Origin of the sequence: Paenibacillus sp. FSL E2-0151, assembly GCF_037993015.1 — a bacterium.
GTDB classification, from domain to species: domain Bacteria; phylum Bacillota; class Bacilli; order Paenibacillales; family Paenibacillaceae; genus Paenibacillus; species Paenibacillus amylolyticus.
On record NZ_CP150308.1, the window covers coordinates 5,358,453 to 5,416,123 of the forward strand.

The window sequence follows — 57,671 nt, forward strand, 5'->3', positions numbered from 1 at the left end:
CTTCGCATCATACCGGGTAGCCCCGCGATATTCTACGGTCACGCCGAGTGCATCCGCGGCATCCTCGAAACCTTTGAGCGGGCTCTTCCAATACTCCAGCCCGGACTGGAATGTAATCATGATATACGTCTCTCCGATATCACCGCGCAGCCCCCGGTCCTCCCAAGAACTGTTTACCTGACTGGTGTATTCAAACCTCAATACATACAACGCAAATGCTGAGATTAGCAAAATGTAAACAAGCAGCATTTTTTTCATTCCGTTCACTTCCTCAAGTCGTCTGATCACCTTATACTTCGTTTAAATTGTAAACGCAATCATTCAAAAAGAAAACTCCCTCGTATCTTTTAAAAGCAAGCTCCTGTTGCTAACGATGCACCCGCTGCAATAATGTACTATATGGTTTCTCCCTTTGGACGTATGATCATGAAACTAAACTACAACCAGAGGAGAGCATCATCCTTATGAATCTTGCATCTTTTTTAATCTACTGCATCGTCGTAACATTTACCCCCGGCCCCAGCAATATCGTAATTCTTTCTTCTACACAGATCGTTGGCGCACGAAAAACAATGCGTTATGTCTGGGGAGCTACGTTGGCATTTGGTCTGCTGCTTACCGCTTCAGCTTTTCTTAATCAGCTTCTTGCGGGAGTATTACCCGGAATTCTGAAGGTGATGCAGATTGTCGGCGGCCTGTACATGGTGTATCTGGCGTACCAGATCTACAAGATGGGTACCACCGAGGATGCACCGAAACAAGTTACCGGATTCTGGAACGGTTTCATCATGCAATTTGTGAACCCAAAGGTGGTCTTGTTTACTTTCACTGTCATTCCAAGTTATGTATTGCCCTTTTATCAAAGTTCATTCTCATCGTTTCTGTTCGTGGTGCTCATTACATTCATTGGATTTCTGGCCTATTCCAGTTGGGTTGTTTTTGGCACGGTTTTCAGAACGTTGCTGAATCGCCACCAAAAATTACTGAGTATTCTCATGGCACTTTTTTTGTTATACTCAGCCATTATAGTATCCGGATTGATCTAAAGCTTGGGAGGTGTGCTGCATGGAACGGTTTAACTATAAAAAGTCGCAAGACGTGCTGGCACTATCCGCCAGCTTTACTGATTTTGCATACAAAAAACATTGCCATGAAGAGTATGCGGTTGGCGTAACCCTGCGTGGCATTCAACAATACAACCTGGACGGACAATATCAGGCGTCTCACCAAAATGGTGTCATGTTGTTTAACCGTGAACAGTCCCATGATGGAAGTTCCTATGATAAGGCTGGCATTGACTATGTGATGCTGTATTTGAAGCCGGAATTAGTAGAGGAGATTATAGGCAAAAAGGAATTGCGTTTTGGAAGTCCCATCGTCTATGACCCCGAGCTTGCACGTAACATTCTGATGCTGAACGATGCCGTTCAACTCAGACAGAACGAAGCCGAGTGCAGCGAACGGGTCTTTGATCTGGTTCACCTGCTGGCTCAGAAGGAAATGGACACCAAGCTCTGGTTGCCTCAGGACAACCTGGTCCGCAAAGCCAAGGAAATCATGTTTTGCAGCACTGAAGATGTGCTCAAGCTGGACAACCTGAGCTCCGAATTTGGCATGTCCAAGTTTCAATTTATCCGTGAATTCAAAGCACAAGCAGGCATATCCCCCTACCAGTTCTTCTTAAACTGCAAAGTAGAGCGTGCCCGTCAATCCATCGAAATGCAGAAGGACGTCTATGCTGCTGTTGCCGATTGCGGATTCGTCGATCTGACCCATCTGAATCGACATTTCAAACGGGTATTTGGTGTCACAGCTTATGAATACATGTTGCAGCTGAACTAGTTCCATCGGATCGATAATCTCGACTCCAATTGGATACAATTTTGACGCCACTCCTGAAAATCCCCGTATAGAACGGCAATGTTTCTTAACGTTCTGTACGGGGATTAGCTTTTTTTCCGTTGGGCAATCAGATTCTTTTCTTTCGTCTCCAGAGCCACAGTACTGCCAATGCTGCTAATACAATGACTCCGCCATATAAGATGAGATAGAGAGGCCCACTTCGCCCACCACCATCATTGGTTTCTCCAAAATCTTCTTTACTTACAACCTTTCCTGCACCCAGCAATTTCAGATCGTCTCCAGCTTGTTCAATTGGAACATTGCGACTGCACAGATTCGTATGTAGCTTATGATCCACTTCATATTGATAAGCATAGATCAGGTAGGACTGATTCTTTTCAAATTGAATGCCACAGGATTCAGACCCTCCGTCACTCGCAAGGATTTTCATCTTTTTGGCATTAACCCCCTTCCATGCAGTATCTACATCAAAGGTATACTCTCTTAATAAGCCATCATGCTTCGACTGTTGAGAACGTCCCTTCTTCACCACTTCTCCTGTAAATACAGTTGTGTTTGTCTTCAATCTCTCTTGAACATCACTCTCGACACAACTGCAAGCATACACTTTCTCTCCGGGAAATAGAGCTAACCCAGACGTAACCAACAGTAAGATCAACATGCACATCACCAAACGTCGTTTCATTCCGACCGCTCCCCTCCTACATACTCTGCTTGAACAACCGTTGTTAAGGTTACATATTTTTATTGCTGCTATATTTATTGTAAAATTATAGCACAATACAAATATCGTTATGTCCGAGATACACAAGGACACAACATACGAAATCAACCATCACGGAGGAACTCAACATTTGATGCACAACTGGAAAAAGAATATCTCCTTCCCGCTGCTCGTTGCAGCGTTATGCATGATCGCTTTTATAAGCATCGCCCTGTCCATCAGCGACAACCAAATTCATCGATTTGATGATACCTTAATCGGATGGATTCAGGGGTTGGAATCCCCTGGTATGACACAATTCATGCACCTTTTCACCTGGATCGGCAGCGAAATGCCAGTGGTCTTCATTACCATCATCGCCATGATTGTGTTATACGTTTGCCTGCGACAAAAACGCGAACTGCTCTTCCTGGCTTGTGTGATCGCAGGTTCAACCCTGTTAAATGCATTGCTCAAACTGGTATTCCAGCGTGCCAGACCTACCATTAACCGGATTATCGAAGTGAGCGGCTATAGCTTCCCCAGTGGGCATTCCATGGCAGCATTTAGCCTGTACGGTGGACTGGCCTTTCTAATCTGGAAACATGTACCCACCGTCACAGGACGTGTGCTGATGATTGTTGCCAGCGCCGTATTTATACTGACCATTGGTATAAGTCGTATCTACTTGGGGGTGCATTATCCAAGTGATATCGTAGGCGGATACTTCTTGAGTGGTTGCTGGCTCTCCACATGCATATGGTTTTATCGGCGGCATTTGGAGCGCATGTCCCATCTGCAAAGCAGAAGGCTGGCCTAGGCGGCCCGCTATGGAACTACACAAAGAAATACCCGGCTTTCCTTAACTGAAGGATCGCCGGGTATTTTTATATTCATATATTGTAGTCCTGAACTCGTTCAGGACCACATGGACCGCTTGTCCCATTTAAGGGAACAGCCGGATCTGGTTTTTTTTAGCCAATTTATAACTCTTCACCATTGGATTCAATGACTTTTTTGTACCAGTGGAAACTCTTCTTCGGTGTTCTGCTCAAGTCTCCGTTACCGTCGTTGTCCTTGTTGACATGAATGAAGCCATAACGCTTCTTCATCTCTCCAGTGGATGCACTAACCAGGTCGATACATCCCCACATGGTGTAGGCAATCAGATCTACGCCGTCAGCTACCGCTTCTTTCATCTGTTCAATGTGACCTTTCAGATAATCAATGCGATAGTCATCCTGAATGGAGCCGTCTTCCTCTACCACATCGACAGCACCCAGACCGTTTTCAACCACCATCAGTGGAATCTGATAACGATCATACAGATGATTCAGCGTGTAACGCAATCCTTTGGGATCGATCTGCCAACCCCAGTCGGAAGCTTCGAGATATGGATTTTTGATACCGCCCAGCAGATTACCTTCTGCTCTCTCAAGGGACTCATCCGCACTTTCAACCAAAGACATATAATAACTGAAGGAGTAGAAGTCTACGCAGCCTTCACGCAAGGTCTGCTCGTCTCCCGGTTGCATCTCGATCTGGATACCTTCTTCGGCGAAGAAACGTTTGGCGAATCCAGGATACGCGCCACGAACCTGTACATCACCGCAGATCATATTAGAGATTTGGTCTTTCTTCTGTGCAAGCAACATGTCGTCCGGGTTACATGTGTTTGGATAGGTGGTCATGAACGCAACCATACAGCCGATCTGGAAATCAGGGTTAATCTCATGTCCCAGCTTCACCGCTTTGGCACTCGCGACGAATTGGTGATGTAATGCCTGGAAACGAGTCTGTGGATCATCCACTCCGTCGACCAGTGTCTCTTTGCCTTCAAACAGAATACCTGCAGCCATATATGCACCCATCGGCATCGTCAGACAGTTGATTTCGTTGAACGTCAGCCAGTATTTGACCTGATCCTTGTATCGATTAAAGAGGGTTGTACAATAACGGATATAACAGTCGATGACTTCACGGGAAGCCCAGCCGTTATACTTCTGTGTCAGACCGAATGGCGTTTCATAATGGGAGATCGTTACGAGCGGCTCAATATTGTACTTTTTCAACTCGGCAAAAACATTATCGTAGAACTGCAATCCCTCTTCGTTTGGCTCCAGATCATAACCGTTCGGATAGATCCGGGACCAGTTGATGGACATGCGGAACATTTTGAAGCCCATCTCTGCCATCATGGCAATATCTTCTTTGTAATGTCCGTAAAAATCAACCGCTTCATGGCTCGGATAATACGTGCCCTCTTCCAATACAGGCGTAATCCGGCGTGGAATCGTGTGGGTTCCTCCTGTCATCATGTCAGACGTGCTTGGCCCCTTGCCTCCCTGGTTCCATCCACCTTCGAATTGATTGGCAGCCGTAGCGCCACCCCAGTAAAATCCTTCTTTCATTGTCATGACCAGTTCCTCCTTCATATTTAACTCATTTCGATATAAAGTGCTTGATATTATGCGAGTAGCCGTTCCGGTCACGAATCGTTCTTCTGATCGCTGTTATCCTCGGATTTCTTTTATTCCCATTTCTAAATGGAAAAATCCCATGATAAATGCGAACACTTCGTTTCTTCAGAATCGATATCGTCCCCTTCACTACTCCCCAATAAATGAAGAACAAATTATAAATCTGAGTCAAAATGTCTTGGTAAGACTTTTACACCAGTGTACCACCCATACCCTGACACCTGTTGTCATGGTATAATCAGAGCATGGAAAATAACCGACTATTTCGAATGTTGCTTTTGTTATTGGAGAAAAAGAAAGCCACTGCACCAGAACTCGCCCGTATGTTCGAGATTTCTGTACGTACGGTGTACCGCGATATCGACCGGCTGAGCGCTGCGGGCATTCCCGTCTATACAACGACCGGCAAGCATGGCGGTATTCATCTTATGGACAACTATGTCATGGACAAGTCTCTGTTGTCTGAAGAAGACCAGAATGAAATTTTGATGGGACTATACAGCATCAGTGCGATCCCACATCTTAACAGTGCCCATATGCTACAACGGCTAACCGCCCTTTTTGATCACAAGCTGGATTGGATCGAATTCAATTTCTCACCATGGGGCAGCATCCCTCTGCAGGAGAGAGAACTGTTCAATCAGGTGAAACAAGCCATATTAACGAATCAACTGATTACGTTTCATTATGTTAATTCGGATGGTGAGAAGAGCATTCCGACCGTGGAGCCACAGAAACTTATTTTCAAAAACAGTACATGGTACTTCAAAGGCTACATTCATGATGATCCTGATCGGAAAGAATTCGAGACATTTAAGATGAAACGGATCACCCAGTTGACTTTTCTGGCGAGAAAACACGATCACTCTGTTACTGCCGGATCAAACGACCCTGAATCAGAAGCAGCTCCTGTCCTGACTCCTCTTACACTCTCGTTCTCCAGCAACATTGCATACCGAGTGTATGATTTTTTCGAACCCACCCTCATTAAAAAAGAGCCTGATGGCAGGCTCCGTGTTTCTCTCGAACTGAATGTAGGGGAATGGCTCTACTCCTTCCTGCTGTCGTTTGGTTCCGAGCTGACCGTAATCGAGCCTGTTCATGTTGGACAGGAATTGCTCAGACGTCATATCAAAGCCGTTGAACATTTGCAGAACGTCATGAACAAACTTCCCAACAATGAATGATATAATATAGGCCTATACAACTTTTGATCACAGCTGACTCTCCGTCATCCATCTGCCCGAAGGAGGTTTATCCATGCAAGACATTAGACGCAACAATGTGGAACGTTTCAAAGGTTTTGGTACGTTATACGATCAGAACCGACCAGCTGCTCCCACTGAAGTGGTGGATATTCTAACGACATATCTTGGCAGCACACCGCGTATGGTCGCAGATATTGGTTGTGGCACCGGCTTATCCTCCTGGATCTGGCTTAATGAAGCTGAACGTATCATCGGCTTTGAACCTAGCGATGACATGAGGTCTGTAGCAGAATCCAAGTGGGAATCTGCCGGGAAGCCGGATAACCTGCGGTTTGTGTCCGGCTTGTCTCACGACCTCGGACTACCAGATGGCAGCGTGGATGTGCTGACCTGCTCGCAATCGTTTCACTGGATGGAGCCGCAACCCACACTACGCGAGTTTGCACGTGTACTTCGTACAGGGGGCATATTTGCAGCCTACGATTGCGACTGGCCGCCAATGTTAGACTGGCAGTTAGAACAAGCCTATCTGCAGCTGAATAAGGAAGCAGATCAACGAGCAGCCAGTCTGGCTCCCCAGGATAGTCAGGCACACAAATGGAGCAAGGATGGGCATTTGCAGCAGATTCAGCAGTCCGGGCTGTTCCGATATGTTCGGGAAATCGTATTTCATCACCACGAGACATTCACAGCCGATCGATATGTCAATCTCGCCCTGAGCCAAGGCGGCCTGCAAACGGCGTTGAAGCTGGGAGCGGATGATCTACTAACAGTTGCTGACGAGTTCAGAGCGCTGGCTAATCGTGTATTTGACGGAGAATCCAGAAAAGTACTCTTTTCTTATCGCATGCGCCTTGGTATTGTTTGAAAACCGTCCGTTACTTGCATCTCCGTACATACCAAAATGAAAAAGGAGGTCCTACACGTCATAAACATGATCTGTAGGACCTCCTTTTGTCTACATCCTCAAGAAGAGAATAAGTCACTTAATTGTCGTTCCTGTACATTCAATGCCAACACCAATTTTGTTGGGTCTTGTCTTGAATAGATGACGTTAATGATATGACCTTGCTGCACCTGCGGCAGGGCAGATGACAAAATCTCTTTTTGCGTTGTCACATTGAAGGTTTCACCGTTCGTTTTCGTTATGCTGAGTTTGAGCTGAAGCTTGATCTTGTTACTGCCTCCACTTCCAAGTGGAGTGACATCAAGGATCTTGGCCATCGCTTTTTCCCCTGTTCTTGCAATATCCATCATTTCAGGTGATACCCCTTGCTGTACCATCTTTTCATCCAACAATTGCTGCATATCCTCCTGTGATAATTGCCCCTTCAGATCAAGTCCTACCTTGCGCTCATCCTTTACGGAGACCACTAACGGAATAAAACTGCCCGGCTGAAACTGTGCCATGGAGGTCAGCGGAATGACGGCTTTCATCTCGGTATCGTATTTCTCACGCCCCTTACGCGACACCGTCAGACCCAATCGAACCTCCGGCTGTTCATTAATATACGTCCCCGTCTGTTGTATAGTCTTAATGACCCCAACTGCTGGTAAACCTGTCTTCACTCGACCTATGCCAAAAATATTGCTCAAAATCGCAGGAACAAAGATCAGTGCAAACCCGGCAAAAATCGCCGGAGTATACCACCATGCCTGCATAATCATAAACGGATCATTCCACAGCTGCTGTGCCAGAAATGGGGAGAACCCCACCCCGAATACAGTTAATACGCCAATGAATCTCAGAAATCCCACCATATGATCCACCCTCTCTTAATCCTTCTCTTAATATCTCTATCAACACCTCGAATAATATATCTATAATTCGTTGTTATACGCATTATTCAAATAGAGTATCACTGTGCTATAACCAAGTACCTTCTAGATGGACATTAGCCCCATGTAGATCAACTCGGACGGATTTGCTGGATTTTGACCTAGTCCCACTCGATCACCTACTCGTGGAATCTGCATTTTGGACACCAGTGTCTCTAATGTTCGCTGATACTGGTTGCCATTCGTTTCTGTCACATCCAATACAAGCACAACAATCGGATCAAAGTTGATCAGTTTGCCTGTATCGGTGATTGTCACCACCGTAGCCGTAGCTGTTAAAGGCAGAGAACCACTTGCCGCCAACTGTGCCTGCTTTGCCGAATCCAGACTTTGGTTGATAGCATCCCGATGTTCCTTTGATACAAAACCTTTCATCATCATGCCAGTGAGTCCTTTATTCATCATTTTATCCGCTTTAGCAATCGCATCTTCCTGTTTGTTCTTTTTACCGAACCATCCCATATCAAGCACCTCATTTGTTTTATTTTTAATTATAGAAGTTGTTCAAAAAGTCCACTTTTGATTACGAATCATGCCTAGCGGCATCATCAGCATCGAATATGAAATTCAGCCGAAATGTCCGTTGCTCACGTAGGTCTCCTACGCTCCGCTACTCCATTTCTAGCTTCATTCCATCTTCTCGGTACTGAAAACCAGACTTTTTGAACACGTATTTATAATTAAATTATAAACACCGCGGCTTGTCCTTGAATACCCTTCTGGCGGCATACAAAAAAAACGAAAAATCCGGCAAATGAATTACGGGATAATCGTTTCTTTGGTAAAGAATGATGCTAATTCCGCAAAAAAAGATCTGCTAATCCGATCTTCATTTCACGATTGGCGGTCATATTTTGTGCCAAGTGCTTTGGCAATGCACAAAATCATGCCATAATCAGGCTATTGCAAGCCGATTCTCACTCTATTTTTTGCGTAACAGATAGACCAGCTTCCGATAATACATCGCCGCTTCTTTGTATTTCCGCTGATCCTCAGACACTACTGCCATCCCTTCATATAACGGTTCAAGCCGCATGACATGCTGCGCAGATTCGAAATAAGGCAGACACGCAAGTGCCCGCTCCATGAAAACTTCGCGATCTCCATGCGCAAGAGCCAGATGGCTCTGGTAAAAGGTTACGCTCATCTGCTGGTCCTGTGTTGTTGCACATTTCAAGAGTTGATCTACACTCTGCGCGAGCACGCCCCAGTTCTTCCGTGCCAGAGCTACTTCGCATCGATACACACTGACGAGCGGCTGCATTGCGAGCTGAGTTTCTTCCGTTTCCTGCTGCAATAGCGATTCAAATCGTTCAATCTCTGTCTGTGCCTGATCCAGTTCACCTGTCATTGTTAACATGACAATACGATTGTTGGCAATCGCCGTTACCAGATCTCCCTGGTTGCCAGCATACACGAGGTTTGCCTCCGCCATGGTTAATGCCGAGAGTGCCTCCTGAACCAGCCCCATTGCGAAGCAATAACCACTATATGCCACATATAACCCGGACAACCTGTGGAACATCCGCTGATCATAGACATGACGCATCGTAAGCTCAAATACCTGTTTTGCCTCTTCATACTGTTTGACCTGGATGTAGGCTTCCATCTTGATATTTTGCACAGACAACCAGAATTCACTGCCAGGAAGCGCCAGCTCACTGAGCCTGGTTGTATGAGTTAATACATCCACAAAAGCCATTTTGGAGCGATAATATTGTATTTTATAGAATAAAAGTGCCTTGACTAACGGGCGTGGCAGATCAATATCGTCTGGACGACCGTATTTCTCCAGGTAAAAATTGAGGTAGGACGTATGTATATACTCATGAGCCGTTGCATCGTTTAATTGCTGATAATAGACCGCCTTCATCAAGGCCGTTGTCAACTCTACGGTCAACGTGTCATCCCGATCTGCCAGTGCATGCACCGTATCTTCGGATATCGCCGACGCTGGAACAGACATTTGTTCGAAAATAACCTCTGCCCGTTCAATTGTTTCCTCGTCCTGATCCGCAACCTTTAGAATATAGGAAGGAGATACCCCAAGACGCCCGGCGATGGCTTCTGCCAAGTCCTCAGGTAGCGGATAACGATCCGCCAGGATATTGGCAAAGTGGGCCTGCGTGACCAGACCTTCCACAAGGTCTTTACGGGAGATCTGTTTTCTTTTGCTTAGCAGTTCAATGCGTTCCTTCAGCATGGTATCCCTGTCCTTTCTATCCTAACAAGCGAGTACATTCTATTCACATCATCGCAAAATTAGAGATATAACGCCACCCTTCAAGTGAAATCAAACGAAACGGTTTCCGTTTCCGAGGTAATTGTTTTACAATAAGAAAGTATGTGTAAGAGCATTTTATCGAAATGCTGAAACATGAGCTGAATATGAAAGGATGCAAATAAATGATTATTAAACCAAGAACACGTGGTTTTATTTGTACCACTTCCCATCCTGTAGGTTGCGCTGCGCAAGTGCAGGAACAGATTGATTATGTAAAATCCCAGCCTAAGCTGAAAGGACCGCGTAATGTACTCGTAATCGGTGCTTCCACCGGATACGGTCTGGCGTCACGTGTAGTTTCTGCTTTTGGAGCTGGAGCGAATACAGTCGGCATTTATCGTCCAAGCAGTTCCACAGAGAAACGTACAGCTTCTGCAGGATGGTACAACTCCGCTGCATTCGAAAAAGCCGCGGAGGAAGCAGGCCTGAAATCGTACAGCGTTACAGGTGATGCATTTGCAAACGAAACACGAGACAAAGCCGTTGAACTGATTCGCAGTGAACTCGGTCAAGTCGATCTGGTCGTATACAGCGTAGCATCGGCACGCCGTACCGATCCGAACACGGGTGAAGTATTTAACTCTGTGCTGAAGCCAATCGGACAATCCTACACGAACAAAACGGTGAACTTCCACACAGGCGAAATTAGCTCCGTTACCCTTGAACCGGCAAACGAAGAGGAAATTCGTCAGACGGTAACTGTTATGGGCGGAGATGATTGGGAACTATGGATGGATGCCCTGCAACAAGGCGGCGTGCTTGCCGACGATGCAACAACGATCGCTTTCTCCTACATCGGTCCTGAACTTACGCATGCCATTTATCGTGATGGTTCCATCGGTCAAGCCAAGAATCATCTGGAAGCGACTGCACACAAGCTGAATGATCGTTTGAGTGCAAAAGGTGGACGTGCGTACTTAACTGTAGCCAAGGCGTTGGTGACTCAATCCAGTTCTGCGATTCCAGTCGTGCCGCTGTACATCTCAGCATTGTACAAAGTCATGAAAGAAAAAGGCTTGCATGAAGGATGCATCGAGCAATTGCAACGTCTGTTCGCTGATCGCTTGTATACGGGGGGAGAAGTTCCAACCGATGCCGAAGGCCGTATTCGCATTGACGATTGGGAGATGCGAGCTGACGTTCAGGAAGAAGTGGCGAAGCTCTGGAATGAATTGACCACAGAGAACATCTACGATCTGTCCGATCTGGAAGGTTACCGTCGCGAATTCTTCCAGCTGTTTGGTTTTGAAACCGATGGTGTGGATTATGAAGCAGATGTTGATCCCAACGTTGAAATGCCTCATCTAGTGAACTAAAGAAGTTTGGATATTAAAATCAAATGAAGAAGGAGGGGCCCTCTGGCTCCTCCTTTTTTGTCCTTTTTAGATCCTCCACCCTTAACAATTACAATTTCCGTATCCATACATTCTTTCGTATATCCTCTAATCAAATTGATTTAAGCAGCTTTTTCAACTCTTTTGGTACCGTCTTCTCGATAGTAATGGAACGTGCTCCATGCATGGACGCAAAGAATTGAAGCCCCTCCCGAAAATCAGTAATCCATTCCTCCACAGGTGGAGCAGTCTCCTCCATTGATAACAAACGAACGGTAAGTACTCCCGTTTTGCGATCAAGTCGTGGGTCCATACGTCCAATCAACCGATCACCGTGAAGAATAGGCATGGCATAATAACCGTAGGTTCTTTTCACCTCTGGCGTATAAATCTCCCATTTATAATGAAAATCAAATAAATCAACAATACGTTCTCTTCTCCATAACAGGTTGTCCAGCGGCGGCAGGAAACGTACCGGGCCAGACGGATCATAGTGTGGCTCTTCGCTTTCCATGTGCAGCAGCAAATCCTCATCTTCAGCACGAATATAATAAGGCGTGGCCACGTCCTCCACCTTAAGCGGGATCATTCACCCATCTGACACACGTGCAGCAATATCGGCGCGTCGTTCAGCCGCTGTAGATTTCAGCCAACCCAGACGGGGATCACGGGCATCTACGACACGATACGCATGAATGTATTTATCCAGCAGAGCCTGTCTCTGGGCCAACACATCGATGTCATCTTTCATCGTAAGTCCCTGTTGCTGCAACTCAGATTCGGTAATATGAAAATAACGTTCATTCCCCTGCCTCGCCACCACACGAATCACAGCGGAGTCCAACAGTAGATTCAGAGCAAGTGTGGTATCCTTTGTCTTTGGCACATCAACACTGTCCCAATAACCACTTACCCTTTCAACAGCACGAAAAGCTCTTGAAGGTAAAGCTCCTTCTTCCTTCAAACGCTGCAATACATGCTGCACTGTTTTCTCCAGACCTTGCAAGGACGGAGCCAGACGCTCCCTTAATCGAGCACGCACAGGTTCAAAGAGAGCATAGTCTTCCATTGGAATGACACAGGCAGCATTTGCAAAATATTCAAACACCTTGTGATCACTCAGCAGTGTATTTAAGCTTTCAGCAGTATAACCAGGGTCACGAGCCCCCAGCACCAAATGCTGGTTTCCAGTTACAGCAGCCACAGGATCGATCTGCACGCAACCAAGGGAGCGAATCAAAGTCAAAACTTGATCAGGTCCCGAAGGTAAGGAAACTGCGGGCCAACGTCCCAGTAAAGCTTGCGTTTGCAGCAAAAAACGCCGAACGATTTTTTTATTCAAGTGCAGCGCTGTTGTCATATGTATAGGTTCTTCCCTTCATTTAGTGTACAAAATTCTATCGTCCTACTTATCCAGCAATCCGCGCCTCACAGACAAAATAAAAAGAAGCACCACCATCTTGGATGATCTGCTTCTTGTGTTTGACCTTTTGCAATTTTTCCTGCTTCGTAGGCATGAGCCGTACATGCTGGGATAACGCACCATAATCTCCGTTAACTCTTCGGCTCTGTTCCGAGCACCATTGACCTGACCGCTCTGCTTTGCGTAATGCTTTTTGTGTTTGTGTACGTGCCATAATGGATCACACACTCCTTTGGTTGATATACACTCAATATATCATGTGCAGCTACGCAAGTGAAGGTGCTTCCTACTGGAATGAGATGTACATCATTAAAAAGGCTTCCACCCAAGTACTTAGCGGGATTGCCGCTTTCGCCGAGACTGCCACGTCTCGATTGGTTCATGATCATCTTCTTCGATCAGTTCCAATGCTTCTTCCACTCTTCTGGCTTTGAATAACAGAATTAATTCCATCAGGTCTTCCCTGTCCAGCAGCTTCACTCCATTAACCGCTGCAAGCGTCCGACAGGCTTCGGTGTAACGGGCGGACGTTAATACAATCGACCGGTCGGCTTCATAATAACGCATCGATGTATATATCTCCTGCACAGCACTCAACCCTACGGGATGGTTCGCACCATATCGCTTCGCTTGTATCACACTTCGTCTGCCGAGTCTATCAACAAACACCAGATCTGCCCCAAAATCCCGGCTGCTTGTTGTCTTATGCACCTCATCGTACCCGAGCTCTTCGAATAAATGATAGAGATATAATTCAAATTCCGAACCATCCTTCATCTTGTCGATGTCCTTTATTGTGATCTTACGAGGATTCGCTTCACTTCTGATCCGCTGCCCGCGCCCGATAACCCTCCGAATAATCCAGGCCAGCAGCAACAATATAATGATACATCCAATGACCCATAGGGTCACATTATCACTCCAGTTCATAGCTATTCTCCTTGTTTCATTTCCTATGTTCTATCCAGCGTCTTAAGCTGATATGGCTTGTCACCGCACTAAATATATCAGACTTCTACCTTCATCGAAAGAAGATGAATTCCCTGTAACCGTTATACTTCCCCAAACATAGTTATTTCGACAAACCAATGATAAAAGGTTACAGTGCGTTCGGTTGAATTGAGCTTGACTTTAATGGTAAAATTCAACAATCGGTTCTATTTTGAACCGAAGAAGAAAGGTGGTTTATCACTTGCATACATTGACCAAACACAAGTCCAAAACATGGGCTGCCCTCATTCTCAGCGGCATGCTCCTCTTCACCATGAATACAACAGGTTACGCTGCTGCTTCAACCGAATCCATGCCCAAACCGGCGTGGACGTCATCTTCCCTGATGTTATCTGAGGCTAATACAGAGAAAGATGTCCTGATCAAGGGAATTCATGCCGTGCCATCCAAAAATCTTGTATATGTACATGCCTCCCAGCCCGTGACCAAAACAAGCAGCAAAACAACACTCGACTGGCAACTGGACTCTCTCCAAGCATTCGATGTTACAACTGGACAATTGAAGTGGAATACGATATTCCATGAGAAAAGTGGTCCTTATACCACCTACTCTGATTCGGTATATGCCAGCAACGGTACAGCTTATGTATATATGGAATATTCGGACAAAACCAAAAAATTGTACTCCTTCAATACATCCGGTAAAACCAACTGGGTCAAAACGGTGAATTCACCTGCAAGCATATCCCTATTGGATAACGATACGCTGATGGTTGCTTCAAGTCAGGGCGTGCAATCAAATGGTTCGGTTCGCTCCGCCATCTCGTTATATGACAAAAAGGGCAAGCTGATTACTGAAAAGACCATCAACGGTAACGTGCTTAAGGCTGACCATGGTCGAATTGTAGTGGATGCCAGTAAACAAACCAAGGTAGGCAACTTCTGGCAGCAAGCTGCTAATCCCAAAGTAGAGATCTATGATCGTACGTTGAATCGTCTGTCCTTCTATCAATTCCCTGCCAATGCAAATACATTAGGAGATGGAGGCGGTGAATCGCTGGCCATTCTCGACGATGGTTCCATCATTATGCGCGCCAATTTTGAGAACACCGGTAACCGACTGATGGGCTTTGGCACCGATGGTAAGCTTGCTTGGGGACGTGCCATTGCTGGTGATGCCTACATTCAGACGGCTGGCAACGGTTATACAGTCTTTACAGGGCAGAAGCTGGAACTGTACACGATGAAAGGCAAAGTGACTGAGCGTACATTCAAAGACGCACAGCCTGCACTTATGCGTGTTGACCAGACACAGGATGGTCAGTATCAGCTTGATTTTGCCAAAACAGGATACATTCTTGATCCACAGACGCTGGAAGACGTGCATATCTACACGACCAGTGCCTCGGTTCCTTCATTAGAAGGTGTTTCAACCTATGTGGATGATGTCATCTATTCCTTGAACGATGAGACATTGTCCAAATATGTACTGAAGTCCAATTCTGCAAAATAAATACTCGATCTAATAATAAGCCGGGAGAGTTCCATAAGGAGCTCTCCCGGCTTATTACATTGGCAAATTAGAATATCATCCTATTTCCAATTCTCGTCTATAAATTCGTCCCGTCCGGATAACGCACGGTCTTCCTTATAATGTTTTTCGTTTTTCTTGTGGTAATCCTGATGATAGTCTTCAGCCGGATAGAATATAGCTGCATCCCGAATTTCCGTAACAATCGGTTGAGTGAATCGTCCGCTGGCTGCCAGTTCCTGTTTGGACTGTTCTGCAAGCTCACGTTGACGTTCATTATGCACAAAGATCGCCGTACGATACTGTGTCCCCCGATCCTGGAACTGACCTCCGTCATCCGTCGGATCAATCTGCGGCCAGTACAGCTCCAGCAGTCGTTCATAAGGGAATACATCTGGATCAAATGTAATCTCAACCACTTCGACATGACCGGTCTCCCCGGTTTTGACCTGCTCATATGTTGGATTCTCGACGTGACCGCCAGCATAACCTGATATAATGCCATGAATGCCCGGTTGTTCTTCAAACGGTGTAACCATACACCAGAAACATCCGCCGGCGAATGTAGCTTTTTCCATTCCGTTCATCCCCTCTTATCGAAACTAGCTATAGAATACTGATGCTAAGTTACGCATACATTCTTATATTTTAAAACAACAAGAGGTTGATTGAAAGCCATGGTTATGGCTCTCAATCAACCTCTTCATTGGTAATGCATTTGGCTGACAACTAATTCAAGAAATTATCTTGATTAAGTTACCCGCGACTACGTCCCATCGAACGGAAGATCAAGCTTACGATGGCTACAAGAACGATCGCACCGATCAATGCAGGTACAATGTAGAATCCGCCCATCTCAGGACCCATATCGCCCAAGATTACTCCACCTAACCATCCACCGATAAAACCAGCAATGATGTTACCAATAACACCACCTGGAATGTCACGACCAACGATCAAACCTGCCAACCATCCAATGATACCACCGATAATTAATGACCATAACCAACCCATATCATTCACCTCTAATTAAAGTTTTTGTTGTTGTCTGTCTACTATTAACCGCTACAGAAGCATTTAAACAATTGGCATAAAAATTTTTGCATATTACCTTTTGTCCCCATGCATCTTTCTCTGCAAAACAAGCCTTAGTCAGGTATGGAAACAGATCGCGTTACTTTCCGGCATCTCACCAGCTCAGGGCTGCGTTATGTACCTCCCGAAAGTCATTGTATGTTAGAGCAGACAAGGTTAGTATCACCAATTGAGGTAGGATTATTTATAAAATTGCGTCATATTATAAGATTGATGGGTTAGGTCTGATCAATAAAAGCCTGCACGGCCCTTACCTGGCTGTGCCAGCCAAGTATGTTTATGGCTCTTGTCCAGCTCGCCACGCATCGACTGAATGACTTTCACAATGTCTGTCTGTCCATTCTGATGCCATTCCAGCGCAGCACTGACATATAACTCACCCAGCTGCGCAAGAGAGAACGTATCGGTCAGACGAGCTGCTTCTACTGCGCCTTCTTCACCCGCAAATACGGTGAAGCCTCGTTGGCGCAAGTATTGCAGGCGCAGCGCTTCATCTGGCAGCGGAATTTCGTAAGCTCGGTCAAACCGCCCAGCACGGTTCATGAGGCCAGGATCTATTTTCTCCGGATAATTCGTTGTCCCAATCAGGAAAATTCCTTCTTTTGACGTAGCTCCATCCAATGTATTCAGGAAAAAGGAACGGACTTCATCCGGCATCGAATCGATGTCCTCAATGATCAGTACCATCGGTGCCAACCGCTTGGCAGCCTCGAACACTTCACGCACCGATTCACTGTTGGTATACTCCGTAATCTGCCAATACGCAGCCGGGCCCGGGATACTTCCCGCAATGGATTTCACCAACGTGGTCTTACCATTCCCCGGATGCCCATACAATAAAATGCCACGTTTGTACGGGATATCATAATCTCTGTAAAAAGAACGATCCGCTTCGAAGAACTGATCCAGCGAGCGGAAAATATCCTGCTTGATCTGCGCCGAGAGAACAACATCCTCTCTTCCTACGGAGCGTGTGATGGATTCGACATGACGATCGCTGCCATTCCGGGCATCGGTGTAGACCGTTACTTTTTTCATATTTTGCTGACGTTCCCGTTCCCGGACACTTCCCAGAAATTGCTTCATCTCCTCATCACCGATGGCAAAGACAAAGTCTTCACTGTAGATCCCGTTCTCTCGAAAAAACGGAACCCGCACAAGTGCTACGCCCCATTTCGGATAAGCAAATACGTTATTGCGAATGGAGTAATGCACACCATAAGTGGGTACATCTCCATCATCGTCGTAATGCAACGTCTGAAGTTCCAGATCCTCGAATATGCGGGCTACCAGTTCCACTTCGTCACTGCCATTTTGCAGATCTTCCCGGAGTAACTCCCAGTATTCATTGTTCGGGTCAGAACTGGCATAGAGCTTGTACTCAACCCCATAGCGCTGATGGAGCGCCTCACTGATTCCACGAATCAGCCTTGAATAGATGGCGTACCCTTCCACTCGAATTCGAGTATCATGTTGTTCGTCATAGGTATAGATCGCCTGGGTTGGATCTGTTTGTTTTTCGTTTATTGTCATTATTTCGCTCCCTTTACCGCTACAAGCGGTTTGCATTTGGCTACAACTTGAGCCAGGCCTGCGCCGGTAACACTGTCTATAATTTCATCTACATTTTTATAAGCCTGAGGTGATTCATCAATAATGGATTCAAGTGAGCGTTGATTTACCACGATCTCATCTTCTGTACCCACACCCAGTGCCGTAGCAAAATCTTCCACGCTAATCAATCGTTTTGTTGCCGTCCGTGAACGGATCCGACCCGCACCGTGACATATTGAATAATAATTATCAGCACCCTGCGGCTGACCTACCATGATGTATGAAGCAGTTCCCATAGACCCCGGAATAAGTGCCGGATGTCCAGTTGACAGATAAGGCTTTGGATTGTCCGGGTGACCTGCCGGCAACGCACGTGTCGCACCTTTGCGATGCACAAAAACAGAACCTTGGTCTGCGTGAGATTCCTCCCAGGCATAGTTGTGCATCAGATCGTATAACGTACGAAATTCACATTTGGAGCCAAACACATCCCGGAATGCTTCGCGAATAGCATACGCAATCAGATGACGATTGACAACAGCGTAATTCAATGCAGAATACATCATGTTCACATAATGACGACCTTCCGCATGCTCCAGTGGAGCAAATACCAGTCTGGGATCGGATGTACCCAGGTTAAGCCGCTGCATGACTTTGGCAATCGCTGACGAACTCGTCTGACTTACATAACCACCCCATGCACGAGAGCCGGAATGAATCATGACCACGACCTGTCCATCATACAATCCCCAAGCTTCGGCGATTTCACGATTCTCTTCAGCGATCTCAATCGCCTGGATCTCGGCAAAATGATTCCCCCCACCCAGTGTTCCAAGCTGACGATGCGAACGATGCCATGTCATATCAGGAACGTGGTTTAACACATCCTCATCGTAACTGAACTTGCTACTTTCCACATGTGTCATCGCGGTTGATTTTTTCGGTGTATAGCTGTCCGGAATATACTTTTTGGGTAAACCATGCAGTCCTTTACGAACAATATGCTCCAGTCTGATATCCGAGTAATGACCTCGCTGGTTCGCCTCCATCGGCAACACCTTCTCAATGGCCTTGACGAGTTTGCGGCGAAGCTTGATGTCTTTCAATTCGTCCTTGTGCAAGTTTGTCATATGCACTCTCATGCCACAGCCGATGTCACTGCCCACGATGGAGGGAGAAACGTATCCGCTCTGTGCATGCCACACGGCTGTCGTTCCAATGCACGTACCTACACCGACGTGTACGTCTGGCGTGTAACTCATATAAGAGATTCCCGGAATCTGCAAATTATTGTTTGCCATCTCGAATACCTTGTAATCGAGCGAGGAGAAGAGTTGTTGCGCCGCATATACGGTTAGATCACCTGCAGGCAATTTCACTTCATGCCGGTAGGCACCTGTTAATTCGTTTGGATTGGTAAATAAATTAAATTCTGTATTCATAAAAGTGTATTATTCCTTCCTGTACGTTCAGCAAATTCGGTTTGCTGATTCATCTGTAAAATAAAACTAAAAAAAGCCATAGGCTAGTCGCCCATGACTTCTACTGAATGACAATAACGGAGAACAGAACAGCATAAACATGCTGTGTGTCTGTCATCCATCGCTATAATATAAGCGAAGAACGCATATCGATTATAAAACCTGCTAAACGATATGCCTATCCCCTATGTCGACCGTATGAGGCCAATGAAACGATGAGCCGGATATGCTATTGTGTCTACGTTGCGCCCTGTTTGAATCAAATCATAACCAAGCATCATGTCTCTCGGCCTCCCTTCGTTAATGTTAGTCTTATATTAAGGGGACTAGAATTCATGTGTCAACCCTTTTCTTGGAAATTGGTCCATGGTGTAGATTGCATATGTAAACAAAAACAGGAGATTGTCCTAGGACAATCTCCTGTTTCCCAAATAATAATGATGTTGTTAGCGTAACATGATTATTACAGTCCTGCTTGTTTTTCCAACTCTTCAACCGGATTTTCGTCTTCTTTTTCAGGAACTTTGGAAGACAGGAACCAACCACATACCGCAATGGTGATCAGTACAATATAGAATCCGAATTTCCAAATTTTATTTTCCGGGAAATGCTCATCCAGAACACCCAATGAAGGGTGTGCAAGTGTAATAACGGCCAGCTTAACCCCTACCCAACCTACGATGACAAAGGCTGCAACTTCAAGTCCTGGACGGGAATGAAGCAATTTTACAAAGTATGAGGCTGCGAAACGCATGATCACAAGCCCGATGAATCCACCGAGGAAGATAACGATAAACTGTCCACCGTCGAGTCCGCCAATTGGAGGCAATCCACTTGGTGGCAACGCCACAGCCAAAGCAACAGCAGCCAGAATGGAATCAACTGCAAATGCTATATCCGCTACTTCGACCTTGAAAACGGTCATCCAGAAACCGGATTGTTTTTTCGGTTTCTTCGGCGTTGAATCAGCTGCTTCATCTGTCTTATTGCGACTACCCAGTATCTTTTTAACGATATGGTTAATCGAAATATACAGGAGATACAGGGCACCGATCGCTTGTACTTGCCATACATCGACGAGGAAAGAAATCAGGAACAACGAACCTAAACGGAAAACAAATGCACCCATCAGACCGTAGAACAACGCTTTTTTGCGCTTATCTTCAGGCAAGTGTTTAACCATGATTGCGAGTACCAATGCATTATCTGCTGCGAGTAATCCTTCAAGGACCACTAAGACAGCAAGCACCCACCCATATTCTAATAATAATGAAACATCCAACATTGACTCCTCCTTAATATTCTTATGATGTACAAAAAAAAGGACCTTTACCATCACTGGTAAGGTCCTTTTATATCCACAAAAAGAGACCTTTACCGAGCATGAAAACTTGGTAAAGGTCTCGCTAACAACAAAATTGCTGCCAATAAAGCCGGGGATATGATCCCGAATTGACGACTTTACTGTAAAAGCTACTCCCCTTTAACAGGAATATGTAGTTTTAGTTGGAACGGGTTGTTTAACCTGTACTCATCATATTTCATAACGTTAAATAAAGTCAAGCTTTATTTAGTTGACGATACAGCTTACGGAATACGACAACATCATAGATCATATTCCCCAGTGGAATGAAAGAAACAAAGAACAGAGCAATTGGACGGCGCAGACGCCATTTCTGTGAGGTGTACATAGTCACCATAAATAACAAATACATTAAAAACAAAAAACCGTACAGATTCCCAAACCATGTGACAGCCTGCGGCATAACCCCGGCATCTCTCAACGGAAAAGCAACAAACAGTAACAACACGTACGAAATGCCCTGCAACCACAACATCAGCCGGAAGCGCCCCAGCGTAGAATGTAACATTATTTTCCTCCTGCTTTTATACATGTAACGAATTCAATTGTTTCCGTACAGTATATCACAAAAGCTGAATTTCTCGCTTCATTCCATGCAGCAGAATATTCCTGACGCTTATATGGGTGGTTCACCTACCATTTCGCAGGAGCCAAATGCTTTAACTTCTCATAAGATATATGACGAAGATTGTTACAGATGTCGGACAAGGAGGAGCCGGATCATGAAAATAGCTATGGTTGCACCCGAGAAATTGCCTTTACCCGGTAATGGTTCCGTGGAAATCTGTATCCTGGGCATCGCTCGTGAACTAGCCCATCGCCATCAGGTAACCATTATAAGTCGTCAAATGCAAGGTCTCGCCGCCACAGAACAGATCGACGGTATCACCATTCAACGTGTCCCTGCGTCGAGTCCTGTCATGTACACCAAAGCAGTCATACGTTTGTTATCCCAACAACCCTATGATGTAATTCAAGTGGATAACAGGCCACGAAGTATGGCTACCATCAAACGAGCCTTTCCACGCACTCCCGTTGTACTTTATCTTCACTCATTAACATTTGCTCAGCCCGGGCCTTCCAAACTCACATTAATGAAAAAAGCTGATTGGATTGCCGTCAACAGTCATTCCCTGCGACAAAGGTTAGGCCGCAGATTTCCGTTGGTAAAACACCGAATGAGTGTTGTTCCATTGGGTGCAGATCTAAGCCGCTTCAGACCTGTTGAATCCAGCGAAGAACAGATTCATCTGCGTACACAATTTGGAGTAACTAAACCATTCTCTATTCTGTATGTCGGCAGGCTGATCCCTGGAAAAGGTGTAGACGTATTAATTCGTGCGACTGCCCTCCTTCAGCAACAGGTACCTGTTCAACTGGTTGTTGCAGGCAAAGGACCTCCGTATTACATGCGTAAACTTCGCGAACTTGCCCAAAAACAAAAAGTCCATGTTTCCTTCCGTGGTCAGATAAACCATGAGCATATCGATCAGTTGTATCGGGCAGTCGATTGTCTGGTCTGTCCGTCTCAAGAACACGAAGCTTTTGGCCTGGTTAATGTTGAGGCGATGGCTTCAGGATTACCCGTCATTGCTTCGGATAACGGAGGTATTCGTGAGATTATTGAATCAGGTATCAATGGATACCTTGTCACTGCTTATAAGCGTCCCCAACGGTTCGCCTCTTACCTGTACAAACTTGCAAGCAATCCCACTTTTGCCGAGATGTTAGGGAAGACTGGCCGAGACAGCGCAAGGGCATATTTCAGTTGGGCAAGAACAGCCATGCATCTGGAAGCGACCTATACCAGGCTCATCCGTAAATGAGCCTTCTTTTGTTAGGATGATCAAGCTTTTTCACGAAATTGCCATCCCTTAATCAAAGAATCCATCTGTGGAACAGGAATGTGACTCATCTCGATTAACTCCATAATCACCATATCTCTCATCATGAATCGTACTTTGGCACACGTTAGTTGATGAAATACATCGTAGAATGCCGTCCCGGCCCAACATCCATGAGGTACGACCAGCGGATCATTAACGATATAACCTACGGCTCCAATCGGGGGAATAACAACCTTAATTGCTTGATAATCCAAACGATTATCTGGATCTTTGACGAGATACACGGTATCCCCCACATGTAAAGCCTGTACTCCATGGTAGTGATCCATTCCATACATAGCTGCGAATAATTTGGTGCTCATATTACCTGCTCCTTTTTCCTGTATTTCTCCATGATTAAAATTTTTACAAAGATACATCGGTTTCATAATGTTCCAACCACTCGACAAGTTGCCTGCGTATCTCTCTACGAAACTCACGAGGTTCAAGTACCTCTGCCTCGGGCCCAAATTGATACAACCATTTCAAAAATTCTCTGCTGCTATTCAGTGTCACTTCAAATAACAATCCCCCATCGGACATATTCGTCATTCGCGGGCGAACAAACATTTCTTCTTCTTTTATGTAGGGGGCCACTTTCTCAGAGAATCTTACCTTGAAATGGATATTTTCGTCGCCACGGTCAATAGACCATGTGTTCTTCATATACTGCGTTATGTTGAAATCACCCTTGTCGAAACCGGCATTTGTTCGTGTCACATCCAAAAAACGGCTGATCCGAAACAATCGAACTTTCTGCAGCAAATGGCAGTATCCAATCAAATAAAAACGTTGATCACGTGGAATGAGATAATAGGGATCGATATCCCGGACTGTGATCTCATTTCTTGTCAGCGTATGATATTGAGTACGAATGGTTTGCTGGCTTAGAATAGCTTCGATAATGGGAATCAGCAAATTAGGGTCTTTTCCTTCCTCGCGATAAGCTGGCGTGCCCATCCGAATAATTCCCGCAATATTCTCTACAATGTCACTGTTTCTTGATTTTAATTTGGTATGAGCCGACATGACCTTGTCAAACGCTGAATCAAACTCAGCAGGTAACTTGGAGGTATCAACTACGGACGGCAGCATGGAGAAGACCATCGCTTCCTGTTCAGTAAAATCTAATGGATACATCGCAAACTCACCAATAAATCGGTAACCCTTGCCGTATCCTTCATTCATAATCGGGGCGACCCTATCCAAAATCCGGAGATCACGATAAATCGTGCGTACAGTCGTACCGCATTTCAGCGCCAACTCCTTGGCCGAAATTCCAGGATTTGCTTGTATAGCCTGAAGTATACGCAGCAGACGAATTAATTTCTCTGTCATGTAGTTTCTCCCCTTCGATATTTTATCGGCAAGGAAAACTAGTTCCTTTAGTACAGAACTAAATCTTTAGTCCCAATATTATTTTCGCAATTTCACCATTTTTGTATAGTCCAATTGCACTCTTACCCCCTTTTAATATACATTCTCTTACTCGCTTGCGTAAAACATTAACCCAAAAGACCTTAAACCTAAGCCTGAAAGCCTATACAATTTTCTAAAAATAATACAAAAAAAGCCCTGATCTCCACAAAGAGACAAGGCTTTTCTCGGAATTACTGGTTATGCAACTGTAATAATTGATTCATCACATTTGCCATATGCTCACAGAGTTCAGCAATGTCCCCCATCTGGTCTTCATTCACACTGCGGTCAAAATAAACGTGAGCCGTGACGTTATACATGATTGGCTGTTCATCAAAGATATACTTGATGCTCTGGCACATCCTCTGCTCAGGCCAGCTCTTCTGTAATATCGAACGAATGGCTGGGCACTGCTTCTCAGGCTCCTTCACAACCATACTAAACCGTAGTTCCAAGCGGCAACCCGGATTCGCACCAGGCGTCTCCAGGATCTCCGCTGCAAGCTCCTCAAGGGAACTGCTTAATACAACTTCTCCTGTTACTTCCGGACGATCCCTGAGACAGAATTGTAATGTGAACTCTCTGGACATCACTGCCATCTCCAGCCGATCTTTACGCCCCGTAATCCGAATACGTTCGTCCAGGTTATCCATATCATAGAGATAATTCTCAAACCCGACTTTCAGATTGTCATACACCGTTGGATCAAACATTGAATTAAACCTACTTTCTAACCCTTTAACATGTATTGTAGTACATTCTCATTTTTCATGCGAACGATGTGCCTATTGAACTCTCTTGCTCGGAAAATAAAAAAAGCCCAGTCATTAGGACTGGGCTTTGGTTAAGCATGAGATCTGGCAAGATCCCGTAGCTTGGCTTATTCTTCTGTAGCTTTTTCTTCAGTTGCCGGTTCAGCTTCCTCAGCAGAGGCCGTTGGCTCTTCCTCAGCCGCTTGTGGCGGCATGACGGAAGCGATGATGGATTCAGGTGATGTTACGAGTGTCAAACCTTTATCGAGTTTGATATCTGCAGCAGTCAAGCGATCACCAATGTCCAATCCGCTCACATCAACTTCAATGGACGTTGGCAGATCCGCAGGCAAACCTTCTACTTCCAGCTGTGTCTCCTGTGTCTGGAATACACCGCCAGCTTTCGAGCCGGCCGCTGTACCTTGGAAGTCGATCGATACACTTACGCTGATCGGCTTGTTCTTGGAAATTTGCAAAAAGTCTACGTGCAGCAAACGTCCGTTACGCTCTTGCTGATCCTTGATCAGCACCGGAAGCGTTTTACCGCCCTCAACATTCAGATTGAACATTTCGGAGCGGCCTGTGCGTGCCACTTTCAGCATTTCTTTTTCATCTACATGTATTGAAGCACCTTCAAGTCCCGGGCCGTAAACGACTGCGGGAACTCGTCCGCCTTGTCTTAACAGGCGCAGTGCTGCACCTTTCTTTTCCGTTCTTGGCGTTGCTGTAAGTTGAGCCATTTTTCCGTTGGATTTCATGATTGAACATCCTCCTTCAAGGGATCACTACATTATATTTGTTGGAAAGCACTGAGGCTTATCTCATAGACCATGATGGTCTTTTTTCCTTTGGCCGAATCGTGGGCCATATCTATATTTACCCCAATGATAGAGGATCTCAAACACGAAACAGGACAATTAATTATTTTTTGGCGAGTTATGCGGCTTATAATCAGACCAAAAAAGCAGTCGGAATCTCTTCCAACTGCTGATTTAACAAGGTTTTGACGAACTACATTCAAAGTTATAAATAAAGAAACTATGCGCTATTACGATCCTCTGTTTTTTCGCTTTCACGAATGATCTGCATCTCGTCTGATCCGCTACGGACAATAATGTGTACATCCCCGTCTTCAGGTACAATGTCCACGTAACGGTCTCCGCACGTATCTTTAGCTTCCCATTCGTTCAATCGAATGATCAATCCCAGGTGATGCAGACCCGGAGCAACGCGGAAGCGGGCTTCGGCGGCATTTCCGACTTGTTCCAGCCGTACGGCTCCGTCCTCCATACCTGTGCCCCATACCCAGACATCCCAACCTTCATAATGCTGGTCTTCCCGTTCGTATCGAAGCGTGACGGTTCGCGAAATCTGTTTATGAATCGTTACGCCAAGCGTTGCCCGAATTCCTCCAGCCTCAGCAATAATATGGGTTACTCCAGGTGTCATCGCACGTACGATCCCTGCTGCACTCACCGCTGCAAGTTCTGGATGAGAAGAGCTCCAGCGTATATTGGAATCCTGAAGCGGCTGACCAAATTGATCCAGAACCAAGGCACGGAAGCGACTGATTCGAGTCATGTACATGACAGGTTCACCCACAATTTCAATTCGTTCAGCATGACGATAATCCACTTGTAACATACAGCTTGCCGTTATGTCCCCACAGTGGACTGTAATCGAAGCTTCCCCTCGTTCCAGTGCATGGATTGTTCCATCAGGCTGGATCTGAATAATATCCGGATCAGAAGAAGTCCAGGTAACTGGAGCTTTTTCCACCACATTGCCAATACTGTCCCGTACGATCGCTCGTAGTTGAGTGGTCTCCTTCGGACTATATACCTGGCGAGGAAAACTAATCTCCACTGTTGATGGTTCAGCGCCTCCAGCATGCTCTGTGTCATACAGTACCATTAAAGACCATCGTTCTACCTGAACAGTACCACGAACAGTCTCGATCACGTCTGTGCCTGCCTGATGATCATTGACCACAACATGCCAGTCCCCTTCCCCCAGGTCGACATGCTGCTCATGTTCCGTTCCGTTATAGATGACCATAATCTGATTCCAGGTGTCCTGATTCGCACCATTCTGAAGTATAAAGGCAACTACATTGCCATCCGCACGAATAACACGAAGGTGATTTCGTACCTGTTCAGCATCGATCATACGAAAAGCGGGATGTGTTCTCCGCAAATGAATAAGACCACGATAGTAATCAAACACTGGTCTGAACCGTGATTTGTTGGCCCATGTGATGGCGTTCACCGCATCCCCGCTCCGATAACTGTTATGATCACCGGCTTTGGATCTGAGCATCTCATCCCCTGAATGCAGAAACGGAATTCCCTGAGAAGTAAGCAGAATGCCGGAGGACAGTAACGAGCGACGAACCATCTCATGATTCAAAACATCATCTGCATCCACATACCGATAAGGATCTGCTGCTTTTACCGCGGACTCAGCACTCCCTCCACCCACGGGCTGTCCGTCCTTCCATACGGGAAATCCTAATTCATGTCTAAGGTTCATTGTTGTCGCAATTTTATCCCACAGATTGAGATTGTCATGAGCAGTTACATAATTGACAACTTCCACAGGTGAAGATGTGAAATCATCCAATGCTCCCGCTAATCCCCTAATAAGCTCATATTCCTGTCCTCCGGCACCCGTGACAAACCCTCTGCCACTGCCATCACTATCACCCTTGATTGCACTGCGAAAATGATCATTAAATACAGCAAACCCCTGACCTCGCTGGGTTCCTTTTAATGTTTTGCGGTCCAAAGGTGAATCTCCACCCATCCAGGGTTCCCCATAGATCAGAAACGCCGGATCGATCTGTTCCTTCAATTCGCGTGTCAATTCATTCATCGTTTCCGTATCAATCAGGGCCATGAGGTCAAATCGAAATCCGTCCACATGATATTCTTCTGCCCAATATCGGAGAGAATCCAGAATATATTTTCGCACCATTGGACGTTCTGTCGCCAATTCATTGCCTACACCAGAACCATTACTGAGGGTGCCATCCTCCCGATAACGGTAATAATAGCCTGGTACAATCCGTTCAAAAGGACCCTCTTCCACGCTATACGTGTGATTATAGACAACATCAAGTACAACGCGAATGCCTTGTCTGTGCAGCGATTGAACGAGTGATTTGAGCTCCCGAATTCGAACTGCAGGATCATGAGGGTCGGTAGCATACGAACCTTCGGGAACGTTATAATGCTGGGGATCATACCCCCAGTTGTATGGTGCTCTGACATTTGAACCCACTTCTGCCGTAGCAAGTTCATTCACCGTCTGATAATCCGCCACAGGCAGAAGATGTACATGAGTAACTCCCAGTTCGGCAAGATGGTCTACGCCAATACTATTGCCTGCTCTATCCGTCAGACCGGATGCCGTGAATGCCAGATATTTTCCCTTATACGGAATATCTGCATGTGGGTCTGAGGAGAAATCACGGACATGCAACTCATATAACACGGCATCAACAGGACGCAGAAAAGCAGGTTTGACATCCAGGTCCCAATCGACCGGATTGGTGGTCTCCGGATCTATAATAGCCGTTCGTTGCCCATTAGCCGTTACCGCTCTGGCATAAGGATCAACAGCCACTTCAATCTGCTGATTATCATGAATAATTCGGTACATATAATAATATCCTGCCCAATCGCCGCTGAGCTTCAGACTCCATATTCCGTCCGCATCACGTGTCATGAAATGTTCCTGCCCATTTTCATGATCTTGTACTTTACCACTATCGTTGTAATGCCCTTCATCGTCAAAAACCAATATATAAACCTGTTGTGCCGTAGGTGCCCACAATTTAAAAGTACTTGCAGCACGAGTATATGTTAAGCCAAGATCGTTGCCATCGTAACAAAAAGAAGTCCATTCCGGCATCGTTCCCACCGCCTTTATATCCATTGATTTCGTGTTGTCCCGATGTTACGGAGTGGGACGTTGTTTGTCAACCCGGGGTTGTCTGTACTCATCATATCGGTCCAATTTGCGTATTCAATTAGCAATCGCTTTCAAAATATAGGATATGAAAACAAGCGCCATAGATTGACAGCATTTGTACCTGTCCCGACAAAAAAAGTTTGGAATATACGAGAATAAATTGCAGGATGTCATTTGGTTGAGATTAAAATGCACCAAAAGGTGCACAGTATAAAAAAGCTCCAGACATGACGATGTATAGCCCTGCGACCAAGGCATTGGTTTCTGACGCATCAACAAATCCCCCTTTCTTACGGGAAAGGGGGATTTGTTTTATCTCAATTTATTTGATTAGATTTGATTGGATATCTAGAACGTGGCCTTGTTAGCGATTTTACTAATGCTTTGTTGGTACCCTTCAATTCTTGGCAAGCATTGCGTTCATTAGGAATTCGAATACATCACCGTTAGGGATATCGCATTCACATTTACCTTTCCATCCTGTATGGTGCGTATCGTATCAACGCCTGCTTGTCCTTTTTCTACAATCACATTCCATGTCCCTGTGGGGACAGATATGTCACGGTTTTCTTTTGCCGCGTTATAGATGACAACAATACGTTCCCATGAATCGCTGGCTGCTGTACCGTTCAGTTCATACGCTAACAGCCCATTACCTTTTTCGATTAAACGAACATGCTTCTCGATCTCTTCCCGTGTACGAAGCCGAAAGGCTGGATGTTCTCGCCGAAGACGGATCAGCCCACGATAATAATCAAATACCGGCTTGAACAGCTGCTTTTGCTCCCAATGTATGGCATTGACTACGTCTCCACTCTGGTGGCTGTTGGCGTCCCCATATTTGCTGCGAAGCAACTCATCTCCGGCCGCGATCAGGGGAATACCCTGGGAGGTTAAAACGATACCATTGGCAAGCAGACAACGCCTAACGGTCTCATTCTCCAGAATGTGTTCTGGATCGATCTGCAGGTAAGGCTTAGCCTTCTCTACGGCCTCTTCCACACTCTGGCATCCACGAATACTTCCATCCTCGTCATAGGTGAGGAAATTCAAGGTATCGTGGATTCCTTGTGTACGTGCAACTTTGTCCCACAGGTTGAGATTATCATGCACTGTTACATAGTTAATCGTCTCGGATGGACCATCCGTAAAATCCTGAATGGCTCCCCGGACCCCAGTCCACAATTCATCTTCTTTCCCGTCCGCGCCCGTCGCAAATCCCGTACCCATGCCATCGCTGTCTCCCTTGATCACTCCTCGAAAATTATCGTTAAACACAGCAAAACCAGCTCCGCGCTGCGTTCCTTTTAGGGTCATATCATCTCCAAGAGGCGAATCCAGTGCGCCCCATGGTTCACCATATAACAATATGGATGGGGATACTTCGGCGTGCAACTCCGCTGCAAGCTGTTTCATCGTAGTTGTGTCGATCAGACCCATCAGGTCAAATCGAAAACCGTCCACATGGTACTCCTCTGCCCAGTAACGGACCGAGTCGATGATAAACTTGCGAACCATGGTGCGTTCAGTAGCCACCTCATTGCCCGTACCTGAACCATTGCTGTAGGTCCCATCGGCGTTTTGACGATAGTAGTACCCTGGTACAAGTTTTTCAAAAGAGCTGCCTGCCGTATCAAACGTATGATTATATACCACATCCATAATGACACCTAACCCCTTGTTATGAAGGGCAAGCACCATGGATTTGAACTCACGAATTCGTGTCTCCGGATCATCTGCACGTGATGCATAGGAACCTTCCGGTACATTGTAATGGAGCGGATCATATCCCCAGTTATAGTTGGAGGCATCAGACGTATCACCATCCACCCTGGATTCATCCACCGTCGCAAAATCAAATACTGGGAGCAGATGCACATGGGTAATCCCGAGTTCAACCAAATGATCGATCCCCAGTGTGTTGCCCTCCGAATCACGCAGACCCGTCTCGGTAAAAGCCATGTATTTGCCTTTATTCGTTATACCAGATGATGGGTGAATGGAAAAATCACGTACATGCAGTTCGTACAGGACTGCATCTACAGAACTGGTCAATTCCGGGCGAATATCCTCACTCCATCCCTTCGGATGTGTCTGCTCCAGTCTCACAATTACACCCATTTCTCCATTCATGGTCACTGCTTGTGCGTAGGGATCTACAGTAGTAGTTGAATGTCCATCTTCGAAAGTAGGCTTGTACATGTAACGGTAGCTACTTAAATCACCCTCCAGTTCCAGAACCCAGATGCCTTGTTCTTTCTTTTGCATAGGTAGCGCCTGCTGTTTCCGTTGATTGGGCTCTTCCTCCGGGCTCCCCCCTGTCAAAGGTGGGTACAGAAGTAGTTCCATCTGAACAGCTACCGGTGACCAGACTTTGAAGTGACAGGTTTGTGCTTCTAATGTGACACCTAAATCTCTTCCTTTGTATGTATCTTCTGAAATCAATAGTTCCTGCTTATCCTCTTCAATCATATGTGTTGTTCCCCTCTCGTTGAGAAAATTGATGAACATGGATGGTACGAGTGCTCCTTACCCTTTATACCCGTTCTGCTGCCCAACCATAATCCGAATTACACAAAAGAAGACAAACGTCATGTAGATTCACATGACGCCTGCCTTCTTTATGGGTAAAACGATATCTCCCTAATGCGGTACCTGGGATTGGAAATCATTCCTGCTGGATTGATCGGCGTGGTACAAAACCACGTCCCCATCTTGCATCGGCCAGCTTTTTCCCTGACCATCTACCGGGCTGTTATCAAAACCTTCCATTTGCCATTGATTCATCAACGGTGCATGAATATATTGCAGATGCGGTGCACTCGTATTGCCACTGCGCAATGTTTCGATATTGAAGTTAACCACAATGTAACCGTCCCTCAGAAATACCATTGCCTTCTCATCCAACTGGTTTTGTCTGGAAAGCGACTCGAGATCGGTTCCTTTGGGTACAGCATATACATCTGCTGGCAAGCTATATTCCCCATACCAGCGCTGAATCGCTGCATTCGCCCGATCCACATTAACACTGGAGGGAATATCTGCTTTTGGGCCAATGAGTGTACGGATCTGTGAAGGAAGAATCATCCAGTCATAACGACCTACCCACGTTTTATGATGAGAGGTCTGATCCACGAAACGAACCATATGTTCCGCCATTGTACCCTGATTGCGTTCCTCCGCCGACAGTTCATAGGTATACTGATAACGCGCTGTATCACCTAACTCCGTACCGGGGACATTCCGCAACCGTGAGTTCAGGACAACAAAGCGTTTTTCTAAATCTTGTGCCGATCCGATACGAATGAGTCGTTCCTGTCCTCGATGGTAGTATAAATCCACTTCTTGCCGGGTGGTGCCATCTTTACTCACAAAAGAGAACGTCGGCGTGATTCGGATACCATCCTGTTTCCCAAACATATTACCCTTGGTTTTCAGATCAAACTTGAAATGGTAACCCGTCTTCACTGCAGCATTTCGGAAACCCTGTATCGGATGACTGCCGGGACGAATAGGCAGGACATAGGGAGCCAAATTACCTCGGGGATCTCCGTCTATACTGTTTCCTCCGGTCCAGTAGCTTACACCCGTTGGTTCGGGGCTGCCTATCCGCTTACGGAACACATTCTCCCAGTTGTAGTCTGAAATATCGGTGATGTGAAAATCATATAATCGTCCGATAACGTCTACAGCAACGGTATCTGCTGCGACATGATGAGTCAGATTCGTATTGGCATCCTGTTGTTCTGTGTAGTTTGCAGGTGCATTTTCGGCGATATTTCGAAACTCGATCTGGTAATTCCCTTCATCTACCCATACAGGAAGATAAAAAGGAGTGTCCAACTGATTTACCGGAATATCCACCCATGTCATGGCCGGAATAAACTGACTTCTGGCACCGTTATAGACATCAAATGGGAAACGAACCTGTTTGATCCGGAAATATTTCGCATAATCATGGTTTCCATAACCAGGGTAACTCGCTACATCCAGATGCTGCCCTGAAGTTGGGATGCGTACAATAAACGGACGCTCTAAAATAAGTGCAGCTCTTGTCGGATCAGGCGTGGTCTTCTGGTTATGCGGCTGATCATCTGACACCCAGGCATAGTTCACAACTGGAGTATGTACTGTCACCGAGTTGATGTCCAGAATGGGGAACTTCTGATCCTGACCTCCGTTAACATTACCAGGGAGCAGTCCATACGTTATCTCACCCGTGGTTGGCTGGTTAGCTTTGTTCATCAATGTGTTTTTGATTGTCAGACGGTTCTGGTACAGAACATCGTCTCCGATCATGCCAGGCTGGGGGATCGTCCCAGGTCTTGGAGCTGTTTTTTCCACCGGGGCAGAATCCATAATTGTCGCTCCATTAAAGGTTACCTTGTCGTTATTAACGGTGTTCTCTCTAACCTCCGCTTCAGCTTTGGATTGAAACAATGATGTCTCATCTGGCGTAGGCGGTTCATCCGAACCACCAGGAACCCCTTTGATGCCAAGATCAATTTCTCGACATGGCGCAGGTTTCACATGATTGGTAACCGCAGTATCCATAGCCGATTGCAAAGTCGGTGGTGTATATGCATTGGGCATAAGGGTCACGGTGTCACCATAACCGCCTAGCGCATAGTTAGATACCTTGGCCTCATTTAACTTGTATACCTCCAGGTTATCGATCTGCCAATAGCTATATGTCCTTGTTACTTGCATGGTTTTATCCCCGGGCACATCACGTTCTCTGGGCTGAGGAGGTATCCCTGGATCACCCTCACCACTAGAGGCTCTTCCTGGGATCGTCCAGGTTTTATGATAAACCCTTTTCACTTTAACGGTGTAAGTCACCGTTCCTGTCATGTTAACCCAACGGTGCTGAAACAGATATTCCTTGGCTAAAACATTGGCATAGAGATCTTCCGAAGTCGGAATACCACGGGTAACATCAAACTTCTCAGATCCCCGATCGTCTGCCTTCAACACACCTCGAACAGACGGGTCCATAACCGATGCTTCAATAACCGTGCCTCTACTCGGTGGGCTGATGGTCACGGGGCAAGTGTTCGCAGGGTCACCCCCCGGATCGCCATCATTACCACCCTCTCCATTATCCGTGCAGTCCTTCACCTCAAGCACCTGAGTCCCTTGTTCATCCAGTTGCTGAGTAGAATCAAGAAAATGAGCTTTGATGGTAGTGCTACCCACGATCCCTTTTGTCGTGATTTTTCCATCAGCGCCAATCGTTGCCACAGCCGGATTCGAGCTTTGCCACGTCAATTTAGGATGAGCTGTCAGTTTATGAACAGAGCGATCCGGTTTGGTTAGAACTGCTTCCGCCTGTAGTGGTGTGGTATTGGCTTTACAAGCATTCGGCAAATTCACCACGAGTCCTGGCTCAGACGTAACGGTTATGGTGGCTGTATCCGAGATAAGGTATGTACCATTGTTCCAGATTGCACGCACAGTGACCGTGCCCGGACTTTCGGCCGTTAACATCCCTGTTTTCAACTCTATACTCGCAATCGTCTCGTCAGAAGAAAACCATTTGAGCTCTGCTTCCCTGCGGGATACGTCGATGCCCTCACCAAAGGCTGTCGCACCATAGCCCTTTGTCTTCACCTTTGCTTCCATCTGTTGTGTTTTCCCTATGGTAAGGGTTGAATCTGGGGTTACATCGATTTCTTTTTCTTCGTGAATCTTACCTTCCCAGAAGATGCTAACAGGGGTGTGGTATACCATCTTATATTTGGGTTTATTGCCTGGCCTAGTCCCATAAGGTTCCCTTTCAAAGAACTCAAACCCTTTGCCAGTATATGTTCTAAGATCCGCATTTTTTTCACTTGTAACTCTTGGACTACCTATTCCTTCATAACTATTTACCTGCTGATATTTCACACCATCAGGATCGTTCTTTAACTTAATATCAGTTACCATTTCCTTCTCAATTCCTATACCTCTATATGGCTTCCAACTTAGTGGCGGCCATCTACTCATATCAACATTATCAGGAATTTCTGTTTTTACAGGGTATGCATCATAATCAGTTCCTCCGTTATCCACATCTTTGTGTGTGCCTTGATATTCTGCCCTAAATTCTCCTGAATCAAGTTGATACCAGTAAACTCCCGGTGTTCCTTGAGTTGGGTTTGCATCAACTGTTACTGCTGGCCCTTTCATGGATTTGGAACCATATTGTTCTTCTACGGCATTAGCTTTAAGAGTATCAAAAGTGCAGTAATAGACTGGTAATATCATAAATATAATTACTAAGATTCTATATAAACTTTTAAAACCACCTAGTAGATAACGTTTAATATTAAATTTAAACACCACCAAAAGTTCTATTGATAGATTTGAACTTCTTTACCAGCATCATTCTTCAACATATATCCTCCCTTTACAGGATCCAGAGTATGTGATGACCAAAATTTGGCAGATACCCCTTGCCTCAACATTGCGTTTGAATCGTCTGGTAAAGTAATATACCCTTTTTCTTTCAAATAGCTCACGTTAAATAATCGTTGAATTGGAATAGCTATATTATCATTCGCTCTAGCAATAGTTAAAAGATTTGACTTATCAAGTTTTGAAGTAAACGTTATCTCAGCGTAGGTAGAGAAGCGCCCCTTTTGTGCCCTAGTCAAGTTATTTTGATCTACAAATAACGTGGCGTACAGTCCCTTGGGCTTAGCCCCTCGGGTATCCACTACGATAAATCTATGGTACCTTACGACCCCCACATTATTTTTCAACGTGTACTCTGTGTTAACTATATCTCCGAAGTTACCTTTAATATATTTGTAATTTGATACTGTCGTTAAATTCGTACCCGTCGTGCCTACCTCTCTCAGCTCATTCAGATCACTGTACTTCCCGGCATCCGTGCCCTCCACATCCATATAACGCAGCAAAATGGCCGATACTTCTGCACGAGTGGTGGAATCCGCGGGTTTTAATGTGCCATCCTGGAATCCACCGACAATGCCTGTGCCACGAACAAGGGCAAGATACGGAATCTGCTCAGCACGAATGGTGCCACGGTTCACTTCCGGTGTGGGAAGCAGCGTGTTTTTTGTATCGTTAAAAGCATCCTGGAAGCTGCTCCCGGACTTGATCAGTCCATTGGCAATCCACTTCATCATCTCGTAACGTGTCAGCTCCGCATTTGGATTGAACCCTTTGGCATAATCATCAGTGTTAATGAATCCTTGTCCGACAAGTTGGCTAACCGCCGCTTCAGACCAATGTCCCTTGAGATCAGCAAAGGGATTCTGTCCCTCTACCTTCTCCAGTCCAGTCGCACGGGCAAGTATGGTCGCATATTCCCCACGCGTGATTTTGCCATTAGGACGAAACGTTCCATCCTGGTAACCAGAGATCAGGTTTTTTTCATACGCTTTGGCAATCGTTGCTTGAGCCCAGTGGCCCTTGATATCCTTGAACTTGCTAAGGGCAGTGTCACTTGTTCCCGATGCAGCAGTCGCTGTTGACGTCAAATGTACGGGGCCAACGGGCAATAGTGTTCCTGCCAATACAGCCGTCGTTAACAACCCGACGATCCAACCGTTCCGTTTTTTCTTCTTCTCGTGACCTTCAATTCGTTTATTCAATCTACTCACGCTCCTATGTACCTTAGTATGGGGATGCTTAACTTGGTCAACCTAGTCAATTCTCTTCATAACCAAAACCTAAATTTGACATAATAATCAATATTCTACCATGTCGACCTAGGCTATTGGTATCATTTTTCGTCCATCCCCATCACTTCAAGGCGTGCGCCCCTCCTTACATAGACCCACTTCATTCGCCTAAAACACAAAAAAAGGCCATGAATCCACAGATTCATAGCCTTATGCTTTAAGGGTGTGGTCTTTCTTATGATATTGAAAAATGAACTCACTCATAGAATAAACCATATCATTCCATTTGATCAACCTTTTTTTATTTCACCCAGCTTTATTTTCCGCTCAATTCTTTGTAGGATGCTTCCAATTCCGTGATCAATTGATCACCACCGGCTTTTCTCCAGCTTGCAATTTCCTGCTCCCAACCTGCATCATCGATTTTACCCATAATGTACTTGGTCTGCGCATCCCAGATCATCTGATCCAACTCCTGACCACGCTCGGTATAGATCGCCGAAGACAAGGTGAGTGCCGGATTGGCAATGGCATACTGCTCATTCTCACGCGCCATCTTTGTACCTTTCATACCAATTGGAACATCGACCAGTTCAGGTACATTATAACCTTCAATACTTAACAAATTATCACGGTATGGCTTCACTTCACGCTGATAAGCGTCAAAATCCTTAAGTTCGGTTTTCCCATCAGCAGTCTTGGTGTAGTGCACATCGAGCAATCCACGGAGCTGCAAAGCGCTCAATTCCTCATCCATCAACTGATCCAGGAACGTGAGCACCTGCTTCAATTGCTCCTCATCCGTTACGGATGCCTTCGGGATGACCAGCATTCCGTAGTTTCCTGGCTCGCCGGCGATGCGAATACCATCGGTTCCCTGGAATGGAGCCACATCAATCTCTCCGTCCGGAGCGTTAGGTGTAAGCCGCTGCTGAGAGGATTTTCCGTTCTGGGCCACACCGTTAAGCTTCATGCCAACTAAGCCGGAATCCATTTTTTTGTCCGCATCAGAAGGGTCCAAGGCAGGGAAATCACTATTAATCAGTCCCTCGCTGAACAGTCGCTTGAAGAGCTTCATTGTATCCACATATTCGGTGGTCAAGAACTCCGGGGTCAGTTTCCCGTCATCATCCACACCCCATTTGTTGACGCCCCCAATACTTACAGCAATCCGCGTCAGTGGGGACGAGACACCCTCATTATACTTTTTGAAAAGCAGTGCACCGTACGTATCTTCCTTACCATTCCCGTCAGGGTCATCCTTACGAATAGAGCGCATCACTTCATACCAGTCATCCAGCGTTTTGGGTATATCCAGCTTTAATGTATCAAACCAGTCCTTGCGATATACGATCGCAGTCCGTCCAATATCCCGGAAGTTCGGAATACCGTAGACCTTGCCTTCAATTTTGATATTGTTAAAATAAGCTTCTGATTGGGCAGACAGGTTCTTATAATCCTTCAAGTAAGGCCCCAGTTCCCAGAACAGTCCCGTTTTGGCGGCATTAAATGTGGTCGGTACATAATTCACACGCATAATGGTCGGCATCTCGCCTGAAGCAACCATAACATTCACCTTATCATCAAAAGCAGACTGCGGAATCCACTGTACATTGACATCCGTATTTGTATATTCCTCAATCTTCTTTTCAATCCCGTTCTCCTTGGCCGGTATATCTCCTACCTGCATTAAAGAGATGGAAATGGGAAGTTTACCTTCCCCTGCAGCAGGTGCTTTTTCTCCCCCGCAACCTGCAAGCAATCCAGCGGACATTGCACCAATTACAACGATTCCGCCTAAACGGGACATTGGACCTTTTGGACTCATGAACCATCTCTCCTTTTTGATAGCCAAATTGTTCAGCAATCTTGCCTCACTTTACTCAAACCAACCATGTATGCGCTATCATAAGTGTTCTAAAAAGAAGAACCAGCATTACGCCAGTTCAATCTCCACTCCCGCCAAAATGAACGGAGCGACCGACTTTGGATCATTGATCCGAATGGACTCGGTCACATAATACTCATAGGACCCGTCACGATACGGGCTTCCTCCAAGACCGGCTCCGCCGTTACACTGCGTCAAAGACAGTACGCCTTCACGGTCCGTTTGCAGCAGATGCTGTAGCAGACCCTGATACCCTTTTTCCGCAACCGCTTTGAACTTGCCACTCAGATATCCTTTACGTACACCTTTGGCCAATGCATAGACAAACATTGAGGTCCCGGAAGCCTCCAGATAGTTCCGCTCACGTCCCGGTTGATCCAACAAATGTGGCCATAGTCCGGTCTGTTGATCCTGCACATGAACAAGTGCGTTTGCTACCCGTTCGAAGATACCCACAATCTGCCCGCGTTGCGGATGATCTACCGGCAGATAATCCAAGGTATCCACAACCGCCATCACATACCAGCCCATCGCCCGACTCCAGACATGTGGTGAACATCCCGTCTCACCCGAACTCCAGCGCTGCTCTTTGCTCTCGTCCCAGGCATGGTACAAGAGACCACTACGCGGATCACGTGTACGTTGCTCCACCAGCAAGAGCTGCAGAGCCGCCTTGTCAAACCACTTCTCTTCCTCCGTCACTGCCCCATACTGGGTCAGATACGGAGTAGCCATATACAATCCATCCAGCCACATCTGGAAAGGGTAAATCTTTTTGTGCCAGAACCCGCCTTCACTCGTATGTGGCTGTCCCTTAAGCTGAGTCATAAGCAACTCCGCAGCTTTGCGATACTTCTCTTCTCCCGTTTTCTCGTGCAACAGAAATAGTGATTTCCCCTGATTGATCTGATCCAGATTATATTCCTCGATCGTATAGGAGCGAATGGAGCCATCTTCCTGAACAAAATGATCCATCAGCTCACGGATATAGTCAAAATATTTTTGCTCCCCCGTGTGCGTATACAGCTCCTCCAGCGCTTTCAGTAAGCAGCCGTTCTCATAATGCCAAGTGGAATACAGCTCATGGTTGCGATAACTTTCCATGAATTGCTGTGCCATGCGCACCGATGTGAGTTGCAGTGTTTCCTTCATGATCAAGCCTCCGCTTCCGGCTCTTTATTGAGCCTGTTTTTTATAATCTTCGGCATATTCCTCACGAATCTTGTTTCCACCCGCATTGCCCCAATTCTCGATTTCCTTTTCCCAGCCACTTTGATCGATCTTGCCCATAATGTATTTGGTTTGCGCATCGGCAATCACCTGATCCAGGTCTGCCCCACGGTCACCATACGTTGGAGAATATAACGTCAGCGCAGGGTTTGGCACAGCGTGCTCCGCCAGTTCCTTAGCAAGCGCCGTACCTTTTTCACCAAGTTCGGTATCCTTCAATTTCGGTACGTTATACCCTTCGACATAAGGAAGATTATCACGGTAAGGCTTCACTTCACGCTGGAATGCATCGAAGTCACTCATCTCCACCTGATCTTCGCCCACTTTGGTGTAATGTTTGTCTTCCATACCACGCATCAACAGGGTCGCCATCTCAGGGTCCATCAGTTTATCCAAGAAGGAGAGCAGGTTTTTGAGTTCTTCTTCCGATTTCACCGTTGATTTAGGGAATGCCAGAATCCCGGAGTTACCTGTCTGTCCTGCAACACGATCTCCGTTCGCTCCAAGCAAACCAGCGATGTCTACCACACCATCCGGATTGTTTTTGGACAGACGTTCTTGCTGACTTTTTCCGTTCTGAGCAACACCAACACGGATCCCCACAACACCGGAATCATACTTTTTCTCCGCTTCCGTAGAGTCGAATACAGCAAAATCCTGGTTCAGCAGTTTCTCATCGTACAAACGTTTCAGCAGATCCAGCACCTGCATATATTCCGGTGTCATGAATTCCGGCGTGAAGCTGCCATCATCTTCGACCTTCCACTTGTTAGGTGCACCAAAACTTACGCCAAGGCGCGTCGTGAAGGAATATTGATCCTCATTATATTTTTTGAAAAGCATCAGTCCAAACGTATTATCCTGACCATCTCCATCCGGATCGGAGGTTGCCAGTGTTTTGATCGTTTCATACCATTCATCCGGTGTGGCTGGCACCTTGAGATTCAGCTTCTCGAACCAGTCCTTGCGATAGATCACTGTAGCCCGCGCAATATCGGAGAATACAGGAACCCCGTAGATTTTACCCTCTACCTTGATGTTGTCAAAAAAACGCTCGTTCTGTGCCGACAGATTTTTGTAGTCTTTCAGTAAAGGCCCCACTTCCCAGAACACGTCATTACGCATCGCGCTGGTCACCGTAGGGTTATATTGCACCTTCACAATTTTTGGCATATCGCTTGAAGCGATCATCACGTTGATTTTGTCATTGTAGGCCGAAGCCGGAATCCACTGGATATCCAGTTTGGTATTGGTATACGCTTCAATCTTTTGCTGAACTTCATTGCCTTTGCTTGGCACATCACCCACCTGTGCAATGGCTATGGACACATTTTGTACGCCGCCCTCGGCAGCCTGACCCTCGTCTGATCCGCATCCTGCCAGCAAACCTGTCACCAGTGCCAGTGTGCTCAAGACAGCTACGGCTTTCTTTTTTGTTGCTTTCATAACATGAAAACCTCCCTTTTTTTACGCAGTCATACTGAACTGACTTCGAACCATGCGACGACTCAACCTTTCACCGAACCCAGCATCACTCCTTTTGCAAAGTGCTTTTGCAGGAATGGATATACCAGCATAATCGGGATCGTGGAGAACACGATAACGGCCATACGAATGGTAAGCGGCTGGATCTCGGTCTCTTCTATACTTGTGTCTCCGATTCGGCTCTGTGCCAGAATGACAATCTCACGTAGCCAGACTTGGACAGGCCACTTCTCACTATCATTGATATAGATAACAGCGCTGAAGAAACTGTTCCAGTGGGCCACCGCGTAAAAGAGTGAAAATGTCGCCATGGCTGGCATGGACAACGGCAGTACAATCCGGAACAATACGCTGACATCGTTACATCCATCAATTTTGGCTGCATCCTCCAGTTCGTCGGGAATGGCCTGGAAGAAGTTTTTGAGTACGATCAAGTTGAATGCACTAATGGCAGTAGGTAACATCAGCGACCATAACGTATCCGTCAGATGCAAAGATTTCACAACAAAGTATGTTGGAATCATTCCGCCACTGAAGAGCATTGTGAACAATACACCCAGCAAAATGGGCTGGCGTCCACGCAAATATCTTCTGGAGAGCGGATACGCCATAAGTGATGTAAACAGCAGGTTAATGAAGGTACCGATCACGGTAATATAGACCGATACACCCAGACTGCGAATCAAGGTATCTGTAGAGAAAATGTAACGGTACGCAGCCAGAGAGAACTCTTTTGGAAAAAGAATGAATCCTCCCTTAGCCACTTCATGCGGACTGGTAAACGAGACAGCCAAAATATAAATGAACGGGATGACCGTCACAATTCCAATCAACAGCAGCAAGCCGTGATTGAGAAAATCAAAGATCCGGTTGCCCCACGTTTTATCCTGTTGCATTTTAATGTTCACTCCTGTCTGGTGAAGAACGTCTACTCCCGAGGGTTAGTAGACGCCTTCCTCCCCGAATTTTTTGGCCAGCGTATTGGCACCAAGAACAAGCGCCAGCCCGACAACCGATTTGAACAACCCGACAGCAGCACTATAACTGTACTGTGCCTGGGTAAGACCCTTCGTGTACACGTAGGTATCAAATACCTCGCCCACATCCCGGTTTGTCGGAGTTAGCATCAGGAAGATCTGTTCAAAACCTGTATCCAGGAAATTGCCCAGACGCAGAATGAGCAAAATGACGATGGTACTGCGAATGGCCGGCAACGTAATGTGCCAGGTTTGGCGCCACCGATTGGCACCATCAATCCGTGCAGCTTCATAGAGCTGTGTATCCACACCGGAGAGCGCCGCCAGGAAGATAATTGTGCCCCAACCAACTTCTTTCCAGATGGATTGTCCAACAATCATCGTTCGGAACCATCCGGGTTCAAGCAGGAACGCCACTTTTTGGCCCGTCAGGTTATAGAGCAATTCATTAATCGCACCACCCTCGGTTGTGAACAGCATGTAGAACACACCGACAACAACAACCCAGGAAACAAAGTGTGGAACATAAACAAGAGTTTGTACAAATCGTTTGAAGCGTTCACGGCGAACTTCATTCATCATGAGTGCCAGTACAATCGGCAGTGGGAAAAAGAACACGATGTTATAAATGGCAAGTAAAAACGTATTTCGAAATAATGTCCAGAACTGCGGTTCTCCGAAGAAACGCTGGAAATGTTTGAACCCTACCCAGTCACTTCCCAAGATGCCCTTGTAAGGCGTGTAATCCTGAAAAGCCATCGTGATGCCATACATGGGTATGTATTTGAAAATAACAAAGTAAAGCACACCCGGTATTAACATGATATACAGCCACCGGTTTTTGATAATGTCCCTCCACAGCAGGTTTTTGTCACTGCGGGTAGCGGGCCGTGTTCGAGCCGCCGTTTCGGCTTTCATATTGTCTTCCTCCCCACATTGGAAACGATTACAAAATATCACTTCCTGAATTCATGTCTTCATTGTGGAGGATAAACGAATGACTGGCTATCGTCTCGTTTTAGCCTTTTGTTTTTCCTTATGTAGCAAGGGTTTAGCTCATTTATATCACAGAGTTCAAAGGCGCAATGAACTGCTTTCAACCTCTATATTCCTGTCTTAACTTCATGGAGAAAAGTGGTCTTCTTCCTTCATCCAAACATAAAAAAGCCTGCCTGCCATGGCGGGCAGAGCAGGTTTGTTTTATCGCTGCTGCTCCCGGTACTTGCCGGGGGTTGTTCCTGTGATTTTGCGAAACGTACGGATAAATGCGGTTGGATTGGTATAGTTTAATTTCTCGGCAATCTCCGATATTTTAAGATTTGTTGTTTGCAGCCATGTCTTTGCTTTTTCCATACGGTACTCTGCGAGATATTCCGTAAAATTGACTCCAGCTTCCTTCTTGAATACCCGACTTAGGTAGACAGGATGGAAATTAAGCTCTGCTGCACAGGCTTCCAGCGACAATTCACGATCATAACGTTCCTCGATCAAACGAATCATACGTCTCGCAATATTCATGTATTGGGATTCTTCCTGCTCTCGCCAGAAACGGATGACGGGCAGGAACAGCCGCTTGCGGAACCAATTGGTCATTTCGTCCAATGTGGACAACTTCAGCAAATGTGACATGGATGCTTTTTCACCCAGTACTTCGGCTACATCCCCGCCCTGCTCCTGCACAAGCTGATATACACGAGACAATAACTGAACCATAATGACGGGGTATTCACTGAAATGAAGCTTTTTGTCTGCAAGCAGTCCCAAATATTGCTTAAAGTAGGCGTCCGTCTTCTCCTCATCTCCTTGCTTGAGCGCAGACGCAAGCTGATCCTCGATCATACGTAACTGGGTATACAACGCGGCTTCCATCTGACCACGTGGCTGTATATCCTCGTAATGCAAAATAATACGGCTGCCCAGACTGACCCGGCCTTGCAGAGCCTCTCGGCTCTCCTGAACCGCTCTTGGCGTATCGCCAATACAAGAGTAGTAACGACTGATGCCGATACTTACGGGCAGATTAAGATAAGTTACGACACGTTCACGAATCCAGTCTGCCTGGGTATGCATCCATTCCTTCAGCTGCACCTCATCCGTGAGTTCGGAGGCAAGAACGGTGACCTGAGCATCATCCAGCATGACTGGGGTGAACCGAACTGCCGAAGGGAGGAGCTCACCTACCATATTATTGACAGCAAACAGCAGCAGATCGCGATCCTGTTCCTCATATCGTGTCCCTTCCAAGGTATCAATCTGGAGCATGAGTACACCAAGACTCGCCCACCCTGTCGGGAAATCGTACAATTCTCCCTGATATCTGAAATCCTCTTCCGAAATTTTACCTGTCAGCAGTTTGGTCATAAAAAACTCCTGGAGGTGCACATGCTGCCCCTTCATCTGCTCACGCATCGTTTTCTCCGAACTGAACAAGGTTGACAATTGCTCCTCAATATAGATAAATTCATCTTGACGGCGTCCTGACGGGGCAACTGGGGAATCCAAACCCTTCGTAAATTGCAGCAGTCTGGAGATTGGTGAGTACATCCGCCGACTGCCGTATATGGCGAACAATCCCGTTACACATAACATGACCAGTGTAGCGATACCGGTAACCAGTGCAATTTTCTGTGACTGGGCCGTGATCTGTCCAAGAGATACAACGGACACGTATAACCAGCCATTGAGCGGAGATTGCCTATAGCTAACCGCCACTTGATTACCTTCCACCTCCGCACTGAAGAAACCCTCTGGCTGGCCCGTCGTTTGCACCATTTCCTGAATTTCCTTATTCAGCCCGTCATATTTCCCGCCTTGCTGCATATCGTTCAGAAAATACTTCTGCTCCCGATCCAGAACGTACATATCTCCAGAATTCGTATTTCGGCTCAAGTATGTACTCAGTTCCGTATCGGCGATATCAATTACAAGAAATCCCTTTGGTTTCACATTGGTTGGTATCATCGGGATTTTGAATACCATACTGACCACATTATCCGATGATATAAGAGCAGGTGCCTGTTCGGTTGTTAGTTCACCCATACCTGCTGACACAGGTACACTTTCTTTGGCTGAACTAGCATTCTGAGTGACCCAGAACAGGCTGTTGGTATAACTTAGGTAGGAGCCAATTCGATCTCGAATGCTGAAATCATCCAATTTTCCAAAAGAACGCATCGAAACGACCCAATCTTCATCCAGATTAACCAGATAGGCTTGGTCAATGTTCGTAACCGCTTGCAAGTTGTTAAAACCGGAGGTTAGATCACGAATCTCCTGAAACTCGCTGCTGTCTAGTGGTTTCTTCATCGCTTGTAGTACCAGGGGCGAATTAACATACTGGATGGAGGATAATTGCAGGCTACGCAGAACTTGTTCTACCCTCATTTGGGTCTGATGTAATATCTGAAGATTGCTCTCACGCACTTTCTGTTCAATGTCACGTGATGCAATCGTATACGAGACCGAACCAATAACAATGACCGGAAGGGCTCCGAGGATCAGGGTAAAACAGAGCAAACGCAGTAAATACTTCGGCAAGAAGAGCATCCTCCTTTATACGTATGTTTATTAAAATAAATCGCTTTTATTGGATTAATTTACTATTGTTATTTTAAAACCCATTCTTATTCAAGTCCACTCATTTATTCTAAAGGTTGACTTCAAACCAATTTCCAGTTTATATTGGTTGCATATTCCTCAATCAAAGGAGAGATTTTTAATGTCGGTGAATGTTCTTAACTAACCAAGTTTCATATTCAGGAGTTTGGCCTTTCATTGCGCTTGTGCCCATATGGCATACGTGTATTTCATGATGCGCCAGATCCCTGTACTTAGTTAAGAACAGCGGATATCATAAATCGCCTCCGGGATTGTAATTGTCCGGGTCTATTTCCGCGCTGAGTTCAGCGCGGATTTTTTAATATAGACCTGTAGTGGACTTTGCTTTCCCATACGTTTAGGGCGGAGAATGACGTTTGTTCATTCTCCGCCCTTTTTGCGTTTTCCAGGAATATGTTTCAGCGCGTCAACTGAAATCCCAATTCAAATTCAAGGAGAGATTACGCATGAATGAGAACACATTAAACAGTTTGAGCTATCCACAAATTCAAAAAAATGTTGCAGACTGCGCCCTGTCTTATCTGGGCAAACGTTATGCGAGAGAACTAAAACCGATGGTAGATGCTCACCTGATCGAGATTCGCCTGGAAGAAACAGCAGAAGCTGCTGCGTTGATTCGCTTCGGGGCCAGCATCCCCCTCCCTTCACTCGACGGAATGGAAACCATTATGGATCTGCTTGGCACCGGTTATCTATTCAGTGAACGCGACTTCAGTCATCTCGCTCAGTTCCTGCGAAGCTGTGCACAACTTATGAAATACATGGAGGGCAAATCCGGGGCCGCTCCCACTGTCAGTCGTTATGCAGCATCCATGATTCTGATCGAACCTTTGCTGAGTGAGATCGAGCGCTGCATCCATAGTGGACGCATTCAGGATCAGGCAAGCAAAGAATTGATTCGAATTCGTAAAAAAATGACGGTGAATGAGGAGCGCATGAAACGAAAGCTTGATTCTCTGGTGAGTAAACATCGCTCCATTATGCAGGAACATGTCATCAGCCAACGGGGAGGAAGAACGGTCCTGCCCATTAAGAAAGAGTTCCGTAAACAGGTGAAAGGCAGTGTACTGGATGAATCCGGGAGCGGGCAAACCGTATATATCGAACCTGTTGAATTAGTAAGTTTACAGATGGAATTGGCCGCTCTACAAGCGGAGGAGTCCCGAGAGGAGATGAGAATTCTCGGTGATTTAACCTCTCTGGCCGAATCGTATAACCGTGAAATCGCTCTGAACACCGAAACGGTAGGTGTAATGGACTTCCTGTTTGCCAAAGCCAAATATGCGGCCACCATGGATGGGCGTACCGTTCGAGTCAATAAACAAGGCCACATCAGCCTTCAACGTGCACGTCATCCATTCATGGGTTCTTCCATGGTTCCACTTGATTTTGCAATCGGCAGAACGTATTCGTCGCTCATTATTACTGGCCCGAATACCGGGGGTAAAACGGTCGCACTCAAAACGCTAGGTTTGCTAACCCTGATGATGCAATCCGGTTTGCTTATTCCGGTGGAAGAAGGTGGCGAGATGGCCGTTTATAACGAGGTAGCGGTTGATATTGGTGACGGACAGAGTATGGAACAAGCGCTCAGTACATTCTCTGCACATATTCGCAATATGATTGGCATACTGGAACAGGCCAATACGTCGACTCTGGTGCTCATTGATGAGATGGCTTCCGGCACAGATCCCGGTGAAGGTGTTGGACTGTCCATCGCCATGCTGGAGGAACTTCACAGCCGCGGAGCAACCGTTGTGGCGACAACACATTTTGGTGAAATCAAACATTTTGCAGCTGCCACGCCAGGATTCGAAAATGCCCGTATGGAATTTGACACCGTTTCTCTCCAGCCGCTGTATCGATTGCGTATCGGAGAAGCTGGTGAAAGTTACGCCTATTCCATCGCATTGAAGCTAGGCATGCCACAGCGAATTATCGAGCGATCCAAGTCCCTGTCAGATCAAAGTATTTCAAGAGATCGTACATTCGTGTTCACGTCACCTCCTTTGGAAACTCCGGCCCTGACGCCTGATCGTTCCGTTGCAGAATCAGTCAGCCCAGCAGAGTTATCCAGGAAGAACCAGTCGAAACAGTCAAAGGATTCAATCGGTCTCCACAAAAAAACAACACCCAGAGAGTCAGATACCCCTGCTCCTGCCAAAAATTTTCGCAAAGGGGATCGGGTGTATGCGGCCTATCTCAATCAGTCGGGCATCGTCTGTGATGTCGAGGATAGCCGTGGAAATATCGGGGTCATGTTACGGGGACGCAAAGTCAAAATCCATAAGAAACGCCTGACCCTGCATATATCTGCCAATGAGCTTTATCCGGGTGACAATTATGATTTGGACATTGTGCTAGAAACAAAGGAAAATCGTAAGAAGCGTAAGTTGATGGGACGCAAACATGTGGAAGGCCTACAGATCGAATTACCGTCTGAAGAGTAGCCGATGAGAGAAACAGATGTGGTGAACTGGAAGTCATATATACAGAGTGAAATCCATAATCACCGGCGTATTTCTGTTATACTGGGACCAGTATGTTCAACTTCAGCTCGTAGCTATTCCACAGGGAGGGAAGAACTGAATGTCTGTAGAACAAGACAATCAAGAGCACATCCATATCGATGTTCTTGTCTGCCCGTTATGCGGGGAAGCTAATCGCTGTTCCTATGCCGAAGGACATCCTCATTCGGAATGCTGGTGTAACCGGGCTACTTTCCCCGAAGGTGTATTTGACCGCATTCCGGCAGAGCAGCGCCGAAAATCGTGCATATGTCAACGCTGTTTGGATGACTATGCCAATAAAAGCCAACCAAAAGAAGAGCCACACAGTTAACAACTGTATGGCTCTTCTTCATTATGTCTCATCTATACTATTAGCTTACAGCCATTGCTCTTACATTTGGTTATACTGGGCAACAGCCTGTTCAAGCACCGGATGATGCTCATCCATGGACGTATAATGGTGGAGCGCAGCTGTAATCCCCTTCTGGCGGATCATGTTCTGTAGTTCAACTGCTTCCGGATCATCGGAGACATCGAACTTGCAGGCTGCTGCCATGCCCATAGCCAGATAGGTCGTTTCGCTTCCATCCGCATATGCCTGAAGGGCCGGGCGAACCAGACGATCATTCGGAGACAACTTACGCAGCGGGGAACGACCAACACGAGTAACCTCATCGGTAAGATACGGGTTGACAAACCGTCCCAATATTTTGACAATATACTGCTCATGTTCTTCCGGGTTGAATGCAAAACGCTTCACTAGAACTTTTCCAGTTTCCTGCAAAGCGCCGTATACAATGGATTTCACCTGTTCATCAGCAATAGCCTTCTGAATCGTGTCATACCCGTGCACATTACCGATGTACGCAGCAACGCAGTGTCCTGTATTAACCGTGAACAGTTTACGTTCGATATACGGCTCCAGATCATCGACATATACGATCCCCTCAACCGGTTTGAATGCAGGAGCCATCTGGGAACGGTCCACCACCCACTCGTAAAAAGGCTCCACCTGTACATGCAACGGATCTTCATGATGCTGAATAGGTACAATCCGGTCTACGGCCGAGTCTGGAAAATAAATATACTGATCAGCAAGGGAACGTACGTCTTCATTGAGCAAAGCATATACATGTTCTTTCAATTGTGTACTGGCTCCAATTGCGTTCTCACAAGCAATAATGTGAAGAGGGTTTTGAGCAGGACCTGAATTCAGTCTTTTCTCAAGTCCTTTCGCAATGCCTGGTGCAATATGCTTTAGTACTCCTACACCCACTGCGGTTGTAATCAGATCCGCTTCCACCACGGTTTGGGCAACCGTCTCCAGCTGGGTTCCATCGATTGCATTTACACCTGTGACAGTCTCCTGATCCTTGCTCTCGTTAGCCAGTTCTACCGTATACTGCCCCTGTTGCTGGAGAGCTGTTACCAAGGTCTGATTCACGTCTGAGAAGACCACCTCATAACCCGCACGGGACAGAATCAAGCCGATAAACCCGCGTCCAATGTTACCTGCGCCAAAGTGTAGGGCCTTCATAGCTCCATTTCACTTTCCAGAATAGCAATAACTTCTTCGGCTGTTTTCGCCAGACGCAGGGCCTCCATATTCTCATCCTCAGCACAGATTACCGCGATGCTAGTCAAGATCTCCATATGTTCCCCGCCTTGAGCCGCGATACCAATGACCATATAGGCTTTTTCTTCGCCAAAATCAACACCTTGTGGATACTGAATAACAGAGATACCTGTGGATAAAATGAAAGCTTTGGATTCCTTTGTACCGTGCGGAATAGCCAGACCGTTCCCTACATAGGTCGAGACAATCTCTTCACGTTCAATCATCTTCTCAATGTAATCAGCGGTAATATGTCCCGCATCCTTTAGAATCTGTCCTGCCATACGAATCGCTTCGTATTTGTCCTGAGCCGTCGCATTCATGATGACTTTATCTGTTGTTAACATACTCATAATGGTTGACCTCCAATTTCGGTTTTACTGCGATAAAATCCAACAAGTTCCTGGGACAGGTAATGAATGAGTTCATCCCTGATTCCCTTTTCCAGCAATGTAATCATTTCTTCCTGTAATAACAGGGCGCTGATCTCACTGAGAACCTCCAGGCTTTCCTTGGATAATTCTCTGGGACCGAGCATCAAGAGGACATGGGTAACTCCTGCCGGATCATCCGGCGTACGAAGGAGTGGCTCAGTGAGCTGAAACAAGCTAATGGACGGCCTGTAGATCCCCTCACTGCGTGTATGAAACAGCGCAAGTCTTGTGCCGGGAATCTTCTGACTCCCCACTGCCTCACGTGCCTCCAACCGTTTTGCGACCTCCTCCGGTTCCTTCAACACACCAGATCCATGGAGTACGTTGCACATCGCATACACCGTTTTATAGAATCCGACATCTTGGTTATCCAGCGGATACACCTGAAACTTGCCAATAATTCGGACGATTTCAACTAAGATAGCTTCCATTCCGTCAGGGTCCGAGTAACGACTTGTCGTCTGAACCTCTATTTCACGGGGCTTATTATGCTGTCGTTGTAACGTTGTTGTTCGGATAAAATGACGCAGACTTTCGCTCTCTTCTGCTGTGAGCAATGGACTCACTTTGTAATACTGATGCTCATCCATCGGCAGATCAACAGTGGATAACACCAGATCATATTGATCTGTAGGTATACGGGCAGCTTCATACCAGGACACGCTGTCCATGATCCGAATCTCGGGAATCTCCTTGGATAATCGGCTGGAGAGCATACGTGATGAGCCGATTCCGCTTGTACACACGATGATCGCCCTGATCTCCCGTTTCAATGCACGTAACCTCTCGATGGAAGCCCCAAAATGCATGACCAAGAAACCAATTTCTTCATCCGGAACTTCTGTGCCTGGCCAAGCTTGATGCACGGATTGTTTGACCTCTTCGAAGAGGGAATCATAATCCTTGCGAATCTGCTGCAGTAGCGGATTACGAATCATCTGTTGCCCTTCAATTCGCTCCATGACAGGTTGCATATGACCAAGCAGACCTTCACGAAGCAAACGATCCTCATGAAAAGCGTAATGTGTTCTCGCCTGCATCTGATCAATCAGTGAATGTACCCTGTCCAGTAAAATCAAATCGTCTATTGGCAACAGCCGCGAAGAATGAATCCGCTGCTCTGTCTCAACTAATAGTCTGTGAAAATAAGCTTGCTCATCTTGGGAGAATGTCAGCCCCAGCTGGGTCGATAACACACCACACAAGCGGGAAGCCATATAAGGTGGAACCTTCATCTCATCCTGCTCTGCGACTTCATCTCCCGTGTTCTCTCGTGGAGACATACGGCCAATGTCAAAGCCTTTACGAATACGTACAACCGCTACGGATAATTGAATCAGCAACTTCATGTATTGGCGTTCCGGGATGTTCTCCAGCCATTCGATGTCTGGTTGCCATAATGCATTTTCGACCGTAAGCACATCACCGTGTCCAATCATATCCAGCAGTTTTTGGTTTACGATGGAGCCTCCCTGTTCTGGCTGTCTTCCGAATAGGTCCGACTCATCCAAAAATTCGAGAGCAAGTGCAGCTATGGCTGTGCGATGAATCGTCTCACTTCCGTTAATCTTGACGCCATATCCACGTCTGCGAACCAGCTTTAGTCCCGCCTGACGAATCCGTGACTCCAGATCGTCCAGATCAGTGGTTACGGTGGATACGGTCACTTTCAGATCCGAAGCCAAGGCGAGTAACTTTACAGGCTCCGGTTCATCCAGCAGGATGCAAAGCATGAAGAGCTTACGCTCTTCTGGCGTAAACTCTACATATTCTTTACCCTCTAGTTGCTGGCGCAATACAGCCAGATCATCGGAACTGGCATCGATTCGGATACCGGTTCCTGATTTTTTTTCCAGCCTCATGCCCAAAGGTTCAAGCCATTGTTCAATCATTTGCAGCTCCCGGTGAACCGTTCGGGTACTGACCTTTACTTCAACGGCGATTTCGCCGGCAGTGACTTCATGTGGATGCTCCAGCAGGAACTCCACGATTTCACGTTGTCTTTTGGTAATACTCATATCTCAGCCTCCGGCTCAGGGAAAACAAATGCGTGCAATTACTTCAGACGTTCAACGAGCGCATCGTATTCCGGGCTTTTTAGGAAGTTGTCGATGGATATATGTTCTGCGTTCGGCGCAACGGAGCGGGCACGATCGGTCAATACTTGTTGTGTGATCACCACGTCTGCATCCGGCGGGATATCACTGATAGCCGTATTGGTCACCGTAACGTCAATCCCCTCTGCCTTCATCTTCTTGCGTAGAATGGAAGCACCCATGGCACTTGACCCCATGCCTGCATCACAGGAGAAGACAATTTTCTTCACGTCTGTTTTGACGGTAGAAGAAGCCATATCTGCGGCTCTGTCTGCTTCACGTTGATTAGCCGTAATACCAGCGTTTGGCAGGGTTCCTTGACTCTTCATGTCTTTCATCCGACTGGATGCGGACTCCAGATCTTCGTCCTTTTGTTTACCCGTTTTCAGCAACACTGCTGCAACCAGGAAAGAAACGACGGCTGCTACAAGCACCCCTGCGAACATCGGCAGGTATCCACCTTTTGGTGTTAAGAAGAAATACGCGATAATACTACCCGGTGATGGTGCTGAAACAAGTCCTGCTCCGGTGAGCATGAATGTTAATGTACCTGCGACGCCACCCGCAATTGCGGCAAGAATCAGAATCGGTCTCATCAGAATGTAAGGGAAGTAGATCTCATGAATTCCCCCGAAGAAATGAATGATTACGGCACCCGGTGCAGAAGATTTGGCCATTCCGCGTCCGAAGAAACAGTAAGCAAGTAAGATACCAAGTCCCGGACCCGGGTTTGATTCAAGCATGTATAATACGGATTTTCCTAATTCTCTCGCTTGATCTGTTGCAATTGGTGTAAGAATCCCGTGGTTGATTGCATTGTTCAGGAACAATACTTTACCTGGTTCAATGATTAGGTTGACCAGCGGCAGCAAACCAAGATTCATTAAGCCCTGTACACCGGCAGATAATACTTTGCTAATCGCTTCTACAGCAGGCCCGATGCCCAGTAGCGCAAAAATCCCCAAGATCCCGCCAATAATACCGGCTGAGAAGTTGTTAACAAGCATTTCAAATCCGGCTTTAACTTTACCTTCAATGGATTTATCAAACTTTTTAATGATCCATGCTGCCAGTGGTCCGGCAATCATGGCACCGAGGAACATCGGAATATCACTACCCACGATGACCCCGATGGTCATAATGGCACCCACGACACCACCACGCTGACCATGCACCATCGTACCCCCGGTGTAACCAATTAACAGTGGCAGCAAATATTTGATCATCGGATCAACTAGCTGCGCAAGCGTCTCGTTAGGGAACCAGCCTGTTGGAATGAACAGAGCTGTAATTAATCCCCAGGCGATGAACGCTCCCATATTCGGCATGACCATACCACTCAGGAATCGGCCAAAACGCTGAACACCTACCCGTAGCCCACCTTTGGAATTGGACGATTGGTCCAAATTACTCATTGTATTATCCTCCTTGGATCAAGTGATTATGATTTATGAAAGGGGTATCATTTCTCCCCTGCTGTAATCCTAAGCGAGAATGCTCTCCTGTTCAATGAAATGAAAGCGTACTTTCGTCATGAACAATGATGACAACATTAGGTTATGTAATCGTTTTACTTGATGCATAATGGCTGAACCCATTGGTACACAAGGATTTTCTTGCCTATGACTTTTGTCATTTCCAGAATCATTTTCTAAACTATAGCTTGGTCCAATCAGGTGATTTACATCCACAATCTGCTTCATTCCACATTCAAAACCATTCTTGGAAAGCACAAAAAACCTGTGCAAGCATCCGGCTCACACAGGTCGAAACAATATGAAGCTCATATCATTTAATTATAAAATATATGTTAATAAGTACAAGTTCGTTGATACTATTCTTTCGTATGTTTCCGATACGCGTCTGCATTCATCAATGTAGACAATGCTGCTGTCAGATCTCCCTCAACACGGATCTCAATCATCCAGCCTTCCTCGTAAGGAGAGCTGTTCACAAGTTCAGGGGAGTCCTGCAACGAATCATTCACCGCAATGATTGAACCAGTGACGGGAGAGAACAAGTCCGACACCGTTTTGACCGATTCGATCGTTCCAATGCTGTCCTCTGCTTTTACATTGGTTTCAAGGTCAGGCAATTCCACAAACACAATGTCACCCAGCTGATGCTGCGCGAACTCGGTAATGCCAATACGTACAGTATCCTCCCCTACGGTTTGCACCCATTCGTGCTCTTCACTGTACAGGAAATCACTTTTCAATTCGCTCATCGATATCCGCCTCGCTTTTCATTAATGAGTACATGCGTTCTTTGACCTTAACCTTTTTCCCAGAACATAGCGTATGATATTTATGAATCAAATGTCAAGATACCTCACAATTTATTTGCTGAACACCTCTAAATCCTGTAACCGGATTACACTCTTTCTTCATATACTGGTGAATATTAGAATAGTAAGCGCAGTCTTTATAAATACACGAACAATAGTATCGAAAGAAAAATAAATATTCGGTTTTTAATTATTATCTATGACATCGTTCTTGACATCAGTAGTGGATTCACGTTTTAATGAGAGGAGTAAATGTGTTTATTGGACTATGTTATACCCGCGGATGAATGTAAAGGGAGAGATTACCCGTGACACCCGATTCGGGATGTACATGAGGTAACGCCGAAGGAGTAAACCACCGATAAGCGGGGGTGAATCTCTCAGGCAAAAGGACTTTTACGGGACGCAACTCTGGAGAGCATCTATTCGCCCTGTGCGGGCGTTATGATCACCCAAGGGGAAACCTGCTGCGCAACGCAGCGGGGTAACTCTCAGGTACAAGGGACAGAGCCTTAGAATACAGCGTGCTACTTGGCATGCCGATTCTTTGGCCTGTCCTTTTCCTTTTTCCCAAAAAACGAAAAACAGGATGTAGAACGGCGCTGCCATAGCTGCCCTTACCATACTTATCTGATGAAAATATCTAGCTGAAAATTTAAAAACACCCTGGTTCATTGATCCACGATTGTATATCCGGCCGGCTGACGGCCCATGACGAGGTGATTTGATGTCCGATTTGCTTAGAACACCACTCTTCCCACTGTATCAGCAATACGAAGGCGTACGGTGCATTGACTTTGGAGGCTGGGAGCTTCCGGTACAATTTAGCGGAATCCAGAAAGAACATGAAGCGGTACGCGAGCGCGCGGGACTGTTTGATGTATCCCATATGGGCGAATTCACGGTACAGGGTGAGCAGGCTGAAGCGTTTTTGCAACAAATGATGACCAATGATGTGACCACGCTGGTTCCCGATCAAGCCCAGTACACCCTGATGTGTTATCCAGATGGCGGTGTGGTGGATGATCTGCTCGTGTATAAGCTGGAAGATCAGCATTATATGCTCGTTGTTAACGCCTCCAACATCGACAAGGATTGGGCGTGGCTGCAAGAGCACTTGATCCCTGGCGTGAGCATGACCAATGATTCGGAGCAGACAGCGCTGCTCGCCTTGCAAGGTCCACTGGCTGTAGACATTATCGGGAAAGTTACAGATACGGATGTAAGCTCGATTGAACCGTTTCGTTTTGTGCAGGATGCTGAAGTATGTGGAGTAAAATTACTGTTGTCCCGTACCGGTTATACCGGTGAAGATGGCTTTGAGCTATATGTTCCTGCAGATCAGGCTGCTGTGGTCTGGAATGGATTAATGCAAGCCGGTGAAGGTCACGGACTCGTACCAACCGGACTTGGTGCCCGGGATACACTGCGCTTTGAAGCAAGGCTCCCCCTGTATGGACAGGAATTGTCGGCAACCATCTCTCCACTCGAAGCTGGCGTAGGTATGTTTGTGAAGCTGAATGCGGGACCTTTTATCGGACACGAAGCCTTGTTACAGCAAAAAACTGACGGGCCTGCCCGCAAACTGGTCGGCATCGAAGTGCTGGAGCGCGGTATTCCCCGCCCCCACTATCCGATTTACGCCGAAGGCGTACAGATTGGTGAAGTGACAACAGGCACGCAATCACCTACATTGAAGCGTAATCTGGGGCTTGCCCTCATCGACAGCAAATACGCTGCGCTGGGAACCCCGCTTGAGATTGAGATCCGCGGCAAGAAACTAAAAGCCGAGGTCGTGAAGACCCCTTTTCATAAACGGACACGTACGTCGAAGACACCTACTCAAGGAGCTGATCAAGCATGAGCAAGCACCGTTACATTCCCATGACTGAACAAGATCAGAGCGCCATGCTCGCAACCATCGGTGTGGATACGCTGGAGGATCTGTTTCAGGACATTCCAAAAGAGATTCGTTATCAGGGCGAGCTGCCCGTATCCTCCAAACTTGATGAATATGCGCTGACACGTCACATGTCCAAACAAGCTGGCGCCAACGCCAATTTCGAAACACACGCCAGCTTCCTCGGCGCTGGCATATATGATCATCATGTTCCTTCCGTCATCAATCATGTCATTTCCCGTTCCGAGTTTTACACTGCCTACACACCTTATCAGCCTGAGATCAGCCAAGGTGAACTACAGGCCATTTTCGAATTTCAATCCTACATCTGTGAATTAACCGGTATGGCTGTAGCCAATGCCAGTATGTATGACGGTGCAACAGCTTTTGCGGAAGCCGGTAATCTGGCCGCAGCGGCAACTCGTCGCAAACAGCTCATCGTATCCCGTACCGTTCATCCGGAAGCCCGTCAGGTATTGCAGGCATATGCGCACGGACTCCGTCTGGAGATTGTCGAGATTGGTTATAAGGATGGCGTCACTGACTGGGATGCCCTGCAAACCGCCATATCAGACGATACCGCTGCTGTCATGATCCAGAGTCCGAACTTCTTTGGTGCCGTGGAAAATGTGAAGCAGGCTGCCGACCTCGTGCATGCGCACAAGGGCCTGCTCGTTGTAAGTGCCAACCCGCTATCGCTGGGTCTGCTGGAAGCCCCAGGCAAGCTGGGTGCCGACATCGTTGTAGGTGATGCGCAGCCCCTCGGCATCGCCGCTTCACTCGGCGGTCCGACATGCGGATATTTCGCCGTGTCCCAGCCTCATATGCGCCGAATTCCTGGCCGAATCGTAGGCCA

At 46.4% G+C, this 57,671-nt stretch carries 45 protein-coding genes, 1 pseudogene and 1 riboswitch (2 of these 47 cut by a window edge); of the genes and pseudogenes, 12 read left to right on the top strand and 34 right to left on the bottom strand.

The genetic code is table 11. From position 1 onward, the window contains the following. On the bottom strand, positions 1-258 hold the 5' portion of the coding sequence (locus MHI55_RS23850) for a substrate-binding domain-containing protein (RefSeq protein WP_076252891.1). Its footprint begins 750 nt before the window's first position; the window shows 258 of its 1,008 coding nt (coding positions 1-258); the start codon lies at positions 256-258; its stop codon lies beyond the left edge, outside the window. Positions 259-464: 206 nt separating this feature from the next. Between MHI55_RS23850 and MHI55_RS23855 the strand changes: the two genes are divergently transcribed. Further along, positions 465-1,046 (top strand): LysE family transporter, encoded by a 582-nt coding sequence (locus tag MHI55_RS23855; protein ID WP_036617102.1) that lies wholly within the window; start codon positions 465-467, stop codon positions 1,044-1,046. A gap of 19 nt (positions 1,047-1,065) precedes the next feature. Then, positions 1,066-1,842, top strand: coding sequence for an AraC family transcriptional regulator (locus MHI55_RS23860; protein ID WP_340387254.1), 777 nt, complete (start codon positions 1,066-1,068; stop codon positions 1,840-1,842). Positions 1,843-1,969: 127 nt separating this feature from the next. On the opposite strand, the gene MHI55_RS23865 is transcribed toward MHI55_RS23860, so the two are convergent. Further along, positions 1,970-2,548: a hypothetical protein gene (locus MHI55_RS23865; protein WP_340387256.1), complete on the bottom strand. Its 579-nt coding sequence runs from the start codon at positions 2,546-2,548 to the stop codon at positions 1,970-1,972. A 172-nt stretch (positions 2,549-2,720) separates the two neighbouring features. Here MHI55_RS23865 and MHI55_RS23870 point away from each other — a divergent pair, with 172 nt between their 5' ends. Then, on the top strand, positions 2,721-3,386 hold the full coding sequence (locus MHI55_RS23870; RefSeq protein WP_340390641.1) for a phosphatase PAP2 family protein: 666 nt from the start codon (positions 2,721-2,723) through the stop codon (positions 3,384-3,386). Positions 3,387-3,549: 163 nt separating this feature from the next. On the opposite strand, the gene MHI55_RS23875 is transcribed toward MHI55_RS23870, so the two are convergent. Further along, positions 3,550-4,983, bottom strand: coding sequence for a glycoside hydrolase family 1 protein (locus tag MHI55_RS23875; RefSeq protein WP_036617092.1), 1,434 nt, complete (start codon positions 4,981-4,983; stop codon positions 3,550-3,552). A gap of 332 nt (positions 4,984-5,315) precedes the next feature. On the opposite strand from MHI55_RS23875, the gene MHI55_RS23880 reads away from it, so the two are divergent. Both MHI55_RS23880 and MHI55_RS23885 read left to right on the top strand, forming a co-directional pair. Continuing rightward, a complete protein-coding gene (locus tag MHI55_RS23880; protein ID WP_340387258.1) occupies positions 5,316-6,233 on the top strand; it encodes a YafY family protein in 918 nt (305 codons plus the stop codon). Positions 6,234-6,306: 73 nt separating this feature from the next. After that, positions 6,307-7,122, top strand: a complete 816-nt coding sequence (locus MHI55_RS23885; RefSeq protein ID WP_340387259.1) for a class I SAM-dependent methyltransferase — start codon at positions 6,307-6,309, stop codon at positions 7,120-7,122. A 98-nt stretch (positions 7,123-7,220) separates the two neighbouring features. On the opposite strand, the gene MHI55_RS23890 is transcribed toward MHI55_RS23885, so the two are convergent. The 3 genes from MHI55_RS23890 to MHI55_RS23900 all read right to left on the bottom strand — a co-directional run bounded on the left by MHI55_RS23890 (position 7,221) and on the right by MHI55_RS23900 (position 10,296). After that, positions 7,221-8,015 carry a hypothetical protein gene (locus tag MHI55_RS23890; RefSeq protein ID WP_340390642.1) on the bottom strand — a complete coding sequence of 265 codons (795 nt, stop codon included), beginning with the start codon at positions 8,013-8,015 and terminating at the stop codon, positions 7,221-7,223. Positions 8,016-8,138: 123 nt separating this feature from the next. Next, entirely contained in the window at positions 8,139-8,555 is a 417-nt protein-coding gene (locus tag MHI55_RS23895) for a hypothetical protein (protein WP_192133287.1), read from the bottom strand. A 460-nt stretch (positions 8,556-9,015) separates the two neighbouring features. After that, positions 9,016-10,296, bottom strand: coding sequence for an XRE family transcriptional regulator (locus MHI55_RS23900; RefSeq protein ID WP_340387261.1), 1,281 nt, complete (start codon positions 10,294-10,296; stop codon positions 9,016-9,018). Between the two features lie 203 nt (positions 10,297-10,499). Between MHI55_RS23900 and fabV the strand changes: the two genes are divergently transcribed. Beyond that, a complete protein-coding gene (fabV, locus tag MHI55_RS23905) occupies positions 10,500-11,693 on the top strand; it encodes an enoyl-ACP reductase FabV (protein ID WP_340387263.1) in 1,194 nt (397 codons plus the stop codon). Positions 11,694-11,823: 130 nt separating this feature from the next. Here the strand turns inward: fabV and MHI55_RS23910 are convergent. The 3 genes and pseudogenes from MHI55_RS23910 to MHI55_RS23920 all read right to left on the bottom strand — a co-directional run bounded on the left by MHI55_RS23910 (position 11,824) and on the right by MHI55_RS23920 (position 14,064). Then, positions 11,824-13,071, bottom strand: a pseudogene (locus MHI55_RS23910) (crosslink repair DNA glycosylase YcaQ family protein). Between the two features lie 49 nt (positions 13,072-13,120). Next, entirely contained in the window at positions 13,121-13,348 is a 228-nt protein-coding gene (locus tag MHI55_RS23915; RefSeq protein WP_253502725.1) for a hypothetical protein, read from the bottom strand. A gap of 119 nt (positions 13,349-13,467) precedes the next feature. Next, on the bottom strand, positions 13,468-14,064 hold the full coding sequence (locus MHI55_RS23920; RefSeq protein ID WP_340387266.1) for a restriction endonuclease: 597 nt from the start codon (positions 14,062-14,064) through the stop codon (positions 13,468-13,470). Positions 14,065-14,326: 262 nt separating this feature from the next. Between MHI55_RS23920 and MHI55_RS23925 the strand changes: the two genes are divergently transcribed. Next, a complete protein-coding gene (locus MHI55_RS23925; RefSeq protein ID WP_340387268.1) occupies positions 14,327-15,598 on the top strand; it encodes a hypothetical protein in 1,272 nt (423 codons plus the stop codon). Between the two features lie 80 nt (positions 15,599-15,678). Here the strand turns inward: MHI55_RS23925 and msrA are convergent, their stop codons facing one another. The 6 genes from msrA to MHI55_RS23955 form a co-directional block, all read right to left on the bottom strand. Then, positions 15,679-16,194, bottom strand: coding sequence for a peptide-methionine (S)-S-oxide reductase MsrA (gene msrA, locus MHI55_RS23930; RefSeq protein ID WP_340387270.1), 516 nt, complete (start codon positions 16,192-16,194; stop codon positions 15,679-15,681). A gap of 178 nt (positions 16,195-16,372) precedes the next feature. Next, positions 16,373-16,630: a GlsB/YeaQ/YmgE family stress response membrane protein gene (locus MHI55_RS23935; RefSeq protein ID WP_017686880.1), complete on the bottom strand. Its 258-nt coding sequence runs from the start codon at positions 16,628-16,630 to the stop codon at positions 16,373-16,375. A 309-nt stretch (positions 16,631-16,939) separates the two neighbouring features. Then, the gene (locus MHI55_RS23940) at positions 16,940-18,244 is read right to left on the bottom strand and encodes an AAA family ATPase (RefSeq protein ID WP_340387272.1); all 1,305 of its coding nucleotides are present in this window, start codon (positions 18,242-18,244) and stop codon (positions 16,940-16,942) included. Continuing rightward, a complete protein-coding gene (locus MHI55_RS23945; RefSeq protein WP_340387274.1) occupies positions 18,244-19,707 on the bottom strand; it encodes an RtcB family protein in 1,464 nt (487 codons plus the stop codon). The genes MHI55_RS23940 and MHI55_RS23945 overlap by 1 nt, the downstream gene beginning before the upstream one ends. Before the next feature lie 502 nt (positions 19,708-20,209). After that, positions 20,210-21,028 (bottom strand): TerC family protein, encoded by an 819-nt coding sequence (locus MHI55_RS23950; protein ID WP_036617064.1) that lies wholly within the window; start codon positions 21,026-21,028, stop codon positions 20,210-20,212. Positions 21,029-21,305: 277 nt separating this feature from the next. Beyond that, positions 21,306-21,617, bottom strand: a complete 312-nt coding sequence (locus tag MHI55_RS23955) for a DUF3817 domain-containing protein (protein WP_036617062.1) — start codon at positions 21,615-21,617, stop codon at positions 21,306-21,308. A 214-nt stretch (positions 21,618-21,831) separates the two neighbouring features. Here MHI55_RS23955 and MHI55_RS23960 point away from each other — a divergent pair, with 214 nt between their 5' ends. Further along, positions 21,832-22,935, top strand: coding sequence for a glycosyltransferase family 4 protein (locus tag MHI55_RS23960; RefSeq protein WP_340387276.1), 1,104 nt, complete (start codon positions 21,832-21,834; stop codon positions 22,933-22,935). Between the two features lie 20 nt (positions 22,936-22,955). Here MHI55_RS23960 and MHI55_RS23965 read toward each other — a convergent pair whose 3' ends face one another. The 14 genes from MHI55_RS23965 to MHI55_RS24030 form a co-directional block, all read right to left on the bottom strand. Next, positions 22,956-23,318: an HIRAN domain-containing protein gene (locus MHI55_RS23965; protein ID WP_076252914.1), complete on the bottom strand. Its 363-nt coding sequence runs from the start codon at positions 23,316-23,318 to the stop codon at positions 22,956-22,958. A gap of 43 nt (positions 23,319-23,361) precedes the next feature. Continuing rightward, positions 23,362-24,333 carry a WYL domain-containing protein gene (locus MHI55_RS23970; protein WP_310337527.1) on the bottom strand — a complete coding sequence of 324 codons (972 nt, stop codon included), beginning with the start codon at positions 24,331-24,333 and terminating at the stop codon, positions 23,362-23,364. Positions 24,334-24,605: 272 nt separating this feature from the next. After that, positions 24,606-25,127 carry a hypothetical protein gene (locus tag MHI55_RS23975; protein WP_340387278.1) on the bottom strand — a complete coding sequence of 174 codons (522 nt, stop codon included), beginning with the start codon at positions 25,125-25,127 and terminating at the stop codon, positions 24,606-24,608. Between the two features lie 167 nt (positions 25,128-25,294). Next, positions 25,295-25,924, bottom strand: coding sequence for a 50S ribosomal protein L25 (locus MHI55_RS23980; RefSeq protein WP_036617054.1), 630 nt, complete (start codon positions 25,922-25,924; stop codon positions 25,295-25,297). Positions 25,925-26,204: 280 nt separating this feature from the next. Then, complete coding sequence (pulA, locus tag MHI55_RS23985) at positions 26,205-29,081, bottom strand: type I pullulanase (protein ID WP_340387280.1); 2,877 nt, start codon at positions 29,079-29,081, stop codon at positions 26,205-26,207. Positions 29,082-29,564: 483 nt separating this feature from the next. Then, the gene (pulA, locus tag MHI55_RS23990; protein WP_340387282.1) at positions 29,565-31,613 is read right to left on the bottom strand and encodes a type I pullulanase; all 2,049 of its coding nucleotides are present in this window, start codon (positions 31,611-31,613) and stop codon (positions 29,565-29,567) included. Between the two features lie 171 nt (positions 31,614-31,784). Next, positions 31,785-35,129 (bottom strand): DUF5704 domain-containing protein, encoded by a 3,345-nt coding sequence (locus MHI55_RS23995; protein WP_340387284.1) that lies wholly within the window; start codon positions 35,127-35,129, stop codon positions 31,785-31,787. A gap of 347 nt (positions 35,130-35,476) precedes the next feature. Then, entirely contained in the window at positions 35,477-36,745 is a 1,269-nt protein-coding gene (locus tag MHI55_RS24000; RefSeq protein ID WP_340387286.1) for an S-layer homology domain-containing protein, read from the bottom strand. 346 nt (positions 36,746-37,091) lie between these two features. Then, a complete protein-coding gene (locus MHI55_RS24005; protein WP_340387288.1) occupies positions 37,092-38,603 on the bottom strand; it encodes an extracellular solute-binding protein in 1,512 nt (503 codons plus the stop codon). 108 nt (positions 38,604-38,711) lie between these two features. Then, the gene (locus MHI55_RS24010; RefSeq protein WP_340387290.1) at positions 38,712-39,815 is read right to left on the bottom strand and encodes a glycoside hydrolase family 88 protein; all 1,104 of its coding nucleotides are present in this window, start codon (positions 39,813-39,815) and stop codon (positions 38,712-38,714) included. Positions 39,816-39,839: 24 nt separating this feature from the next. Continuing rightward, the gene (locus MHI55_RS24015; RefSeq protein ID WP_036674498.1) at positions 39,840-41,339 is read right to left on the bottom strand and encodes an extracellular solute-binding protein; all 1,500 of its coding nucleotides are present in this window, start codon (positions 41,337-41,339) and stop codon (positions 39,840-39,842) included. Positions 41,340-41,401: 62 nt separating this feature from the next. Continuing rightward, positions 41,402-42,274: a carbohydrate ABC transporter permease gene (locus tag MHI55_RS24020; protein ID WP_036617041.1), complete on the bottom strand. Its 873-nt coding sequence runs from the start codon at positions 42,272-42,274 to the stop codon at positions 41,402-41,404. Positions 42,275-42,319: 45 nt separating this feature from the next. Further along, positions 42,320-43,273, bottom strand: a complete 954-nt coding sequence (locus MHI55_RS24025) for a sugar ABC transporter permease (protein ID WP_017686861.1) — start codon at positions 43,271-43,273, stop codon at positions 42,320-42,322. 282 nt (positions 43,274-43,555) lie between these two features. Beyond that, positions 43,556-45,892, bottom strand: coding sequence for a helix-turn-helix domain-containing protein (locus MHI55_RS24030; protein WP_340387293.1), 2,337 nt, complete (start codon positions 45,890-45,892; stop codon positions 43,556-43,558). A 527-nt stretch (positions 45,893-46,419) separates the two neighbouring features. Between MHI55_RS24030 and MHI55_RS24035 the strand changes: the two genes are divergently transcribed. Both MHI55_RS24035 and MHI55_RS24040 read left to right on the top strand, forming a co-directional pair. Continuing rightward, the gene (locus MHI55_RS24035; RefSeq protein WP_340387295.1) at positions 46,420-48,423 is read left to right on the top strand and encodes a DNA mismatch repair protein MutS; all 2,004 of its coding nucleotides are present in this window, start codon (positions 46,420-46,422) and stop codon (positions 48,421-48,423) included. Positions 48,424-48,562: 139 nt separating this feature from the next. Continuing rightward, positions 48,563-48,814: a cysteine-rich CWC family protein gene (locus tag MHI55_RS24040; protein ID WP_076319879.1), complete on the top strand. Its 252-nt coding sequence runs from the start codon at positions 48,563-48,565 to the stop codon at positions 48,812-48,814. Between the two features lie 60 nt (positions 48,815-48,874). Here MHI55_RS24040 and MHI55_RS24045 read toward each other — a convergent pair whose 3' ends face one another. The 5 genes from MHI55_RS24045 to gcvH form a co-directional block, all read right to left on the bottom strand. After that, the gene (locus MHI55_RS24045; protein WP_340387297.1) at positions 48,875-50,020 is read right to left on the bottom strand and encodes a mannitol-1-phosphate 5-dehydrogenase; all 1,146 of its coding nucleotides are present in this window, start codon (positions 50,018-50,020) and stop codon (positions 48,875-48,877) included. Further along, entirely contained in the window at positions 50,017-50,451 is a 435-nt protein-coding gene (locus MHI55_RS24050; RefSeq protein ID WP_017686856.1) for a PTS sugar transporter subunit IIA, read from the bottom strand. Before MHI55_RS24050 ends, MHI55_RS24045 begins: the two co-directional genes overlap by 4 nt. Next, positions 50,448-52,550: a BglG family transcription antiterminator gene (locus MHI55_RS24055; protein WP_340387299.1), complete on the bottom strand. Its 2,103-nt coding sequence runs from the start codon at positions 52,548-52,550 to the stop codon at positions 50,448-50,450. Before MHI55_RS24055 ends, MHI55_RS24050 begins: the two co-directional genes overlap by 4 nt. A gap of 38 nt (positions 52,551-52,588) precedes the next feature. Then, a complete protein-coding gene (locus MHI55_RS24060) occupies positions 52,589-54,043 on the bottom strand; it encodes a PTS mannitol transporter subunit IICB (protein WP_076319876.1) in 1,455 nt (484 codons plus the stop codon). Positions 54,044-54,462: 419 nt separating this feature from the next. Next, positions 54,463-54,855 (bottom strand): glycine cleavage system protein GcvH, encoded by a 393-nt coding sequence (gene gcvH / locus MHI55_RS24065; RefSeq protein ID WP_340387301.1) that lies wholly within the window; start codon positions 54,853-54,855, stop codon positions 54,463-54,465. 343 nt (positions 54,856-55,198) lie between these two features. Further along, positions 55,199-55,321, top strand: a riboswitch (glycine riboswitch). A 321-nt stretch (positions 55,322-55,642) separates the two neighbouring features. Between gcvH and gcvT the strand changes: the two genes are divergently transcribed. Next, positions 55,643-56,779 (top strand): glycine cleavage system aminomethyltransferase GcvT, encoded by a 1,137-nt coding sequence (gcvT, locus tag MHI55_RS24070; protein WP_340387303.1) that lies wholly within the window; start codon positions 55,643-55,645, stop codon positions 56,777-56,779. Next, positions 56,776-57,671 carry the 5' portion of an aminomethyl-transferring glycine dehydrogenase subunit GcvPA gene (gene gcvPA / locus MHI55_RS24075; protein ID WP_340387306.1) on the top strand. 460 nt of this gene lie beyond the right edge of the window, so only the first 896 of its 1,356 coding nucleotides appear in the window; the start codon lies at positions 56,776-56,778; its stop codon lies off the right edge, out of view. The genes gcvT and gcvPA overlap by 4 nt, the downstream gene beginning before the upstream one ends.

Bases quoted from the DNA above. Each gene is read 5' to 3' on its own strand.
- MHI55_RS23995 (WP_340387284.1), bottom strand. From the start codon at position 35,129: ATGAGTAGATGGCCGCCACTAAGTTGGAAGCCATATAGAGGTATAGGA.
- MHI55_RS24005 (WP_340387288.1), bottom strand. From the start codon at position 38,603: ATGAGTCCAAAAGGTCCAATGTCCCGTTTAGGCGGAATCGTTGTAATT.
- gcvT (WP_340387303.1), top strand. From the start codon at position 55,643: ATGTCCGATTTGCTTAGAACACCACTCTTCCCACTGTATCAGCAATAC.
- MHI55_RS23895 (WP_192133287.1), bottom strand. From the start codon at position 8,555: ATGGGATGGTTCGGTAAAAAGAACAAACAGGAAGATGCGATTGCTAAA.
- MHI55_RS23865 (WP_340387256.1), bottom strand. From the start codon at position 2,548: ATGAAACGACGTTTGGTGATGTGCATGTTGATCTTACTGTTGGTTACG.
- MHI55_RS24040 (WP_076319879.1), top strand. From the start codon at position 48,563: ATGTCTGTAGAACAAGACAATCAAGAGCACATCCATATCGATGTTCTT.
- MHI55_RS24010 (WP_340387290.1), bottom strand. From the start codon at position 39,815: ATGAAGGAAACACTGCAACTCACATCGGTGCGCATGGCACAGCAATTC.
- MHI55_RS23940 (WP_340387272.1), bottom strand. From the start codon at position 18,244: ATGACAATAAACGAAAAACAAACAGATCCAACCCAGGCGATCTATACC.
- MHI55_RS23935 (WP_017686880.1), bottom strand. From the start codon at position 16,630: ATGGGTTGGTTATGGTCATTAATTATCGGTGGTATCATTGGATGGTTG.
- MHI55_RS24050 (WP_017686856.1), bottom strand. From the start codon at position 50,451: ATGAGTATGTTAACAACAGATAAAGTCATCATGAATGCGACGGCTCAG.
- MHI55_RS23855 (WP_036617102.1), top strand. From the start codon at position 465: ATGAATCTTGCATCTTTTTTAATCTACTGCATCGTCGTAACATTTACC.
- MHI55_RS23920 (WP_340387266.1), bottom strand. From the start codon at position 14,064: ATGAACTGGAGTGATAATGTGACCCTATGGGTCATTGGATGTATCATT.
- MHI55_RS23900 (WP_340387261.1), bottom strand. From the start codon at position 10,296: ATGCTGAAGGAACGCATTGAACTGCTAAGCAAAAGAAAACAGATCTCC.
- MHI55_RS23965 (WP_076252914.1), bottom strand. From the start codon at position 23,318: ATGAGCACCAAATTATTCGCAGCTATGTATGGAATGGATCACTACCAT.
- MHI55_RS23960 (WP_340387276.1), top strand. From the start codon at position 21,832: ATGAAAATAGCTATGGTTGCACCCGAGAAATTGCCTTTACCCGGTAAT.
- MHI55_RS23880 (WP_340387258.1), top strand. From the start codon at position 5,316: ATGTTGCTTTTGTTATTGGAGAAAAAGAAAGCCACTGCACCAGAACTC.
- MHI55_RS23955 (WP_036617062.1), bottom strand. From the start codon at position 21,617: ATGTTACATTCTACGCTGGGGCGCTTCCGGCTGATGTTGTGGTTGCAG.
- MHI55_RS23875 (WP_036617092.1), bottom strand. From the start codon at position 4,983: ATGACAATGAAAGAAGGATTTTACTGGGGTGGCGCTACGGCTGCCAAT.
- MHI55_RS23975 (WP_340387278.1), bottom strand. From the start codon at position 25,127: ATGTTTGATCCAACGGTGTATGACAATCTGAAAGTCGGGTTTGAGAAT.
- MHI55_RS23945 (WP_340387274.1), bottom strand. From the start codon at position 19,707: ATGAATACAGAATTTAATTTATTTACCAATCCAAACGAATTAACAGGT.
- MHI55_RS24015 (WP_036674498.1), bottom strand. From the start codon at position 41,339: ATGAAAGCAACAAAAAAGAAAGCCGTAGCTGTCTTGAGCACACTGGCA.
- MHI55_RS23870 (WP_340390641.1), top strand. From the start codon at position 2,721: ATGCACAACTGGAAAAAGAATATCTCCTTCCCGCTGCTCGTTGCAGCG.
- MHI55_RS23980 (WP_036617054.1), bottom strand. From the start codon at position 25,924: ATGAAATCCAACGGAAAAATGGCTCAACTTACAGCAACGCCAAGAACG.
- MHI55_RS23885 (WP_340387259.1), top strand. From the start codon at position 6,307: ATGCAAGACATTAGACGCAACAATGTGGAACGTTTCAAAGGTTTTGGT.
- MHI55_RS24020 (WP_036617041.1), bottom strand. From the start codon at position 42,274: ATGCAACAGGATAAAACGTGGGGCAACCGGATCTTTGATTTTCTCAAT.
- MHI55_RS23860 (WP_340387254.1), top strand. From the start codon at position 1,066: ATGGAACGGTTTAACTATAAAAAGTCGCAAGACGTGCTGGCACTATCC.
- MHI55_RS24045 (WP_340387297.1), bottom strand. From the start codon at position 50,020: ATGAAGGCCCTACACTTTGGCGCAGGTAACATTGGACGCGGGTTTATC.
- MHI55_RS23970 (WP_310337527.1), bottom strand. From the start codon at position 24,333: ATGACAGAGAAATTAATTCGTCTGCTGCGTATACTTCAGGCTATACAA.
- MHI55_RS24055 (WP_340387299.1), bottom strand. From the start codon at position 52,550: ATGAGTATTACCAAAAGACAACGTGAAATCGTGGAGTTCCTGCTGGAG.
- MHI55_RS23915 (WP_253502725.1), bottom strand. From the start codon at position 13,348: ATGGCACGTACACAAACACAAAAAGCATTACGCAAAGCAGAGCGGTCA.
- MHI55_RS23890 (WP_340390642.1), bottom strand. From the start codon at position 8,015: ATGGTGGGATTTCTGAGATTCATTGGCGTATTAACTGTATTCGGGGTG.
- MHI55_RS24060 (WP_076319876.1), bottom strand. From the start codon at position 54,043: ATGAGTAATTTGGACCAATCGTCCAATTCCAAAGGTGGGCTACGGGTA.
- pulA (WP_340387282.1), bottom strand. From the start codon at position 31,613: ATGATTGAAGAGGATAAGCAGGAACTATTGATTTCAGAAGATACATAC.
- MHI55_RS24025 (WP_017686861.1), bottom strand. From the start codon at position 43,273: ATGAAAGCCGAAACGGCGGCTCGAACACGGCCCGCTACCCGCAGTGAC.
- msrA (WP_340387270.1), bottom strand. From the start codon at position 16,194: ATGGAAAAAGCTACATTCGCCGGCGGATGTTTCTGGTGTATGGTTACA.
- gcvH (WP_340387301.1), bottom strand. From the start codon at position 54,855: ATGAGCGAATTGAAAAGTGATTTCCTGTACAGTGAAGAGCACGAATGG.
- fabV (WP_340387263.1), top strand. From the start codon at position 10,500: ATGATTATTAAACCAAGAACACGTGGTTTTATTTGTACCACTTCCCAT.
- MHI55_RS24035 (WP_340387295.1), top strand. From the start codon at position 46,420: ATGAATGAGAACACATTAAACAGTTTGAGCTATCCACAAATTCAAAAA.
- pulA (WP_340387280.1), bottom strand. From the start codon at position 29,081: ATGCCGGAATGGACTTCTTTTTGTTACGATGGCAACGATCTTGGCTTA.